The 56,039-nt window shown below is 60.9% G+C and carries 54 protein-coding genes (1 of these 54 running past the window's edge); 25 read left to right on the forward strand and 29 right to left on the reverse strand.

Annotation, left to right across the window (positions count from 1 at the left end):
• A protein-coding gene (gene betT / locus BMZ46_RS12560; RefSeq protein WP_170844916.1) for a choline transporter BetT crosses the window boundary here: on the forward strand, nt 1–1,470 show its 3' portion. It extends 492 nt beyond the left edge of the window; 1,470 of the gene's 1,962 nt are visible here — the last part of the coding sequence; its start codon lies beyond the left edge, outside the window; the stop codon is at nt 1,468–1,470.
• Nucleotides 1,471–1,493: 23 nt separating this feature from the next.
• Here the strand turns inward: betT and BMZ46_RS12565 are convergent, their stop codons facing one another.
• The gene (locus BMZ46_RS12565) at nt 1,494–1,754 is read right to left on the reverse strand and encodes a hypothetical protein (protein WP_007952727.1); all 261 of its coding nucleotides are present in this window, start codon (nt 1,752–1,754) and stop codon (nt 1,494–1,496) included.
• Between the two features lie 87 nt (nt 1,755–1,841).
• On the reverse strand, nt 1,842–2,879 hold the full coding sequence (locus tag BMZ46_RS12570; RefSeq protein WP_074689436.1) for a LacI family DNA-binding transcriptional regulator: 1,038 nt from the start codon (nt 2,877–2,879) through the stop codon (nt 1,842–1,844).
• A gap of 206 nt (nt 2,880–3,085) precedes the next feature.
• Between BMZ46_RS12570 and BMZ46_RS12575 the strand changes: the two genes are divergently transcribed.
• From BMZ46_RS12575 to mgrA, 3 genes are read left to right on the forward strand one after another with little or no spacing between them, the layout of a single operon-like run.
• Entirely contained in the window at nt 3,086–5,311 is a 2,226-nt protein-coding gene (locus BMZ46_RS12575) for a TonB-dependent receptor (protein ID WP_074689438.1), read from the forward strand.
• Between the two features lies 1 nt (nt 5,312).
• A complete protein-coding gene (locus BMZ46_RS12580) occupies nt 5,313–6,632 on the forward strand; it encodes an LLM class flavin-dependent oxidoreductase (RefSeq protein ID WP_074689440.1) in 1,320 nt (439 codons plus the stop codon).
• A gap of 39 nt (nt 6,633–6,671) precedes the next feature.
• Entirely contained in the window at nt 6,672–7,709 is a 1,038-nt protein-coding gene (gene mgrA, locus BMZ46_RS12585; RefSeq protein ID WP_074689442.1) for an L-glyceraldehyde 3-phosphate reductase, read from the forward strand.
• Between the two features lie 143 nt (nt 7,710–7,852).
• On the opposite strand, the gene tauD is transcribed toward mgrA, so the two are convergent.
• The 7 genes from tauD to BMZ46_RS12620 form a co-directional block, all read right to left on the reverse strand.
• Complete coding sequence (gene tauD, locus BMZ46_RS12590; RefSeq protein WP_074689444.1) at nt 7,853–8,695, reverse strand: taurine dioxygenase; 843 nt, start codon at nt 8,693–8,695, stop codon at nt 7,853–7,855.
• A gap of 57 nt (nt 8,696–8,752) precedes the next feature.
• Nucleotides 8,753–9,592 (reverse strand): taurine ABC transporter permease TauC, encoded by an 840-nt coding sequence (tauC, locus tag BMZ46_RS12595; protein WP_074689446.1) that lies wholly within the window; start codon nt 9,590–9,592, stop codon nt 8,753–8,755.
• Nucleotides 9,589–10,383 carry a taurine ABC transporter ATP-binding subunit gene (tauB, locus tag BMZ46_RS12600; protein ID WP_011331959.1) on the reverse strand — a complete coding sequence of 265 codons (795 nt, stop codon included), beginning with the start codon at nt 10,381–10,383 and terminating at the stop codon, nt 9,589–9,591. Before tauB ends, tauC begins: the two co-directional genes overlap by 4 nt.
• Nucleotides 10,384–10,399: 16 nt before the next feature.
• The gene (gene tauA / locus BMZ46_RS12605; RefSeq protein WP_007952702.1) at nt 10,400–11,377 is read right to left on the reverse strand and encodes a taurine ABC transporter substrate-binding protein; all 978 of its coding nucleotides are present in this window, start codon (nt 11,375–11,377) and stop codon (nt 10,400–10,402) included.
• A 341-nt stretch (nt 11,378–11,718) separates the two neighbouring features.
• Nucleotides 11,719–13,302, reverse strand: coding sequence for a glutamate--cysteine ligase (gshA, locus tag BMZ46_RS12610; RefSeq protein ID WP_039764572.1), 1,584 nt, complete (start codon nt 13,300–13,302; stop codon nt 11,719–11,721).
• Nucleotides 13,303–13,516: 214 nt separating this feature from the next.
• Nucleotides 13,517–13,900, reverse strand: a complete 384-nt coding sequence (locus BMZ46_RS12615) for a PaaI family thioesterase (protein ID WP_052266506.1) — start codon at nt 13,898–13,900, stop codon at nt 13,517–13,519.
• Nucleotides 13,900–16,224 carry a Tex family protein gene (locus BMZ46_RS12620; protein ID WP_074689448.1) on the reverse strand — a complete coding sequence of 775 codons (2,325 nt, stop codon included), beginning with the start codon at nt 16,222–16,224 and terminating at the stop codon, nt 13,900–13,902. The genes BMZ46_RS12615 and BMZ46_RS12620 overlap by 1 nt, the downstream gene beginning before the upstream one ends.
• Nucleotides 16,225–16,584: 360 nt before the next feature.
• Between BMZ46_RS12620 and ompR the strand changes: the two genes are divergently transcribed.
• Nucleotides 16,585–17,325: an osmolarity response regulator transcription factor OmpR gene (gene ompR / locus BMZ46_RS12625; RefSeq protein WP_007952694.1), complete on the forward strand. Its 741-nt coding sequence runs from the start codon at nt 16,585–16,587 to the stop codon at nt 17,323–17,325.
• A gap of 114 nt (nt 17,326–17,439) precedes the next feature.
• Nucleotides 17,440–18,753: an ATP-binding protein gene (locus tag BMZ46_RS12630; protein ID WP_039764576.1), complete on the forward strand. Its 1,314-nt coding sequence runs from the start codon at nt 17,440–17,442 to the stop codon at nt 18,751–18,753.
• 83 nt (nt 18,754–18,836) lie between these two features.
• Here the strand turns inward: BMZ46_RS12630 and rimK are convergent, their stop codons facing one another.
• The 3 genes from rimK to BMZ46_RS12645 are packed head-to-tail and all read right to left on the reverse strand — an operon-like array spanning nt 18,837 to nt 21,014.
• Entirely contained in the window at nt 18,837–19,742 is a 906-nt protein-coding gene (rimK, locus tag BMZ46_RS12635; RefSeq protein WP_007949201.1) for a 30S ribosomal protein S6--L-glutamate ligase, read from the reverse strand.
• Nucleotides 19,739–20,185, reverse strand: a complete 447-nt coding sequence (locus tag BMZ46_RS12640; RefSeq protein WP_170844915.1) for a retropepsin-like aspartic endopeptidase RimB — start codon at nt 20,183–20,185, stop codon at nt 19,739–19,741. Before BMZ46_RS12640 ends, rimK begins: the two co-directional genes overlap by 4 nt.
• A gap of 49 nt (nt 20,186–20,234) precedes the next feature.
• Nucleotides 20,235–21,014 (reverse strand): S6 modification regulatory phosphodiesterase RimA, encoded by a 780-nt coding sequence (locus BMZ46_RS12645; RefSeq protein WP_074689451.1) that lies wholly within the window; start codon nt 21,012–21,014, stop codon nt 20,235–20,237.
• A 116-nt stretch (nt 21,015–21,130) separates the two neighbouring features.
• Between BMZ46_RS12645 and BMZ46_RS12650 the strand changes: the two genes are divergently transcribed.
• Entirely contained in the window at nt 21,131–21,538 is a 408-nt protein-coding gene (locus tag BMZ46_RS12650) for an RNA-binding S4 domain-containing protein (RefSeq protein WP_011331966.1), read from the forward strand.
• Nucleotides 21,539–21,607: 69 nt separating this feature from the next.
• On the opposite strand, the gene BMZ46_RS12655 is transcribed toward BMZ46_RS12650, so the two are convergent.
• Nucleotides 21,608–22,408, reverse strand: a complete 801-nt coding sequence (locus BMZ46_RS12655; protein WP_074689453.1) for a phosphatase PAP2 family protein — start codon at nt 22,406–22,408, stop codon at nt 21,608–21,610.
• Between the two features lie 104 nt (nt 22,409–22,512).
• Here BMZ46_RS12655 and hslO point away from each other — a divergent pair, with 104 nt between their 5' ends.
• Together hslO and BMZ46_RS12665 are read left to right on the forward strand one after the other, a co-directional pair.
• Nucleotides 22,513–23,415 carry an Hsp33 family molecular chaperone HslO gene (hslO, locus tag BMZ46_RS12660; RefSeq protein ID WP_011331968.1) on the forward strand — a complete coding sequence of 301 codons (903 nt, stop codon included), beginning with the start codon at nt 22,513–22,515 and terminating at the stop codon, nt 23,413–23,415.
• 181 nt (nt 23,416–23,596) lie between these two features.
• Entirely contained in the window at nt 23,597–25,138 is a 1,542-nt protein-coding gene (locus BMZ46_RS12665; protein ID WP_007952682.1) for a phosphoenolpyruvate carboxykinase, read from the forward strand.
• 172 nt (nt 25,139–25,310) lie between these two features.
• Here BMZ46_RS12665 and BMZ46_RS12670 read toward each other — a convergent pair whose 3' ends face one another.
• The 5 genes from BMZ46_RS12670 to BMZ46_RS12690 all read right to left on the reverse strand — a co-directional run bounded on the left by BMZ46_RS12670 (nt 25,311) and on the right by BMZ46_RS12690 (nt 28,339).
• Nucleotides 25,311–25,583, reverse strand: coding sequence for a type II toxin-antitoxin system RelE/ParE family toxin (locus BMZ46_RS12670; protein WP_074689455.1), 273 nt, complete (start codon nt 25,581–25,583; stop codon nt 25,311–25,313).
• Complete coding sequence (locus BMZ46_RS12675; protein WP_074689723.1) at nt 25,583–26,026, reverse strand: hypothetical protein; 444 nt, start codon at nt 26,024–26,026, stop codon at nt 25,583–25,585. Before BMZ46_RS12675 ends, BMZ46_RS12670 begins: the two co-directional genes overlap by 1 nt.
• A 158-nt stretch (nt 26,027–26,184) precedes the next feature.
• Nucleotides 26,185–26,484 (reverse strand): hypothetical protein, encoded by a 300-nt coding sequence (locus BMZ46_RS12680; protein ID WP_039764593.1) that lies wholly within the window; start codon nt 26,482–26,484, stop codon nt 26,185–26,187.
• Between the two features lie 343 nt (nt 26,485–26,827).
• On the reverse strand, nt 26,828–27,955 hold the full coding sequence (locus BMZ46_RS12685) for a hypothetical protein (protein WP_074689457.1): 1,128 nt from the start codon (nt 27,953–27,955) through the stop codon (nt 26,828–26,830).
• Between the two features lie 102 nt (nt 27,956–28,057).
• Entirely contained in the window at nt 28,058–28,339 is a 282-nt protein-coding gene (locus BMZ46_RS12690; protein ID WP_039764597.1) for a hypothetical protein, read from the reverse strand.
• Between the two features lie 304 nt (nt 28,340–28,643).
• Here BMZ46_RS12690 and BMZ46_RS12695 point away from each other — a divergent pair, with 304 nt between their 5' ends.
• Nucleotides 28,644–29,147 (forward strand): polysaccharide deacetylase, encoded by a 504-nt coding sequence (locus tag BMZ46_RS12695; RefSeq protein ID WP_074689459.1) that lies wholly within the window; start codon nt 28,644–28,646, stop codon nt 29,145–29,147.
• A gap of 17 nt (nt 29,148–29,164) precedes the next feature.
• On the opposite strand, the gene BMZ46_RS29525 is transcribed toward BMZ46_RS12695, so the two are convergent.
• Complete coding sequence (locus BMZ46_RS29525) at nt 29,165–29,299, reverse strand: hypothetical protein (protein ID WP_256574501.1); 135 nt, start codon at nt 29,297–29,299, stop codon at nt 29,165–29,167.
• Between the two features lie 234 nt (nt 29,300–29,533).
• Between BMZ46_RS29525 and BMZ46_RS12700 the strand changes: the two genes are divergently transcribed.
• The 3 genes from BMZ46_RS12700 to BMZ46_RS12710 all read left to right on the forward strand — a co-directional run bounded on the left by BMZ46_RS12700 (nt 29,534) and on the right by BMZ46_RS12710 (nt 33,258).
• On the forward strand, nt 29,534–31,462 hold the full coding sequence (locus tag BMZ46_RS12700; RefSeq protein WP_074689461.1) for a RecQ family ATP-dependent DNA helicase: 1,929 nt from the start codon (nt 29,534–29,536) through the stop codon (nt 31,460–31,462).
• A 109-nt stretch (nt 31,463–31,571) separates the two neighbouring features.
• Nucleotides 31,572–32,795, forward strand: coding sequence for a 3-hydroxyacyl-CoA dehydrogenase (locus BMZ46_RS12705; RefSeq protein WP_074689463.1), 1,224 nt, complete (start codon nt 31,572–31,574; stop codon nt 32,793–32,795).
• Nucleotides 32,796–32,826: 31 nt separating this feature from the next.
• Nucleotides 32,827–33,258: an acyl-CoA thioesterase gene (locus tag BMZ46_RS12710; RefSeq protein WP_039764604.1), complete on the forward strand. Its 432-nt coding sequence runs from the start codon at nt 32,827–32,829 to the stop codon at nt 33,256–33,258.
• A gap of 65 nt (nt 33,259–33,323) precedes the next feature.
• On the opposite strand, the gene BMZ46_RS12715 is transcribed toward BMZ46_RS12710, so the two are convergent.
• The 4 genes from BMZ46_RS12715 to BMZ46_RS12730 form a co-directional block, all read right to left on the reverse strand.
• Nucleotides 33,324–33,803 carry a glycine zipper domain-containing protein gene (locus tag BMZ46_RS12715; protein WP_011331978.1) on the reverse strand — a complete coding sequence of 160 codons (480 nt, stop codon included), beginning with the start codon at nt 33,801–33,803 and terminating at the stop codon, nt 33,324–33,326.
• A 262-nt stretch (nt 33,804–34,065) separates the two neighbouring features.
• Nucleotides 34,066–36,414, reverse strand: a complete 2,349-nt coding sequence (locus BMZ46_RS12720) for an FdhF/YdeP family oxidoreductase (protein WP_039764606.1) — start codon at nt 36,412–36,414, stop codon at nt 34,066–34,068.
• A complete protein-coding gene (gene fdhD, locus BMZ46_RS12725; protein WP_074689467.1) occupies nt 36,411–37,250 on the reverse strand; it encodes a formate dehydrogenase accessory sulfurtransferase FdhD in 840 nt (279 codons plus the stop codon). The genes BMZ46_RS12720 and fdhD overlap by 4 nt, the downstream gene beginning before the upstream one ends.
• 92 nt (nt 37,251–37,342) lie before the next feature.
• Complete coding sequence (locus tag BMZ46_RS12730) at nt 37,343–38,230, reverse strand: LysR family transcriptional regulator (RefSeq protein WP_074689469.1); 888 nt, start codon at nt 38,228–38,230, stop codon at nt 37,343–37,345.
• Nucleotides 38,231–38,367: 137 nt separating this feature from the next.
• On the opposite strand from BMZ46_RS12730, the gene lysM reads away from it, so the two are divergent.
• Nucleotides 38,368–38,808: a peptidoglycan-binding protein LysM gene (gene lysM, locus BMZ46_RS12735; RefSeq protein WP_039764611.1), complete on the forward strand. Its 441-nt coding sequence runs from the start codon at nt 38,368–38,370 to the stop codon at nt 38,806–38,808.
• A 56-nt stretch (nt 38,809–38,864) separates the two neighbouring features.
• Here the strand turns inward: lysM and yrfG are convergent, their stop codons facing one another.
• Nucleotides 38,865–39,527, reverse strand: a complete 663-nt coding sequence (gene yrfG / locus BMZ46_RS12740; RefSeq protein WP_039764613.1) for a GMP/IMP nucleotidase — start codon at nt 39,525–39,527, stop codon at nt 38,865–38,867.
• Nucleotides 39,528–39,615: 88 nt separating this feature from the next.
• Here yrfG and nudE point away from each other — a divergent pair, with 88 nt between their 5' ends.
• Nucleotides 39,616–40,182, forward strand: coding sequence for an ADP compounds hydrolase NudE (nudE, locus tag BMZ46_RS12745; protein ID WP_064382762.1), 567 nt, complete (start codon nt 39,616–39,618; stop codon nt 40,180–40,182).
• A gap of 5 nt (nt 40,183–40,187) precedes the next feature.
• A complete protein-coding gene (cysQ, locus tag BMZ46_RS12750; protein WP_074689471.1) occupies nt 40,188–41,021 on the forward strand; it encodes a 3'(2'),5'-bisphosphate nucleotidase CysQ in 834 nt (277 codons plus the stop codon).
• Between the two features lie 13 nt (nt 41,022–41,034).
• On the opposite strand, the gene BMZ46_RS12755 is transcribed toward cysQ, so the two are convergent.
• The 4 genes from BMZ46_RS12755 to rfbC form a co-directional block, all read right to left on the reverse strand.
• Complete coding sequence (locus tag BMZ46_RS12755) at nt 41,035–41,490, reverse strand: thioesterase domain-containing protein (protein WP_074689473.1); 456 nt, start codon at nt 41,488–41,490, stop codon at nt 41,035–41,037.
• Between the two features lie 40 nt (nt 41,491–41,530).
• Nucleotides 41,531–42,919 (reverse strand): sigma-54-dependent transcriptional regulator, encoded by a 1,389-nt coding sequence (locus BMZ46_RS12760; RefSeq protein ID WP_074689475.1) that lies wholly within the window; start codon nt 42,917–42,919, stop codon nt 41,531–41,533.
• Complete coding sequence (locus BMZ46_RS12765) at nt 42,916–44,724, reverse strand: sensor histidine kinase (protein ID WP_074689724.1); 1,809 nt, start codon at nt 44,722–44,724, stop codon at nt 42,916–42,918. Before BMZ46_RS12765 ends, BMZ46_RS12760 begins: the two co-directional genes overlap by 4 nt.
• A 106-nt stretch (nt 44,725–44,830) precedes the next feature.
• Complete coding sequence (gene rfbC, locus BMZ46_RS12770) at nt 44,831–45,376, reverse strand: dTDP-4-dehydrorhamnose 3,5-epimerase (RefSeq protein WP_074689477.1); 546 nt, start codon at nt 45,374–45,376, stop codon at nt 44,831–44,833.
• Nucleotides 45,377–45,554: 178 nt separating this feature from the next.
• Between rfbC and BMZ46_RS12775 the strand changes: the two genes are divergently transcribed.
• The 9 genes from BMZ46_RS12775 (at nt 45,555) to BMZ46_RS12815 (ending at nt 55,152) form a co-directional block, all read left to right on the forward strand.
• A complete protein-coding gene (locus BMZ46_RS12775; RefSeq protein ID WP_074689479.1) occupies nt 45,555–48,467 on the forward strand; it encodes an aminotransferase in 2,913 nt (970 codons plus the stop codon).
• A gap of 178 nt (nt 48,468–48,645) precedes the next feature.
• On the forward strand, nt 48,646–49,752 hold the full coding sequence (gene aguA, locus BMZ46_RS12780; protein WP_074689481.1) for an agmatine deiminase: 1,107 nt from the start codon (nt 48,646–48,648) through the stop codon (nt 49,750–49,752).
• 245 nt (nt 49,753–49,997) lie between these two features.
• Entirely contained in the window at nt 49,998–50,210 is a 213-nt protein-coding gene (locus BMZ46_RS12785; protein ID WP_064382769.1) for a hypothetical protein, read from the forward strand.
• A 242-nt stretch (nt 50,211–50,452) separates the two neighbouring features.
• Entirely contained in the window at nt 50,453–51,121 is a 669-nt protein-coding gene (locus BMZ46_RS12790) for a DsbA family protein (protein ID WP_074689483.1), read from the forward strand.
• A 299-nt stretch (nt 51,122–51,420) separates the two neighbouring features.
• The gene (locus BMZ46_RS12795) at nt 51,421–52,707 is read left to right on the forward strand and encodes an OprD family porin (protein WP_064592776.1); all 1,287 of its coding nucleotides are present in this window, start codon (nt 51,421–51,423) and stop codon (nt 52,705–52,707) included.
• A 232-nt stretch (nt 52,708–52,939) separates the two neighbouring features.
• The gene (locus tag BMZ46_RS12800; RefSeq protein ID WP_011331995.1) at nt 52,940–53,686 is read left to right on the forward strand and encodes a 2OG-Fe dioxygenase family protein; all 747 of its coding nucleotides are present in this window, start codon (nt 52,940–52,942) and stop codon (nt 53,684–53,686) included.
• Between the two features lie 79 nt (nt 53,687–53,765).
• Nucleotides 53,766–54,143, forward strand: coding sequence for a GNAT family N-acetyltransferase (locus BMZ46_RS12805; RefSeq protein ID WP_007952618.1), 378 nt, complete (start codon nt 53,766–53,768; stop codon nt 54,141–54,143).
• A complete protein-coding gene (locus tag BMZ46_RS12810; RefSeq protein WP_074689485.1) occupies nt 54,140–54,856 on the forward strand; it encodes an AzlC family ABC transporter permease in 717 nt (238 codons plus the stop codon). The genes BMZ46_RS12805 and BMZ46_RS12810 overlap by 4 nt, the downstream gene beginning before the upstream one ends.
• The gene (locus BMZ46_RS12815; protein WP_007952614.1) at nt 54,835–55,152 is read left to right on the forward strand and encodes an AzlD domain-containing protein; all 318 of its coding nucleotides are present in this window, start codon (nt 54,835–54,837) and stop codon (nt 55,150–55,152) included. Before BMZ46_RS12810 ends, BMZ46_RS12815 begins: the two co-directional genes overlap by 22 nt.
• Here the strand turns inward: BMZ46_RS12815 and BMZ46_RS12820 are convergent.
• A complete protein-coding gene (locus BMZ46_RS12820) occupies nt 55,069–55,995 on the reverse strand; it encodes a LysR family transcriptional regulator (protein ID WP_039764636.1) in 927 nt (308 codons plus the stop codon). The two genes, BMZ46_RS12815 and BMZ46_RS12820, sit on opposite strands and share 84 nt — an antisense overlap.
• Nucleotides 55,996–56,039: the final 44 nt, after the last annotated feature.

Raw genomic sequence — 56,039 nt, forward strand, 5'->3', positions numbered from 1 at the left:
GCGCTGTATCCGCTGATCGGCAAACGCATCAACGGCCCCATCGGCTACGCGGTGGACGGCTTCGGCATCATCGCCACGGTGTTCGGCCTCGGCGCGGACATGGGCTTCGGCGTGCTCCATCTCAACTCCGGTCTGGACTACCTGTTCGGCATCGCCCACACCCAGTGGATTCAGGTCGGCCTGATCACGCTGATGATGGGCGCGGCGATCATCGTCGCCGTCTCGGGTGTGGATAAAGGCGTGCGGGTCATGTCCGACATCAACATGCTGCTGGCCTGCGCGCTGCTGCTGTTCGTGTTGTTCGCCGGCCCCACCCAGCATTTGCTCAACACCCTGATCCAGAACCTGGGCGACTACCTCGGCGCGTTGCCGATGAAGAGTTTCGACCTCTACGCCTACGACAAACCGAGCGACTGGCTCGGCGGCTGGACGGTGTTCTACTGGGCCTGGTGGATTGCATGGTCGCCGTTCGTGGGCCTGTTCATCGCACGGATTTCCCGTGGCCGGACCATTCGCGAATTCGTCTTCGGCGTGCTGCTGATTCCGCTCGGTTTCACCCTGGCGTGGATGTCGATCTTCGGCAACAGCGCCATCGACCAGGTGCTCAATCACGGTATGTCAGCATTGGGCATGTCGGCCCTCGACAACCCGTCGATGACCCTTTACCTGCTGCTGGAAACCTACCCGTGGAGCAAAACCGTCATCGCGGTAACGGTGTTCATCAGCTTCGTGTTCTTCGTCACCTCCGCCGACTCCGGCACCGTGGTGCTCTCGACCCTGTCGGCCAAGGGCGGCAACCCGGATGAAGACGGGCCGAAATGGCTGCGGGTGTTCTGGGGCGCGATGACCGCGCTGGTGACCAGCGCACTGCTGTTCTCCGGCAGCATCGATGCGTTGAAGTCGGCGGTGGTGCTGACCTCGCTGCCGTTCTCGATGATCTTGCTGCTGATGATGTGGGGCCTGCACAAGGCGTTTTACCTGGAGTCGCAGAAGCAGATCGCGCAACTGCATTCGCTGGCGCCGGTGTCCGGTTCACGGCGTGGCAAGGGCGGCTGGCGTCAGCGTCTGAGCCAGGCTGTGCACTTCCCGTCGCGCGACGAGGTGTACCGCTTCATGGACACCACGGTGAAACCGGCCATCGAAGAAGTGACGGCCGTGTTCGCCGAGAAAGGCCTGAACGTGGTCACCCAACCGGACCCGGCACACGACAGCGTCAGCCTGGAAATCGGTCATGGCGAGCAGCATCCGTTCATCTATCAGGTGCAGATGCGCGGCTACTTCACGCCGTCGTTCGCCCGTGGCGGCATGGGTTCCAAGCAGCTCAACAATCGCCGCTACTACCGCGCCGAAGTGCATCTGAGCGAGGGCAGTCAGGACTACGATCTGGTCGGTTACACGAAAGAGCAGATCATCAACGACATCCTCGACCAGTACGAACGGCACATGCAGTTCCTGCATCTGGTGCGTTGATCGGGGCAGGGCGCCGGGACGATTCAGGTCTCGGCGCTCAGCACCATGAACAACACCATCGCCGCCAGCGGCACGCCATACACGGCGCTGCCGATCGCAATCTCCGACCCCAACGGCTGCCCGGCGTGGACCACGCCGACCGCACCATTGATCACCGTCAACGCCAGCCACAACGCCGCGAAACCATAGGCCAGCGTCTGCCGACTGAAGCCGATGCGCTCGCCGATGTAAAACATCAGCGCCAGCAGGATCAGGCCGAAGAAGATGATGATTGCGGTGTGCATGGGGAGGCCTGCGGCATAGTCGGTGTTTGGTCGGGCGCCTTCGCGGTTTCATTTAGAGCATAGCCAAACCCGCCCACGCCATATTCGTCAGGTACTTTCCCGCTCTATGACCGTGCACTGCAGCAGATTCAACCGCTGTACCTCATCGCTCGGCAACACGCCAAGGCTTTCCAGCACCCGCGTCGCTGCCAGTACACCGATCTCCAGCGCCGGCGGTTTGATGGTGCTCAGGCTCGGCAGCAGCATCTCGGCGAACGGGTAGTCGCCGAAACCGAGGACGGCGCAGTCTTCGGGGATCTTGAGGCCGGCGCGTTGTCCGGCCAGCAGGCCGCCGGCGGCGAGGTTGTCGTTGGCGAAGATGATCGCGTCCGGGCGGGGTGAGGCGTTCATCAGCGCTTCCATTGCTTGCTTGCCGGCCTCGAATGGGGCGCGATCGGCGTCCGGTGCGAACACCCACGGTTCCAGGCCCAACTCACGCACGGTCGCCGCATAACCGTCGCGGCGCTCCAGTGCGCTGAAGTCGCCGGGTGCGCTGTTCTGCACGAAGGCGATGCGTCGATAGCCTTTGTTGTGCAAATAACGAGCGGCGCTGACACCCACTTCGAAGTGCGAAAAGCCGATCTGCATCGGCTCGCGATCCGGCTGGTAATCCCAAGTTTCGATCACCGGGATATCCGCTTCGGCAAGCATCTTTTCTGTGCCCTCGCTGTGGAAGTGACTGGTCACCACCAGCGCCGCCGGCGACCAGCCGAGGAAGGCCCGCACGGCGTTTTCTTCCTGTTCAGTGCTGAAGTAACTCGAGGCAAGAAGTAGCTGGTAGCCGTGACGGCTGAGGGTGTCGCTGAAGCCCTGAATGGTGTTGGCGAAGATCGGCCCGGAGATGTTCGGGATCACCATGCCGACGATTTTCCCCCGCGCCGAGGCGAGCCCGCCGGCCACCAGATTCGGCACATAACCCAGTTCGGCGACTACCGCCGCGATGCGCTCGCGGCGTTCCGGCGAGACCTGTTCCGGCTGGTTGAAGTAACGCGACACGGTGATCGCCGAAACACCGGACTGGCGCGCCACCGCGTTGAGGGTCACGCGACCGGCGCCACGGCGTTTGCGGGGCTTTTCTTCGCTCAAGGCTCGATCCTTTTTAAAAACCAAAACGCATATAAAAGTAATTTTTCAGTATTGGACGGTCTATGTCCGGCTTGCCAATACTGGCGATGTTAGCGCTAACAAGGCGCGTTGTCTGCTACTCGCTCGAGCGAATGCCCAAGACACCGATACAGGCGCTGTCGTCGCAGAACGGCAGCGGTTCAGGGCAACTTTTCGAGCGGGCAAACATGCACAACATTCCTGGGGCGACACACACATTGGCGCAATCGATCCGCGCTGCGGGCTGGCTACTCACCGGGCTGGCCGCGCTGCCGTTGCCTGCCGCGTTCGCCGCCGATAGCACCGATCCGGAGCCGACCCTCAAATCCGTCACGGTCACCGCCACCCGCCGCGAAGAGTCGCTGCAAAAAGTGCCGGTGGCGGTATCGGTGATCGACGGCGAGCAGCTGGAACGCGACAACCGCAACAGCGTGGCGAGCATCGTCCAGCAAGTGCCGTCGCTGAATTTCCGCACCGGCGCGTCGAACAAGGACACCTCGCTGTTCGTGCGCGGCGTGGGCACGATCTCCACCTCGCCAGGCGTCGAGCCGACCGTGGCCACGGTGATTGATGGCGTGGTCTACGCCCGTCCCGGCCAGTCGACCCTCGATCTGCTGGACCTGGAACGCGTCGAAGTCTTGCGCGGCCCGCAAGGCACGCTGTTCGGCAAGAACGCTTCGGCCGGCGTGCTGAACATCACCAGCAAGGCGCCGACCGCCGAGACCCACGGCTACATCGATCAGTCGTATTACAGCGGCAATGAAAGCCGCACCCGGTTCGGCATCGGTGGCAGCCTGATTCCGGACACGCTCAAGGGCTCGATCAGCACCTTGTTCGGCACTTACGACGGCAACGTCGACAACCAGCATAACGGTCAGGAGGTAAACGGCTACAACCATCGCGGCGTGCGCGGCAAACTGGAATTCACCCCGAACGACGACGTCACCTTCACCCTGATCGCCGACTACATGCAGTCCCACGATGACGGCCCCAACGGCGTCGTGACCAAGTCGTTGACCCCGGCCTTCGCCAATGCGTTGAGCCCGGTCAGTGCCACCAGCCACAATCGCGACATCAACACCGACACCCGCTCCCACGTCGAGGACACCAACAAGGGCCTGTCCGGCCAGCTCGACTGGCAACTGGGCGATTACACCCTGACGTCGATCACCGCGTGGCGTGGCTGGGACAACACCCAGTATCAGGACGGCGACCGTCTCGGCACGGTAACGGCCGCGTTCCCCGGCACGGCGGACAAGGGCGATCTGGCCTTCGACCAGTACTCGCAGGAGCTGCGTCTGGCGTCGCCGAAAGGCGAGTTCCTCGAATACGTTGGCGGCCTGTTCTACATGCACGGCAAGGACGAGGAAACCTATCAGCGCACGCTGACCACCACCACGCGGACTGATCGCGGCGTCGCCGATTACAGCACCACCAGCGACAGCTACGCGGTGTTCGGCGAAAGCACGCTGAATTTCACCTCGGACTTGCGTGGCATCGCCGGCCTGCGCTACACCCACGACGATCTGGAATACGATCACCGTCGCGTTTCCACTTCCGCCACCACCGTCAGCGGCATTCAACCGGCCACCCGCAGTTCCGGGTCGGTGGATGAGGACGGCTGGTCCGGCCGGCTCGGTTTGCAGTACGACCTGAGCGATACCGTCACCACTTATCTGACCTATTCGCGTGGCTACAAAGGCCCGGCCTACAACGTGTTCTTCAACATGCAGCCGCGCGACACCGAAGCGTTGAAACCGGAGACGTCCAACACCTGGGAGGCGGGGATCAAAGCCTCGTCCTGGAACAATCGCCTGACCACCAACCTCGCGGTTTTCCACAGCGACTACGACAACTACCAGGCTAACTTTTTCGACACCGTCGCCGGGCAAGTCGTAACGCGCCTGATCAACGCCGGCAGCGTCAGCACCGAGGGCGTGGAACTTGATTACGCCCTGCAGGCGAGCCAGCAACTGAAGTTCTCCGGCGCGCTGGCCTACACCCGCGCCCGCATCGACGAGTTCGCCTGCCCGGCGGGCGCGGCGGCGTCGTGCAACGTCAACGGCAAACCGCTGCCGTTCAGCCCGGACTGGAAAAGCTACGTGCGGGCCGACTACACGATCCCGCTGGATAACGGCCTGGATATCGAACTCGGCACCGACTACAGCTGGCAGAGCGAAGTGCAGTACGACATCAGCCAGAACACCGACACCAAACAGGGCGCCTACGGCCTCTGGAACGCCAGCGTGGCTCTGGCCGATTACACCAACGGCTGGCGCGTGGCGTTGCTCGGCAAGAACCTCACCGACAAGTCGTATTCGCCATTGCTCGCCAGCGGTGGCAACTACATCTACCGCGCCGTGCCTCGCGACGACGAGCGCTACTTCGGCGTGCAACTGCGCAAGGACTTCTGAGATGAGCAGACAGCTGAAACTCGGCGCGTTCCTCATGGCCACCGGGCACCACGTCGCCGCGTGGCGTCATCCGGACGTGCCGGCCAACGCGGGACTGGATTTCGCCCATTACAAACGCCTGGCGCAGATTGCCGAGGCAGCGAAGTTCGACACCCTGTTCGTCGCCGACAGCGTCGCTGCGCCGACCCAGGACATCGCCAGCCGCATGGCCCGTTCGGATCACTTCGAACCGTTGACCTTGCTTTCGGCCTTGAGCGCGGTGACCGAGCACATCGGCCTGATCGCTACCGCCACCACCAGCTACAACGAGCCGTATCACGTGGCGCGCAAGTTCGCTTCGCTCGATCACCTGTCCGGCGGGCGAGCGGGGTGGAATCTGGTGACCTCGGACAACGCCGCCGAAGCGCAGAATTTTGGCCGCGACGAACACATCGGCCATGTCGAACGCTACAGCCGCGCCCGGGAATTTCATCAGGTGGTCACCGGGCTCTGGGACAGTTGGCAGGACGATGCCTTCATTCGCGACAAGGTCACTGGCGCGTATTACGACCCGGAAAAACTGCATGTGCTGGATCACGTCGGTGAGCACTTCCGGGTCAAGGGCCCGCTGAACGTCGCGCGTTCGCCACAGGGTCAGCCGGTGATCGTGCAGGCCGGCTCGTCGGAAACCGGACGTGAACTGGCGGCACAGACCGCCGAAGTGGTGTTCACCGCGCAGACTTCACTGGCCAGCGCCCAGGCGTTTTACGCGGACCTCAAGGGGCGCTTGCCGAAGTACGGACGCAGTGCCGATTCGCTGAAAATCATGCCCGGCGTGTTTGTCGTGGTCGGGCAGACGGAAGCCCAAGCGCAGGAAAAATGTGAAACGTTTCAGCAATTGGTCGAACCCGAGGTTGGTGTCGCCTTGCTTGGGCGTATGCTGGGCAACTTCGATCTGTCGAAGTACCCGCTGGACGGGCCGCTGCCGGAGTTGCCGCTGACTGACAGCGGCCAGCAAAGCCGACAGAAACTGTTGACCGAACTGGCCGGCCGAGAACATCTGACCCTGGCCGAACTGGGTCGCAGAATCGCCGGCGGTCGCGGGCATTACAGCGTCGTCGGCACACCGGCGCAGATTGCCGACCGTTTGCAGGAATGGTTCGAGCAGGGCGCGGCGGACGGTTTCAACGTGCTGGTGCCGCACCTGCCTGGCGGGCTCGAAGACTTCGCCAATGGCGTGGTTCCGGAACTGCAACGGCGTGGGCTGTTCAGAACCGAATACGAGGGCCGGACCTTGCGCCAGAACCTTGGCCTCGCCCGGCCCGGCAACAGATTTGCGTAGCAATCGACACCCCATTCAAGACCGACAAGAGAGGATTCGATGACTTACACCGCTGCCGAGAATCGCTACAACTCCATCCCTTACCGCCGCGTCGGACGCAGCGGTCTGGTGCTGCCGGCGCTGTCCCTGGGCCTGTGGCACAACTTCGGCGACAGCACGCCGATCGATACTCAGCGCTCGTTGCTGCGCACGGCGTTCGATCTGGGGATCAACCACTTCGACCTGGCCAACAACTACGGCCCGCCCTACGGCAGCGCCGAGACCAATTTCGGCCGTCTGCTGCGCGAAGACTTCAAGCAGTATCGCGATGAACTGATCATCTCCAGCAAGGCCGGTTGGGACATGTGGCCCGGCCCTTACGGCCAGGGCGGCGGTTCGCGCAAATATGTGCTGGCCAGCCTCGACCAGAGCCTGCAACGCCTGGGCCTGGACTATGTGGATATCTTCTATTCGCACCGCTTCGACCCGGACACCCCGCTGGAAGAAACCGCCAGCGCCCTCGCCACGGCGGTGCAGCAGGGCAAGGCGCTGTACATCGGCATCTCGTCGTACTCCGGGGTGAAAACCCGCGAAATCGCCGCGTTGCTCAAAGAGTGGAAAGTGCCGCTGCTGATTCACCAACCGGCGTACAACCTGCTCAACCGCTGGGTGGAAAAGGACCTGCTCGACACCACCGATGAGCTCGGCACCGGCGTGATTGCCTTCACCCCGCTGGCGCAAGGCCTGCTGACCGACAAGTACCTCAACGGCGTGCCGGCGGATGCGCGGGTCAATCGTCCGGGTGGTGGTTCGTTGCAGGCTTCGCATTTGTCCGAGGCGAACATCGCTCACGTGCGGGCGTTGAATGAAATCGCCAAGCGTCGTGGGCAGAGCCTGGCGCAATTGGCGTTGGCGTGGACGCTGCGGGATCCGCGAGTGACTTCGGCACTGATCGGTGCGAGCCGGCCGGAGCAGATTATCGAGAACGTTGGGGCGTTGAAGAATCTGAGTTTCAGTGCGGAAGAGCTGGCGGAGATTGACCGGTTTGCTCAGGAGGGCGGGATTAATCTTTGGGAGAAGCCTTCGACGGCAGAATAACGACACACAGATCGTTCCCACGCTCCGCGTGGGAATTCAGCCCGGGACGCTCCGCGTCCCCTGCCAAGCCGAACGCGGAGCGCCCGTAGAGGCGTTCCCACGCAGAGCGTGGGAACGATCAATCTTGCTCTTGCGTTAAAGGCTCAGCGAAAAAACGGCACATCCCCCAACACCGTAGCCCGCTGCATCACCCGCCGCGCCGGACGGTAGTCATCCACCGCGTAATGCTGCGTCACGCGGTTGTCCCAGAACGCAATGTCATCTTTCTGCCAGCGCCAGCGAATGGTGAATTCCGGCCGCGTCGCATGCGCGAACAAGAACTTCAACACCGCTTCGCTCTCGGTCTCCGACAGCTCATTGATCTTCGACGTGAACCCTTCGTTGACGAACAACGAGCGCCGTCCGCTCACCGGGTGCGTGCGAATCACCGGGTGCGACAGCGGTGGATTCTTGCGTCTCGCCGCTTCCCACTGCGCCAGCGCTTCGGGCGTGTTGCCGTAGCGTTCCAGCGGAAAAGAACGGGTGAAATCGTGAGTCGCGGTCAGCCCTTCGAGCAGTGCTTTCATCGGCGCCGACAGCGCCTCATATGCGGCAATCCCGCTGGCCCACAACGTGTCGCCACCGAACTCCGGCAACAGCTTGGCGCTGAGCACCGCGCCCATGGCAGGGGTCGGCAGGAAGGTCACGTCGGTGTGCCAGATCGCGTTGTCGCGCACGTCGGTGACGGCGGTGTCGAGGATCAGCACTTCCGGTTGTTCCGGTACGTTCGGGTAGATCGGGTGAATGTGCAGGTCGCCGAAATAGGCGGCGAAGCGCGCCTGCTGCGACGGCTCGATCGGTTGATTGCGGAAGAACAGCACCTGGTATTTGAGCAGTGCCTGCTCGATGGCGTCGCGCTGTTCCAGGTTCAGCGGCTGGCTGATGTCGACGCCGCTGATCTGTGCGCCGAGGGCCGAGCTTAACGGGGTGATGTTCAGGCTGCTCATGGTGGTTCTCTTCAATTCCGGGGCCCCGAAACTGTCGGGGTAGTCAGTGCTGAAAAATCAGTGGGCCTGGCCGTGCCACGGCACCAGTTTGCGTTGCAGGGCGCGCAGGCCCATTTCCATGGCGAAGGCGATCAGGGCGATGACCAGAATCCCCAGTACCACCACATCGGTGACCAGGAACTGCGCGGCCGACTGCACCATGAAGCCCAGGCCGCTGGTGGCCGCGATCAGTTCGGCGGCGACCAGCGTCGACCAGCCCACACCCAGGCCAATGCGCACACCGGTCAGAATGTCCGGCAGGGCGCTTGGCAAAATCACATGGCGAATCAGTTGCGCGCGGGTGGCGCCCAGCGACTGCGCGGCGCGCAATTTGGCCGGGTCGACGGTGCGCACACCGGTGGCGGTGGCAATCGCGATCGGAGCGAAAATCGCCAGGTAGATCAGCAGCACTTTCGACAACTCGCCGATGCCGCACCAGATCACGATCAGCGGCAAATAGGCCAGTGGCGGAATCGGCCGGTAGAACTCGATCAGCGGATCGAGCACGCCACGGGCGATGCGGTTGGCGCCGATGGCGATGCCCACCGGCACCGCGGTCAGAATCGCAAAACCGAGACCCAGACCGATGCGGCTGAGGCTCGCGCCCAGGTGCTGCCACAACGTCGAATCCATGTAGCCCGTGGTCGCCAGCAACCAGCCTTTTTGCAGCACGGCGGACGGTGGCGGCAGGAACAGCGGCTCGATCAGGCCGGTAGCCGTGACGGCCCACCAGATCACCAGCAAGGCGAACAAGGTCAGCAGGCTGATCCAGCGGGTGCTGAGACGGCGGCGCACGGGAGTCGCCACTGACGTGGCGGCGGGTTTCACGGCGGTGGCGGAAACGTCGTAACTGCTCATGCGCGCTCCTGCCGCTGAACGGCACTGCGTTGCGAGAACACTTTAGCCAGCACGTGTTCGCGGGTTTCGATGAAGCGCGGATCGGACTTGATCGCCCGCGCCGATTCGCCGGCGGCGTAGCGCTGGCCGAAGTCGAGATGCAGACGCTCGACGATCTGCCCCGGATTCGGCGCCAGCAGAATCAGGTCAGTGGCGAGGAACACCGCTTCTTCAATGTCGTGGGTAATCAGGAACACCGGTTTGGCGGTGCGTTGCCAGACTTGCAGCAACAGTTCCTGCATCTGTTCGCGGGTGAAGGCATCGAGGGCGCCGAAGGGCTCGTCCATCAGCAATACACGTGGGTCGGCCGCGAGAGCGCGGGCCAGGCCAACACGCTGTTTCTGGCCGCCGGACAGCTGCCAGATGCGACGATGTTCAAAACCGGAAAGGTCGACCAGCGCGAGCATTTCCCGGGCGCGCTGTTCGCGCTTGTCCTTGGCCACACCGGCCAGTTCCAGACCGAAAGCGACGTTGGCCAGCACGTCCTGCCAGGGCAACAGGGCGTCGTCCTGGAACACCACGCCGCGTTCGGCGCTCGGACCTTTGACCGGCACGTTGTCGAGGGTGATGCGGCCGGCGCTCGGTTCGACGAAACCGGCAATCAGGTTCAACAGCGAAGTCTTGCCACTGCCGGACGGGCCGAGGGCCACCAGCAATTGCTGCGGGCCGAGGGTCAGGGAAATGTCGGACAGTACCGGTTCCGGGCTGCCGGGATACTGTGCGCTGATGCGCTCCAGCTGTAGCAAGGCCATCGCGATTAACTCCCGATCAGTTGGTGATGTACTTGGCGCTGACGTACGGCGCGTAGTCCGGCAGTACCGCTTCGACCTTGCCTTGCTCCTTGAGGAACGCAGCGGTGTCGGTGATGGCTTTGGTGGTCGGTGCGCCGAGGTCGCTGACCTGATCCGCCGCCAGTGGGTAGACGTTGCCTTGCAGCAGCAATGGGATGTCGCTGGCTTTGGCGCCGGACAGTTTCACCAGCTTGTCGACGTTGCTCTGATTGGCCAGCCAGGCTTTCGGATCCTTGCGGTAATCGGCGTAGGCGTCGAGGGTGACCTTGGCGAAGGCAGTGACGATTTCCGGGTGCTTCTCGGCGAAGTCCTTGCGCACGATCCAGGCGTCGAAGGTCGGCGCGCCGAACTTGGCCAGTTCACCGGAAGTGATCAGCACTTTGCCGTTTTCCTTGGCCACACCCAGCGCCGGATCCCAAACGTAGGTGGCGTCGATGTCACCGCGTTTCCACGCGGCAATGATTGCCGGCGGGGCGAGGTTGAGCACGGTGACTTTCGAAGGATCGATGTTCCAGTGCTTCAGCGCGGCCAGCAGGCTGTAGTGACCGGTGGACACGAACGGCACGGCGATTTTCTTGCCGACCAGATCCTGCGGGGTCTTGATGCCCGAGCCGTCACGGGCGACCAGCGCTTCGGCGGCGCCGATCTGGGTGGCGATGAGGAAGGTTTCCACCGGAACTTTGCGGGTGATCGCAGCGGTCAGCGGGCTGGAACCGAGGTAGCCGATCTGCACGTCGCCGGAGGCGATGGCGGCGATGATGTCGGCACCGTTGTCGAATTTGCGCCAGTTGATGTCGGCTTTGGTGGCTTTCTCGTAGGCGCCGTCGGCCTGGGCGACTTTCGCCGGGTCAACGGTGGTCTGGTAGGCGACGGTGAGGTCGGCGGCCTGAGCCAGAAAACTCGCAGCAGCCAGAGAGGCCACGGCCAGCAGGCGAAGCGGGAAATTCAGTTTCATTCAAGAGCTCCATATCAGGCGACCGAGCGTCGGCGTGAAAGGAGACTAAATGATCTAAGAATCTAAAAATAAATAACTTTTTAGAATGAGCTTATGAGCGGAAAAATCTAAGCCGGGGGTATTTGATAGTTCCCACGCTCTGCGTGGGAATTCAGCTTGTGACGCTCCGCGTCACTGGGACGCAGAGCGTCCCTTGAGGCTTTTTTTGATCGTTCCCACGCTCTGCGTGGGAATGCAGCTCGTGACGCTCCGCGTCACTTGAACGCGGAGCGTCCATTGAGGCGTTACCACGCAGACGGTTCGACGCCTCGACGTGGGAACGATCAAAGAACCTTCTGATGTCAGTTGCTGATCGCCAGAATGCTCGCCTGATACGACCCGACAAACACGTCGAAATCGCCCACCTCGTTCTGCTCCAGCTCCGCCTGTTGCGCCAGCGAAGACCGCGCCAGTTCTTCGAACTTCGCTTGCTCTTCAGCCGCCAACGGCTCGCTGCGGAAGAACTCGGCGTGAGCCTGGCTCTGGCGCAGGGAGAATTGCGCGAAGCTTTCCTTGTGCGTGGCCATGGCCGCCAGCACCTGGGCCGAAGGCGTCAGGGATGAATCCTTGACCTTGGCCAGTTGCGCATCGAGCGCCTTGCTGTGGGCATCGCCGCCATGGCTTTGATCCAGCAGCGCCGCCAGCGGAGCGATTTTTTCCAGCAGTTCGGCAGCCCATTCCTTCAGCTCGACCGGTTGGCCGTCGCGCTGCAATTGCAGGCCCGGACGGCGACCTTCCTTGACCACACTGAGGAAGTTGGAGGTGGCGTTGCCGCAGGAATTGTTGGTCAGCAGCGGGCTTTCGTTCAGCGCGCAGTACAGCAGGAATGCGTCGAGGAAGCGCGACTCGGTGAGGTCGATGCCCATCGGCAGGAACGGGTTGATGTCCAGGCAGCGCACTTCGACGTACTGAATGCCACGGGCCATCAAGGCCTGGATCGGCCGCTCGCCGGTGTAGGTCACGCGTTTCGGGCGGATGTTCGAGTAGTACTCGTTTTCGATCTGCAGGATGTTGGTGTTCAGTTGCACCCACTCGCCATTCTGGTGCGTACCGATTTCAACGTACGGCGCGTACGGCGTGGCCACCGCTTGGCGCAGGCTGTCGGTGTAGCTCGCCAGATCGTTGTAGCACGGGGTCAGGCCCGCCTGGGCGTTGCTCTGGTAACCGAGGTCGCTCATGCGCAGGCTGGTGGCGTAGGGCAGGTAGAGGGTGTCCGGATCCAGCTGTTCCAACTGGTGCGAGCGACCGCGCAGGAAACCCGCGTCCAGCGCCGGCGAAGCGCCGAACAGGTACATCAGCAGCCAGCTGTAGCGGCGGAAGTTACGGATCAGCGCGATATAGGACGACGACTGGAAATCCCGGTCGGTGCCGACGAAGCCTTCGGCTTCTTTCAGCAGCGGCCAGAGCTTTTCCGGCAGGGAGAAGTTGTAGTGAATCCCGGCGATGCACTGCATGGTCTTGCCGTAACGCAGGGCCAGGCCCTTGCGGTAGACGTACTTGAGCTGACCGATGTTGGAGGTGCCGTAATAGGCGATCGGGATGTCTTCCTCGGCCGGCAACGGGCACGGCATCGATGGACTCCACAGGTACTCGTTGCCGAGCTTGCTGTAGGCGAAGCGATGAATCTTGTCCAGGCTGGCGAGGGTATCGGCCGGGTCCGGCAGGGCGGGCGTGATGAACTCCAGCAGCGACTCGGAATAGTCGGTGGTGATCTGTTCGTTGGTCAGCGCGGAACCCAGGGCTTCAGGGTGCGGCGTCTGGGCCAGGCGGCCTTCGCCGGTCACCCGCAGGCATTCACGTTCGATACCGTGAAGGCACTGCTCAAGCAGAGAGAGGTTAGCGCGCTCGCCGAGCAGAGCCAGGCGGCGGTTGAGAAGTTCGCTCAATTTGGATTCCTTCACGCGTCAGTCGCCCCAATATGGGGGTGGGCAGGACGGTCTACAAGGGTGAAGTTGAAACTGGCGTTTTCGCCTGGTTTTCGGGCCATGAAAGCCCCATTGGAAACGCCAACTTCAGTCCCTGAATCTGGCAGACGCGGGCGAGGAAAACTCCGACGCTGCGATCACAGCGCCGAAATTAACTCAAAATGATGAACAACATCTACAGGACAGCGAACGTGCCTTGCGCTTTTGCGACCAGTTTGTCGCCCTGCATCACGTCGGCTTCGACCACCAGCGTGCGCCGGCCCGGGTGGATCACCCGCGCCGTGCACAGCACCTCGCCTTCCGAGACGGCGCGGATGTAGTTGATCTTGCACTCGATGGTTGCGCTCTGCTGGTCGAAACCGTGGGTGCTGGAGCAGGCCAGCCCCATGGCGATATCGACCAGACTGAACAGCGCGCCGCCGTGCAGCTTGCCGCCGCGATTGCGCAGTTCGGGTTCCAGCGCCAGGGCGACTTGCGCCACCCCGGTTTCCAGGCTGTGCAGACGGCAGCCCAACAGCTTGAAAAACGCGCTCTCGACAAGCCCGGCCGGCATTTCCATCAGCGTTTCTTCAACTGCTTGGCGTTGGCGAACAGCGACGCCATGGCGTTATTCACCGGAGCCGCCGGGGTGCTTTCCTTGCGCGGCGCCGAACCTTGCGACTGGCGTGGCGCCGAGCCCGGACGCGAGCCACGGGCACCGTCGATCTTCTCGCCCGGGGTGTCGCTCATGCGCATCGACAGGCCGACGCGTTTGCGCGGGATGTCGACTTCCATGACCTTCACCTTCACCACGTCACCGGCCTTCACCGCTTCGCGCGGATCCTTGATGAATTTCTCCGACAGCGCCGAAATGTGCACCAGACCGTCCTGATGCACGCCGATGTCGACGAACGCACCGAACGCGGTCACGTTGGTCACGACGCCTTCGAGGATCATCCCCAGTTGCAGGTCCTTCAGGTCCTCGACGCCTTCCTGGAACTCGGCGGTCTTGAACTCCGGACGCGGGTCGCGGCCCGGTTTTTCCAGCTCTTGCAGGATGTCGGTGACGGTGGGCAGACCGAAAGTCTCGTCGGTGAATTTCTTCGGATCCAGACGCTTGAGGAACGCCGCATCGCCGATCAGCGAGCGGATGTCACGGTCGGTTTCAGCGGCGATGCGCTGCACCAGCGGATAGGCTTCCGGGTGAACGGCCGAGGAGTCCAGCGGGTTGTCGCCGTTCATCACGCGCAGGAAGCCGGCGGCCTGTTCGAAGGTTTTCTCGCCCAGACGCGCGACTTTCTTCAGCGCCGCGCGGGTTTTGAACGCGCCGTGCTCGTCACGGTGGGCCACGATGTTCTGCGCCAGGGTCGCGTTGAGGCCGGAGATCCGCGCCAGCAGTGCCACGGAGGCGGTGTTCACGTCCACGCCCACGGCGTTCACGCAGTCCTCGACCACGGCGTCCAGGCCGCGCGCCAGTTTCAGCTGCGACACGTCGTGCTGGTACTGGCCGACACCGATGGATTTCGGGTCGATCTTCACCAGTTCGGCCAGTGGATCCTGCAGGCGACGGGCAATCGAAACCGCGCCACGGATCGACACGTCCAGATCCGGGAATTCCTTGGCTGCCAGTTCCGAGGCCGAGTACACCGATGCACCAGCTTCGGAAACCATGACCTTGGTCATTTTCATTGCTGGATATTTTTTGATCAGTTCGATGGCCAGCTTGTCGGTCTCACGGCTGGCGGTGCCGTTGCCGATGGCGATCAGGTCGACCGAGTGCTTGGCGCACAGGGCGGCCAGGATGGCGATGGTCTGATCCCATTTGTTGTGCGGCACGTGCGGGTAAACCGTGGCGTGATCCAGCAGCTTGCCGGTGGAGTCGACCACCGCGACCTTGCAGCCGGTACGCAGGCCCGGGTCGAGGCCCAGGGTTGCGCGCGGGCCGGCCGGGGCGGCCAGCAGCAGGTCGTGCAGGTTGTGGGCGAACACGTTGATCGCTTCGGTTTCGGCGCCGTCGCGCAGCTCGCCGAGCAGGTCGGTTTCCAGGTGGGTGTAGAGCTTGACCTTCCAGGTCCAGCGCACCACTTCGCTCAGCCATTTGTCGGCCGGACGGTTCTGGTTCTGGATGCCGACGTGCTGGCCGATCATGCCTTCGCACGGGTGCAGGGTGCCCGGCAGCTCTTCGCCGACTTTCAGCGCTGAGCTGAGAATGCCTTCGTTGCGGCCACGGAAAATCGCCAGCGCGCGGTGCGACGGCATGCTTTTCAGCGGTTCGTCGTGTTCGAAGTAATCGCGGAATTTCGCGCCTTCCTCTTCCTTGCCGGCGATTACGCGGGCACTGAGAGTGGCTTCCTGCTTCAGGTAGGTGCGCAGTTTTTCCAGCAGGTTGGCGTCTTCGGCGAAGCGCTCCATGAGGATGTACTTGGCGCCTTCCAGTGCTGCCTTGGCGTCGGCCACGCCTTTTTCCGCGTTGACGAAGCGCGCGGCTTCGGTTTCCGGGGTCAACGACGGGTCGTTGAACAGACCGTCGGCCAGTTCGCCGAGGCCGGCTTCCAGGGCAATCTGGCCCTTGGTGCGGCGCTTCTGCTTGTACGGCAGGTACAAGTCTTCGAGGCGGGTCTTGGTGTCGGCGAGTTTGATTTCGCGCTCCAGCTCAGGGGTGAGTTTGCCCTGCTCCTGAATGCTGGAAAGAATGCTGATGCGCCGTTCGTCGAGTTCTCGCAGGTAGCGCAGACGCTCTTCCAGATGACGCAGTTGGGTGTCATCGAGGCTGCCGGTCACTTCTTTCCGGTAACGGGCGATGAAGGGAACGGTAGAGCCTTCATCGAGTAGCGCGACGGCCGCTTCGACCTGTTGTGGGCGTACGCCGAGTTCCTCGGCGATGCGGCTGTTGATGCTGTCCATAAAACCACCTGACAAATTGTGAAAGCAGGCTCGCAGGCGCGTGAATTAAGGCCCGGAGTCTGGTGGGGCGGCTTGATGCTGGCCGCTGCCTGGGTCAAAAGGCATCCCATTGACCCGTGAAATCGAACAATTACTGCGGCGCCCATGAAAATAAGGGACGGCCACCTGCGGTAACGATTCAGACGTTGCCTGGCACAAAAGGCCGCGCATTATAACCAGCGTTCTGTCATTCGGGGGCGACGCAGTCTGTAGGCACAAGCCCCGGTTTTCTGGCAGTGAAGGAAAAATCTGCTAACAATGCACACGGTGCGTATAACGGCAGCTACGCCATAATGCGCGCCGAGCTAAAAGGAGCATCCAATGAGCAGCACTGCACAAACTGCTGAAGGCGAAAAAATTCTCATCGTTGACGACGATCCGGGGCTGAGCAGCCTGCTGGAACGCTTTTTCGTCAGCAAGGGCTACCGTGCCCGCGCCGTACCGAACACCGAGCAGATGGATCGTCTGCTGTCGCGTGAAGTGTTCAACCTGGTCGTCCTCGACCTGATGCTGCCCGGCGAAGACGGCCTGACTGCTTGCCGTCGCCTGCGTGGCGCGAACAATCAGATTCCGATCATCATGCTGACCGCCAAGGGCGACGAGCTGAGTCGTATCAAGGGCCTGGAACTGGGCGCCGACGACTATCTGGCCAAACCGTTCAACCCGGACGAGCTGATGGCCCGCGTCAAGGCCGTGTTGCGCCGTCAGGCCGCACCGGTGCCGGGCGCGCCGGGCAGTGAAGAAGAAAACGTCACGTTCGGCGACTACGTGCTCTCCCTGGCCACCCGCGAACTCAAACGCGGCGATGAAGTGCACATGCTCACCACCGGTGAGTTTGCGGTACTCAAGGCTTTGGTGATGAACGCCCGTCAGCCGCTGACCCGCGACAAGCTGATGAACCTGGCCCGTGGCCGTGAGTGGGATGCCCTTGAGCGTTCCATCGACGTGCAGATTTCCCGTCTGCGCCGGATGATCGAACCCGATCCGTCCAAGCCGCGTTACATCCAGACCGTCTGGGGTGTTGGTTATGTGTTCGTGCCGGATGGCAACTCCACCAAGTGATGGGTGATTTGTAGGAGCGAGTCTGCGGGGGACGGTCGGAAACGCCGTCCGCGCAGACTCGCAATCCGCAATATGCGAGCATTGCTCGCTCCTGCAAGTGTGTAGCGGTTATCCATGAAAACCCCCGTCTGGTTCCCCCAAAGTTTCTTCTCCCGCACCCTGTGGCTGGTGCTCATCGTCGTATTGTTTTCCAAGGCATTGACCCTGGTTTATCTGTTGATGAACGAGGACGTGCTGGTGGACCGCCAATACAGCCACGGCGTCGCCCTGACGCTGCGTGCCTACTGGGCCGCCGATGAAGAAAACCGCGCGAAAATCGCCGATGCCGCGACCTTGATCCGGGTGGTCGGCGCCGGTGTGCCGGAAGGCGAACAACATTGGCCCTACAGTGAAATCTACCAGCGGCAGATGCAGGCGGAGCTGGGCGCCGACACCGAAGTGCGCTTGCGCATGCACTCACCGCCGGCCTTATGGGTTCGCGCGCCGAGCCTCGGTGATGGCTGGCTGAAAGTGCCACTGTATCCACACCCGTTGCGTGGCCAGAAAATCTGGAACGTGCTCGGCTGGTTCCTGGCGATCGGTCTGCTGTCCACGGCGTCTGCGTGGATTTTCGTCAGTCAGCTCAACCAACCGTTGAAGCGTCTGGTCTACGCCGCCCGGCAACTCGGCCAGGGCCGCAGCGTGCGCCTGCCGATCAGTGACACCCCCAGCGAGATGGCCGAGGTTTATCGCGCCTTCAACCAGATGGCCGAAGACGTCGAGCAGGCCGGCCGCGAGCGTGAGCTGATGCTGGCGGGGGTCTCGCATGACTTGCGTACGCCGCTGACCCGTTTGCGGCTGTCGCTGGAGTTGATGGGGGACCGCACGGATCTGACCAACGATATGGTGCGCGACATCGAAGACATGGACGCCATCCTCGACCAGTTCCTCGCGTTCATTCGTGATGGTCGGGACGAGTCGGTGGAGGAAGTGGATCTCAGTGATCTGGTGCGTGAAGTCGCGGCACCGTACAACCAGAGTGAAGAGAAAGTGCGCCTGCGCCTGGAGCCGATCCAGCCGTTCCCGTTGCGGCGGGTGTCGATGAAGCGTTTGCTGAACAACCTGATTGGCAACGCGTTGAATCATGCCGGAGGGAGCGTGGACGTCGCGGCCTATGTATCCGGGGACACGAGTGCGCCGTACGTGGTGCTGAGCGTAATGGACCGTGGGGCGGGAATCGCCCCGTCGGAACTTGAGGCGATTTTCAACCCGTTCACCCGAGGTGATCGGGCGCGGGGCGGAAAAGGTACCGGCCTGGGGCTGGCGATCGTCAAGCGGATTGCTTCGATGCACGGCGGCAATGTTGAACTGCGCAACCGCTCCGGTGGCGGGCTGGAGGCGCGGGTTCGATTGCCGCTGGGGTTGATGCTGCCAAGAGATGCCGTTTAACGGCAGCTACAAGCGGCAAGCGACAAGCCAAAGCTGCTTTTACTCGCCGCTTGCAGCTCGTAGCTCGCCGCTCCCCAGTGCCCCTATCCCTTGCCTTTGGTGCGGGTCATGTTCGGCCCGCCATTCTTCTCAAGGTGTTCGATGATGATCCCCGCCACGTTTTTGCCCGTGGTGGTTTCGATCCCTTCCAGGCCAGGTGACGAGTTCACCTCCATCACCAGCGGCCCGTGGTTGGAGCGAAGGATATCCACACCCGCTACCGCCAGGCCCATGACCTTGGCCGCGCGCAACGCAGTCATGCGCTCTTCCGGAGTGATCTTGATCAGACTGGCGCTGCCGCCACGGTGCAGGTTGGAGCGGAACTCGCCGGGCTTGGCCTGACGCTTCATGGCCGCGATCACCTTGTCGCCGACCACGAAGCAGCGGATGTCGGCGCCGCCGGCTTCCTTGATGTATTCCTGCACCATGATGTTCTGCTTCAGGCCCATGAACGCCTCGATCACGGACTCCGCAGCCGTTGCGGTTTCGCACAGCACCACGCCGATGCCCTGGGTGCCTTCGAGCACTTTGATCACCAGCGGCGCGCCGTTGACCATGTCGATCAGATCGGGAATGTCGTCCGGCGAGTGGGCGAAGCCGGTCACTGGCAAACCGATGCCCCGGCGCGACAGCAATTGCAGCGAACGCAGCTTGTCCCGCGAGCGGGCGATGGCCACCGATTCGTTGAGCGGAAACACGCCCATCATTTCAAACTGGCGCAACACCGCACAGCCATAAAACGTCACCGACGCGCCGATCCGCGGGATCACTGCATCGAAACCCTCCAGCGGCTTGCCGCGATAATGGATCTGCGGCTTGTGGCTGGCAATGTTCATGTAGGCGCGCAAGGTGTCGATCACCACCATTTCATGCCCGCGCTCGGTTCCGGCTTCGACCAGACGGCGGGTGGAATACAGACGCGGGTTCCGCGACAGCACAGCGATCTTCATGCAACACCTGTGGAGGAGGTAGATACCGGGAACACCGGCTTGTCTTGTACATATTTGATGCCCGGATTGACCACCAGCTGGCCGTCGATCAGGGCTTTGGAACCGAGCAGCAGGCGATAGCGCATGGACTTGCGGCAGGCGAGGGTGAATTCGATCGGCCAGACCCGATCACCCAGGGCCAGGGTGGTGCTGATCACGTAGCGCACCTGAGCCTGGCCATTCGAACTCTTGATGGTCTTGCGGGCGACCAGCGGCGCTTCGCAGCGTCGATGGCGCAGCTGCACGACGGTGCCCAGGTGCGCGGTGAAGCGCACCCACTTCTCGCCGTCGCGTTCGAACGGCTCGATGTCGGTGGCATGCAGGCTGGAGGTGCTGGCGCCGGTGTCGATTTTTGCCCGAAGGCCGGCGACTCCCAGATCCGGAAGCGCCACCCACTCGCGCAAACCGATAACGGTCAAATGGTCAAATGTCTTCAATGGAAAAAACCAACAATTAATGCGTCCACGCTTCAGGGGATACCTGGGCCAACGCTTTGAATGCGGGCCTGGCGAACCAGTAACCCTGCATCAGAAATATTCCGCAGTCCGCCAGGAAATCCCGCTCACCAGCGCTCTCGATGCCTTCGGCGATGACTGTAACGTCCAACTCCGCACAGATTGTGACAATCCCCCGAACGATAGCCTGACGAACACGGTCACGGTCGATATCGCGGATCAGCGCCATATCGAGCTTGATCAGGTCCGGTTGGAAATCGGCCAGCAGATTGAGCCCCGAATAGCCGGCACCGAAATCGTCGATGGCCGTCTTGAAGCCGAATTCGCGGTATTCACGCAGAATATTGGTCAAATGGCGATAGTTATCTACATGCTCGCTTTCCAGTGTTTCGAAAATCAGCCGGTCGATCGGAAAATTGTGTTTCCTGGCGGCCTCCAGGGTGCTGCGAATGCACAACTCTGGACGATAGACGGCGTTGGGCATGAAGTTGATCGACAAGTGTGTCTGCATATTAAGTTCGGCCGCGCCTTCGATGGCGCGAGTCCGGCAGAGCTGGTCGAAACGGTAGCGGTTATCTTCTGTAACCTGATCCAGCACGGTTAATGCGCCTTCACCAGCCGCACCACGAACCAGTGCCTCGTAGGCGTACACCGACTCGTCACGCAGATCCACGATGGGCTGATAAGCGAACGAAAAATCGAAGCCCAGCGGCTCGCTTTGCTGGCAGCCCAGGCACCCGGATTTGGGCGAGGTCAATGAAGACGGAAATTTGGTCACTCGATCACTCCATGCCGTTGAACCGGCGAAGATCACAGTTTATCTGGAGGGCCGAGTTCTTGCGCCCGACAGAATCGGTAGTACAGTTCCGACTACTGGCTGAACGAGGAATTCATATGGCACAAAAAAGCGAAGAGGACGACAAGGTTCGTCTCGATAAGTGGCTGTGGGCCGCGCGTTTTTTCAAGACTCGCGCCTTGGCCAAAGCCGCCATCGAGAGTGGCAAGGTGCATTGTCGCGGAGAGCGCTGCAAGCCTGGCAAAGAACCACGCATTGGCGATGAATTCGAGATTCGCGCCGGCTTCGACGAAAAGACCGTTGTAGTTCAGGCCCTGTCGATCGTGCGTCGCGGCGCACCTGAGGCGCAGACGCTGTATGCCGAGACCGAGGCCAGCATTGCCAAGCGTGAAGCGGCTGCGGCGATGCGCAAGGCGGGCGCTCTGGGTGTCACCACCGACGGCAAACCGAGCAAGAAGCAGCGTCGGGATCTGTTTAAATTTCGTGGGAACAGTAGCGGCGAATAAAAAACGCAGCCTGCCGGCCTGGGTTCAAGACCCGCCGGCGGCTGCGCTTTTTTGTTCAGCAATGTTCGATTATTGCGCGGACACCACACTCATCCGCGAAACCACCGGCAGTTTGCCCAGCAGCCGGAAAACCGGTGCCGTGATCTTCAACCAGAAGTTCGCCGCGTGATAAGCAAACGGCGTGTAGTAACCCCAGCCCAGTGCCCACACCGCCAGCAGCATGCCGCCGATGTAATCGTCCTGGCCCCAATGAGCACCGGCGACCAGACGCGGCAACATGAACAGCAGTGCCAGGCCCCAGATCACCAGAAACTGACCAGCCGTACGGCTGAACACGCCCATGAACAGCGCCCAGATCAGCAGCACCGAGGCGTGGTCACCGGGGAAACTCTGGCTCGAGCGATCCTTCAGCTCCCAGGTCTTCTCCAGATGCGGGAAGTAATCGCTGATATGCACGGCACCTTCGAGCACCATCGACGGGCTGCTGTGCTGCCAGCCCATGTGATCGGAGAACTTGGAAAACAGCGCGCGGATCACCACCATCAGCAGCAGGATCGAGAAAAAACCGAAAAAGGCGCGGCGCACGTCAATCGCCCTGAACACCCAGTCGCCCTTGATCAGCAGCGTCAGCAGAATCAGGCCGACGACGATGTCGAACGGTCGCAGACTTGCAATTGCCCAGATGTGGAGCCATATGGGGTTGCTGGCCAGCGGTGCGTTGAGTGAGCGGAACAGCCACTCGTCGAAAATCACACACAGCATCTGACCTGTAGGCCATAACCAGAAAGCCAGTAGTGCCAATGGCACAACGTTGCACAGAACCAGCCGGCCGAGGTTCCACCTTGATTGGAACAAACCCGGATTGTTCATAAAATGCCTCCCGTGGCTGAACATCGGCATCAAAAAGGATGCCAGAAGCGCGGGATTTTCATTCTTTGTAACCATTTTGTCATCACATTCAGATACCCAGACCTATGACCGATTTCCTCGATACCGATTACACCCAACGCTTCATCTTCGATGACAGCGACACGCGCGGCGAACTGGTGTCGCTGGAGCGCAGCTACGCCGAAGTGCTCGCCAAGCACCCGTACCCGGAGCCGGTTGCGCAATTGCTGGGCGAACTGATGGCCGCCGCCTCGTTGCTGGTGGGCACCCTGAAATTCGATGGCTTGCTGATTCTTCAGGCCCGTTCCGAAGGCCCGATCCCGCTATTGATGATCGAATGCTCCAGCGAGCGAGAAATCCGTGGCCTGGCGCGCTACCACGCCGAGCAGATCCCGGCCGACGCAACCCTCGGCGACCTGATGCCGAACGGTGTCCTTGCCTTGACCGTTGACCCGATCGCCGGCCAGCGCTACCAGGGCATCGTCGACCTCGACGGCGAAACCCTGTCCGACTGCTTCACCAACTATTTCGTCATGTCCCAGCAGGTCGGCACTCGCTTCAAGCTGTGCGCCGACGGCCGTCGTGCCCGTGGTCTGTTGCTGCAGCAACTGCCGGCCGATCGCCTGAAAGACGAAGAAGAACGCGCCGCCAGCTGGCAGCACATCACCGCGCTGGGCAACACCCTGACCGCTGATGAACTGTTGAGCCTGGACAACGAAACGGTTCTGCACCGCCTCTACCATGAGGAGCAGGTTCGTCTGTTCGATGTGCAGAAACTGCGCTTCCACTGCAGCTGCTCCCGCGAGCGTTCCGGCAATGCACTGGTCAGCCTGGGTCTGGAAGATGCGCAGGCGCTGGTGGCCGAGCAAGGTGGCCAAGTCGAGATCGATTGCCAGTTCTGCAACCAGCGCTACCTGTTCGACGCGGCAGATATCGCTCAATTGTTCGCTGGCGCGGGCGTCGAGACGCCGTCAGATACCCGGCACTAAAACGGTTCAGCGCAGGTAAATTCACTGCTCAACGACGGAATTACGCCGTTACGACGGGAGGGCCCTACTCTTTTTGGGCTTTTCTGGCATAATCCGGCCCACTTTTTTCGCGGTAGTAGTGCACGACTTTCTACTACAAAACGTTTGGAGCACACTCGGCCACTGGCCGACGGGGAACCTCATGACGCAAGCCAATAACGCCGTGTACACCGATCTGAGTGTTGATGATCTGGTAAAAGAAGCCCTGAACCGCGGTGAAGGCGAGCTTGCCGATACCGGCGCTCTGGTTGTTCGCACCGGTCACCGCACCGGCCGTTCGCCAGTCGACCGTTTCATCGTTGAAGAGCCTTCCACCCAGGCTGCCATCGCCTGGGGCCCGATCAACCGCAAGTTCCCGGCCGACAAGTTCGACGCGCTGTGGGCTCGTGTTGAAGCATTCAACAACGCGCAAGAGCATTTCGTTTCCCACGTGCATGTAGGCGCGGCCGAAGATCACTACCTGGCCGTGAAAATGACCACCCAGACTGCCTGGCAGAACCTGTTCGGTCGTTGCCTGTTCATCAACCCGGCCCAGTACAACCCGGCCGGTCGCGAAGAGTGGCAAGTGCTGAACGTCGCCAACTTCGAGTGCGTGCCAGAGCGTGACGGCACCAACTCCGACGGTTGCGTGATCATCAACTTCGCCCAGAAGAAAGTGCTGATCGCCGGCATGCGTTACGCCGGTGAAATGAAGAAAGCCATGTTCTCCGTGCAGAACTTCCTGCTGCCGGCCGCTGACGTGCTGCCAATGCACTGCGCTGCCAACATCGGCGAAGAAGGCGACGTGACCCTGTTCTTCGGTCTGTCGGGCACCGGCAAGACCACCCTGTCCGCCGACGAAAGCCGTTACCTGATCGGTGACGACGAACACGGCTGGGGCGAAGGCGTTGTCTTCAACATCGAAGGCGGCTGCTACGCCAAGTGCATCGACTTGTCCGAGAAGAACGAGCCGGTCATCTGGAAAGCCATCAAGCACGGCGCGGTACTGGAAAACGTCGTGATCGACGACGCCAAGCACGCCGACTACGCCGATGTCAGCCTGACCCAGAACAGCCGCGCGGCCTACCCGCTGGAGCACGTTGCCAAGCGTTCCGAGAAGAACCTGGGCGGCGAGCCGAACGCTGTGATCTTCCTGACCTGCGACCTGACCGGCGTGCTGCCGCCAGTGTCGATCCTCAACGAAGAACAAGCGGCCTACCACTTCCTGTCCGGCTACACCGCACTGGTGGGCTCGACCGAAATGGGTTCGGGCAGCGGCATCAAGTCGACCTTCTCCACCTGCTTCGGCGCACCGTTCTTCCCGCGTCCGGCCGGCGAATACGCTGAACTGCTGATCAAGCGCATCCGCGGCTTCGGCTCCAAGGTCTACCTGGTCAACACCGGCTGGACCGGTGGCGGCTACGGCGTCGGCAAACGCTTCAACATCCCGACCACCCGCGCGGTGATCGCAGCGATCCAGAGCGGCGCGCTGATCGGTGCTGCCACCGAGCACCTGGACACCATCAACCTGGACGTGCCACTGGCCGTACCGGGCGTCGAAACCAACCTGCTCAACCCACGCAACACCTGGGCTGACAAGGCTGCATACGACGAAGCTGCCAAAGCACTGGCCGGTCTGTTCATCGAGAACTTCAAGAAGTTCGAAGTGAGCGACGCGATCAAGGCTGCCGGGCCTAAGTTGTAAGACTTAGTTCTGGTGAATGAAAAAGCCGCCTGTTGAGGGCGGCTTTTTTGTGGGTGACGGGTTGGACTTCATTGTCAGATCAACTGCCATTATTCCCGCAGAATCCGCGTTAAACAGCCAGAATAATGCTACTTAAGGAGCCGCGAACTCCTAAGCATTTTCCCTCCAGCCATCATGGCCATTGCCGTCTGGTATGCAGCACTCGTAGCACTTCCACAACATCAACTTTGACTGTGTAGATGATGACGTAGTTTGGAGTGACGACGATTTCGCGGGTACCTCCCGCGATACCTTTTCGGTACAGGGCTGGGTGCTGCCGAGCGCTTTCTCCTTTCAGTTCGAAAGCCTCATCAAGTTCAATCGCTGCAGCGGGATTTTCCTGGCCGATACGCTCCATGATGTTGTCTCGGTCATCCAGCGCTTCTTGGCGCCAGACCAACCTCATCAACGTGCTCGCTGACGAAGGGCATCCCGTTTGGCGGCAAATATCCTGCGAGCGTCTTCATCGCTGACGCTGGGTCTTGGGTCATCAATGCTGATTTGTACCTGTTGCTTGACCCATTCTTCATACGCAGCTGCTTCATGAGCTTGTTTCATCGCTTCGGCGCGATCAGGGCGGGCATAGGTTTTTATCTGAAGAGGGTCATAACTGGAGGCGTCCACATCGAAGTGATTGATGCCCACTCCTTGCAGGTAGGTCACCAGTGTTTCAATCCGCTTGAACAGACGTACCTGGCCACTGCGTTGTGCGGTCAGTGAGTATTCTTTGCTTCCTTGCTGAATCTGAATCGACCAGCCACCCGGTTTGGCGACGATATGTGCGCTACTGATCGAACCGTTCTCAAACAGCCGCGTGAGAGTGCTGTGATCAATGGTTTCAGTGGTCATGAAGGCAAGCCCTTGGTTGAACAATGGCTCCCATCGTACGCAATCAATAATAGTTTGCAAAATTCTGATCCTTAAGTTTTGCGCCGGAGATGTCAGCGTCAGTGTTCGAGATAGAGGCAGGCAGTTCTAGCCATGAACACGCCTGCCCGAGGAGTCCGTCAGGCCGGCGCTTTCCAGTTGAGCATTCGTTGCTGGGCGACCTGGAGCAGGTCATAGCCGTCTTTGGTGAGAAGGTAGAGCGCGTGGGTGATGTGCGGGATGTCTTCGACATCGGCGTGTTTGAAGCAGAGGCAGTAGAGGGTTTGCAGCAGGTCGCTTGATGCGCGCAGGCGCTGGACGGCGCATTCGAGGATGTCTTGGGGGTTGGCTTCGGTGTCGATGACGAGGGGCTTGGTGTCGGTGAGGTTGGAGTCGAGTGGGCGGTAGCGATTGGAGTGGAGCTCGTTCCATGATTTCATTTTTTCTATCTCTGCAGGCATCAATGAACCGCTGCTACCGTGACCAAGCGGTGGAGGCGGACTGTGTTCAGGTTGGTCAAACCGGCAGAGATAACCCGGTACGCCGAAGCGTCCCAAACACAGCCCGCCATAAAGCGTGCCGACAGAAATAGGTCGGCAGCATACAAGGGCATGCATCAGTTATCTCTGTTTTTCAGGTGACCAAACCTGAATCGCTGATTGGGTAGCGATGCTCACAACTATAGATTTGGGCTAACAGGCGCCGATAGAAGACAAGGCGCCGCCGCGTGTAGGAACGGGATGCAGATTCGGGCAGGCCGTTCCTACAGATCAATAACGGTTTTCAACGAATCGCCCGATACCCCTCAACATCCAGCACACTCGTCGTCAACCCGGTCGCCGGGGTGTAGATCCCGCCTTTCACCGTCGAGAACGGCACGCCTTTGCTGCCCAGCGATACGTAGCGTTCGCCTTGATCCAGTTCGGTGAACCAGGTGTAGGAACACTTTTCCATGGCCTTGTATTTCGCTGCCGCGTTGACGATGGCGGCAGAGTGGTTGCGAAGGTCGGCATCGGTGAGGTTGAGGTTCTTGTCGAGGACGGTGCCCCAGCGTTTCAGGCAGACCTCGGCAAAGTGACGGACGATGAGGCCGGGTTCGGCCAGCACTTTTGGACCACTGTTGCCGTCGGCGGAGGCGTTGCCGACCAGGGTGGCGTGACGGCCGGGCATGGGGAAGATGCTGGTCTTGGTGCCGGTCGCGGTTTGTGGAATGACGCAACTGAAACCCTTGGAGCGCTCATCCCGCGCATAGAAACCCACATATTCTTTTACGTTGCTATTGAGCTTTACCCGGTGTTCCTGAAAGTTACCGATGCCCGGCACCGGGTCGATAGCAAAGATATTCACTGGAATGTTTTTCAGTGCACTGTCGTTGAACATGGCATTGGCCAGCATATGACAACTGATACCGCCGCGGCTCCAGCCCACCAGATTGACTTTTGTTGGAATAACACCGTCCTTGCGAAAGGTTTTGATAATTTGCTCCTGTAACTTCTGTTGCGTGACGCTGCGATCGCCATAGTTATATTTACGCCACAGCCAGGAACCTTCGACTTTTACATCTTCAATCGGAATGCCGGCGGCTTTGAGGCGGTTGTATTCCGCTTCGGTCAGTTGTTCGCGCTGCCAGTCACATTGGCCTTTGATGATGTTCATCGCGTGCTGGACGTTTTCCTCCCAGCCCTTGCCGAACAAGGTGCCACTGAGGCCGTAGTCCTTGGACTGGGTGAACAGTTCATCGGCTTGCAGGTTGCTGGTGCCGGGGCCGTCGACCACGATCCAGTCGGCGAACTCGCGCCCGGTGTGGTGAGCGGCCAGTGTGGAGACCAATTCCCCATTCCAATAGTTAACGTGTGCATTATCAAACTTTGTCGAACCTGTACCGCAGAAGAAAATAGTCAGAGTTGTCATGTTATTACTCTTGGTTGATGTAAGAGCAGACAGACTAGTTCCGGTTTTTGTTGTAATGAAAGCGATGGGTTGTTGCGAACTTTGTAAGTGTGGCTGGCAGTATTAGTTATTTATTTGTTGTCTGGCAACTTCCAGCAAGTCACAACCGTCTTGCGTCAATAAATAAAGCGCATTGACGATGTTGGGAATATCTTTCACATCGGCCTGTTTGAAACACAAGCAGTAAAGAGTTTCCAGCAGATCGCTGGCGGCACGCAGACGTTGATCGGCGGCATTGAGCAGGTCGCCCGGTTTTGCTTCGGTGTCGATAACCAATACCGGTTTTTCAATGTCGCAAGTCTTGAGAGGGCGAAAACGGGTATTCAGCGGTTTGTACATATTCATGATCAAGGTGTGTCCCTTACGAAGTCGCTTCGGTGAGCCGACACAGAGTTTTCAGTCGCGCCAGCCACTATAGAAGGGGGCTGACCGCAGGGACAAGACGGCCGCAATGGACAGATTTCGTAAGGGTTTTTTCCACGATATGGGCATTTGCCCTACATGTTTTTTCGGTTTTTCAAAGCCAAACCCTTATTAGCGAATTTTCCGACGTGATTATCAGGCGTTTCAAAGTAAACCTCTGTATGGTGCGCGCCAGAATCCGTAGGGCGTTTCCAAACGTCCGACACAGACTTAAAGGGAATTAGGTATGCAGTGGCTACGAATGGCCTCGATCGTTTTGCTGTGGGTGAGTGGCTGTCGTTTGGCGTTGGCCTCCGACATGGGCAATGGGTTGGTGCTTGCCAACCTGGAGCGCACCGATTGGCCCGACGCGCTCGCCACTCAGGCTGACATCGACACAGCTGCCCGCGCTGAGGTGCTGGTTTTCGGCAAGGCTCTGCTGGCGAGCGAAGCCCTGGATGAACCGGGACTCACGCAACGACTGGGCGTGCAGCCAATGCAGCTCAAGTCGATCAGACAAGTGCGCGACGGTCTGTGGGATCGCTTGCTCAATACCTACCGCAATGCCAGCACTCACTGCGACGAGAAAGCATTTTGCCCCCGGGTGCGCAGTGTTGCCGACTTGCGTCAACTGGCGGCAGCCTTCACCGGCGATATCAGCCCGGCTCATGCACGATGGGCGAGCCAGAGCCTCGATGTGCATGAACGGGTACTGGATGAGCAATTGCGGGTAGCCGTATTGCGGCCCTGACACAGCGCTTGTGGGGGTTAAGTCGAGGGCGCTGCGGTGACGGTCACGGCGCTGGCCAGGATCGGCGGAAAGTCTTCGGGAGAGGGTGTGCAGCCTCCCAGCAGCAGGGAGGCCAAGATCAGGGCGAGGGGCAGTTTCAAGTTGTTCGACATGTTCACTCCTTGGTAAAAATCCATGCGCATGGGCCGTCCTGGCTCAAGGCGTGACGGACATTACCCTCGGGTCGCTTCACACGGCGATGAACAAAGTGTTTCATTTGTTTGATCCCTTGACCGAGCCGTCGACGCTGTATCATCCCGTATCGATTTGACCCCCGACCTATTCTCGACGCGCTGCGATCGCCCGCTAGGCTGTTGGCATCACAGCGGTCAACGGAGTGACAGCGAATGCACAACACCCTGGAACAGGTTTTCGGTTATCCACAGTTTCGACCCGGTCAGGAGGCCGCGATCAGCGCTGTTCTCGCTGGGCGCTCGGCAGCCGCGATATTTCCCACGGGCTCCGGCAAATCCCTTTGTTACCAGGTCCCGGCACTCTTGCTGCCGCACCTGACGCTGGTGGTCTCACCGTTGCTGGCGCTGATGCAGGATCAGCTCGAGTTCTTGCGCCGGCACGGGATATCCGCAGGCAGCATCGATTCGGCGCAGAGCCGCGAAGATGCCAACGACGTGATGGCCCGCGCCCGTTCGGGTGAGCTGAAGATCCTGATGATTTCCGTGGAGCGTTTGAAGAACGAGCGCTTTCGCAACTTTTTGCAGCAGGTTCCGATCTCGCTGCTGGTGGTGGATGAGGCGCACTGCATCTCCGAGTGGGGCCACAACTTCCGCCCCGACTACCTCAAGCTGCCGGACTACCAGCGCCAGTTCAACATCCCGCAAACCCTGCTGCTGACCGCCACTGCAACGCCAAAAGTCATCGCCGACATGCAAGCGAAATTCGCCATCGCGGCAGACGATGTGGTGACCACCGGTTTCTACCGGCCCAACCTCAATCTGCTGGTCGAGCCGGTGCGTGGGCAGGACAAGCGCCGGCGTCTGGTGGAGTGGATGACCGAGCGCGCAGGTCAGCCGAGCATCGTCTACGTGACCCTGCAGAAAACCGCCGAGCAGATTGCCGAACATCTGGAGCGCAATGGCATTCAGGCCGAGGCTTATCACGCCGGTTTGCCCCATGAGCAACGGGACGCGATCCAGAAGCGCTTCATGGGCGGGCAGTCCGATTGCATCGTCGCCACCATCGCCTTCGGTATGGGCATCGACAAGAGCGACATCCGCAACGTGGTGCATTTCGACCTGCCCAAATCCATCGAAAACTACAGCCAGGAAATCGGCCGTGCAGGGCGTGACGGGCAACCGTCTGATTGTCTGGTACTGGCCAACCGCGACAGCCTCAACGTGCTGGAAAACTTCGTGTATGGCGACACGCCGGAACAGGAGGGCATTCGTCATGTGCTGGACGAGCTGCAGGCCGCCGCGCCGGAAGGCCAATGGGAGTTTCTGCTCGGGCCGCTGGCGGACCAGAGCAATATTCGCGCGTTGCCTTTGAAGACGTTGTTGGTGCAGTTGGAGCTGCGAGGACTGATTGCCCCGCGCTACGCGTACTACGCCGAGTACCGTTTCAAATACCTGCTGGAGCCCGAAGCGTTGCTTGAGCGTTTTGAAGGTGAACGCAGGGATTTCGTCGCCGTGATCATCCAGACCTCAAGCCGCGCGCGTACCTGGGCCACGGTGAATTTCCAGGCGATGTACGAGCAGTATTCCGCCGAGCGCAACCGCGTGGTGAAGGCGCTGGATTACTTTCAGGAGAAGGGCTGGGTCGAGCTTGAGAGCAAGCAGATGACCGAGGTCTACAACGTCCTGCGCGGCGATTTCGACAGCCAGGCCCTGAGCGCTGACCTGCACGACTATTTCACCCGCCATGAACAAACCGAAGTGGCGCGGATTCACGCCATGCTCGAGCTGTTCGCCACCGAGCGATGCCTCGGATATCGGCTGGCGGAATATTTTGGCGATCACAATGTGCCGCAGCAGTGCGGAAATTGCTCGGTGTGTCACGGGCACATCGCCCGGCTGCCGGCACCTCCTGAATTGCCGGCGCTTGTGGATAAAAATTTTGCGGCGTTGTGTGGAGAATTTATCCACAGGCATCAACAACTGACCGGCAGTGCTCCGTCGGCCGAGCGATTGACCCGGTTTCTGTGCGGAATCAGCGTGCCGTTGTTTACCAAGCTCAAGGCGCGGGCCATTTCCGGGTTTGCGGCGCTTGAGGAATATCCCTACGCCGAGGTCCGGGCCTGGGCTCAGACGCATCTTTGAAGTTCCGAATCCATCTGCTGAATGTCGATCATCACGGCAATGAACTTCAAAAATGCCCGGTGGCTGACTATGGTGATGGCTGTCTTCGGATCGCCAACAAGAGAACAACATGAGCCAGACATCCTTCGCTATTCAGCAGGCCGCCGTGATCGGCGCCGGCACCATGGGCCGCGGCATTGTCATGTGCCTGGCCAACGCCGGCGTATCAGTGCAGTGGGTCGATAACAATCCACAGATGCTCGAACAGGCGCTGTCCACCGTGGCCGATACCTACGCGCACAACGTGCGACAGGGCCGGATCGATCAGGCCGAAGCCGATGCGCGGATTGCCCGTGTCAGCACGGCGGCAGACTACGTGGCAATCCGCAACGTCAACCTGGTGATCGAAGCGGTGTACGAGAACCTCGAGCTCAAGCAGAAGATCTTCCGCGAGCTCGATGGCGTGTTGAAACCCGAGGCGCTGCTGGCGAGCAATACTTCGGCGCTGGATATCGACGCCATTGCTGCCGCGACACGGCGACCGACTCAAGTGCTGGGCCTGCATTTCTTCAGCCCGGCGCACATCATGAAGTTGCTGGAAATAGTCCGTGGCGCACAAACTTCTCCGGCTGTGCTTGAAGCCGCTCTGGAGCTGGGCAAGCGCATGGGCAAGGTCAGTGTGGTGTCGGGCAACTGCCAAGGTTTTATCGGCAACCGCATGCTGCATCCGTATGTGCTCGAAGCGCGCAAGATGTTGCTCGAAGGGGCGTACCCGCATCAGGTCGATGCGGCATTGCAGAGCTTCGGTTTTGCCATGGGGCCGTTTCGCATGTACGACGTGGTCGGCATCGATCTCGAGTGGCGTGCCCGTGAACTGGCGGGCAAGGGGCAGGATGCACCCGAGGTTCAGGTGGATAACCGTTTGTGCGAACTGGGTCGCTTCGGTCAGAAGTCCGGCAACGGTTATTACCACTACGAGCCGGGCAGTCGTCAGGCCGAGCATGATCCCGAGGTCGATGCGCTGGTTTTGAGCGTCAGCGAGGGGCTGGGGTTTCATCGCCGGGATATCGGCTCGGAAGAGATCCTTGAGCGGTGCCTGCTGGCGTTGGTCAACGAGGGCGCGAAGATCCTGCAGGAAGGGATTGCCGAGTCGGCGCATGACATCGATCAGGTTTATCTGAATGGCTACGGCTTCCCGGCAGAGAGAGGCGGGCCGATGGCCTGGGCGGATGATCAGGGTCTGGCCGACATTCACAAGCGATTGCTGGCGCTGGAGACCCGGCAGGGCGATCACTGGCGGCCGGCGCCAGTGATTGGCGAGCTGGCGGCGCGCGGCAAGGGTTTTTATCTTTAGACTGAGCAGATCACTCCAGGAATCGACACTGATGTCCAACCCGATGCCGCAACGCAGCGATTACCCGCACTTCCAGCCGATCACCACGCGCTGGCACGACAACGACGCCTACGGCCACGTCAACAACGTCACCTATTACAGCTTCTTCGACACGGCGGTGAACACCTACCTGATTCAGGTCGGGGGGCTGGATATCCATGACGGCGAGGTGGTGGGGTTTGTGGTGAGTTCGTCCTGCGACTACTTCGCGTCGATCGCTTTTCCGGATCGAATCGAGATCGGCTTGCGGGTAGGCAAGCTGGGTAATAGTTCGGTGCAATACGAGCTGGCGGTGTTCAAGGCCGAAGAAGACGAGGCCTGTGCCGCCGGGCGCTTCGTGCATGTGTTTGTCGACCGGGCGTCCAATCAGCCGGTGTCGATTCCAACCCGATTGCGCGAAGCGCTGGAACGCCTGGCGATGTGACAGGCAAAAAAAATCGCAGCCCGGGGGAGCTGCGATCTGGATGTATCGGCTAAAGAGGCCAGGCCTCAGTCGCGATAGTAGCGGTGATGCTTGCGATGGCCATAGGCATGGCCACGACCTGGGTGACGGTCACGGTAGTAGCGACGATCATCATGGCGACGATCGTAATGACGATCATCGTCATCGCTCTTGTTGCCCATGTAGTTGCCCAGCGCGCCACCCGCGCCGCCGCCGGCTGCTGCGCCGATCAGGCTGCCGGTGGTGCCGCCCATGCTGCGGCCGACCACGTTGCCGCCGGCTGCGCCCAGCGCACCGCCAATGGCTGCTTCACCACGGCTGCGCTTGTCGGCGCCCACCGCACTACCACCCGCGCCGCCCAGGGCTGCGCCGATGGTTGAACCTGTACTGCCGCCTAACGATTGACCGACGACCGAGCCAAGAACCCCGCCCAATGCGCCGCCCACACCTGCTTCGGTGGTGCCTCCGGCAGAAGCGAAGCCACTGACCAGGCCAAGGGACAACAAGAGAATCGAGGAGAACTTCATAGAGGAGCCTCAAAGGGATGACGGCGCGATCCTGAGGCTCTGCAATGGGCGTGACAATCGAAATCCGACGAATAGCACGACCTGTATACAATTCTGCAAGTTGCTGATTTTTGGGCGGAACTTAACGGTTTTTCGCCGGTCTTTAACTACTTCGGACAGGCCGCTTTGATCACAAAGCGGCCTTTTTTGTGGGCGTTCGAAAAGTGCTCGTGCAGGAAAGTATCATTGAATCGGCTGCCGCTTTTCGCGAGCAAGCGCCGTATCAGGCCGATCTGGCCATGATCAGCCCCGTTTCGCTCGCCGCTTCCAGGCGAATGGCAATGAACTTCGACGTCGGCGTATGGCTGCCATCGCCGGTGCTTTCCAGCGGCACCAACGGGTTCACCTCAGGGTAATAAGCCGCCGCCTGCCCCGCAGGAATATCGAACGCCAAGAGCGTGAAGCCCTTCACCCGACGTTCACGGCCATCGTCCCACAGCGACACGATGTCAGCCTTCTGCCCAGGCTTGAAGCCCAGGCGAATGATGTCTGCTTCGTTGGCGAACAGCACATCACGTTGCCCCTTCACGCCGCGATAACGATCGTCGAGACCATAAATCGTGGTGTTGTACTGATCGTGAGAGCGCATCGATTGCAGGATCAGATCCGGCAGTTTGCCGGTGGCGCGAGTGCGTTCGTGGATCAGGTCCTTGGGCAGCATGTTCGGCTTGAAGTTGGCCCGACCGGACGTGGTGTTCCACTTGCGCGCGCCGGCGCTGTTGCCGAGGTAGAAGCCGCCCGGGTTCTTGACCTTCTCGTTGAAGTCCTTGAAGCCCGGAATGGTGTCGGCGATCAGTTCGCGGATGCGCCGGTAGTCGGCCACCAGCCAGTTCCAGTCCACCGGTTTGCTGCCCAGGGTCGCGGCGGCGATGCCGGCGATGATCGACGGCTCGGAGCGCATCTGGTTCGACAGCGGCTGCAACTGACCGTTGGAGGCGTGCACCATGCTGAACGAGTCTTCCACGGTGACGGCTTGGGGGCCTTCGGTCTGGATATCGATGTCGGTACGACCCAGGCACGGCAGGATCAGCGCGTCCTTGCCGTGGGCCAGGTGGCTGCGATTGAGCTTGGTGCTGATCTGCACGGTCAGGTCACAGTTGCTCAGGGCCTGGAAGGTGCGCGGGCTGTCCGGCGTGGCCTGGGCGAAGTTGCCGCCCAGACCGATAAACACCTTGGCGCGACCTTCGGCCATCGCGTGAATCGCTTCGACCACGTTGTGCCCGTTGTGACGTGGCACCTTGAACTGGAAGCGGCGTTCAAGGGAATCAAGGAACGCCACCGGCGGACGTTCGTTGATGCCCATGGTGCGGTCGCCCTGCACGTTACTGTGGCCGCGCACCGGGCACAGACCGGCGCCGGGTTTGCCGATGTTGCCGCGCAGCAGCATCAGGTTGGCGATTTCCTGGATGGTCGGCACCGAGTGGCGATGCTGGGTGATGCCCATCGCCCAGCACATGATCACGTTCTTGCCTTTGGCGTACATGCGCGCCGCCTGTTCGATCTCCACCAGGGTCAGGCCGGACTGCTCGACGATCTGCTCCCACGGCGTGTCGTCGACAACACCGAGGTACTCGAGCACGTTGATGCTGTGTTCATTGAGGAAATCGTGATCGAACACGGCCGGTGCGCCAGCCTTCTGCGCATCGCGCTCCCATTGCAGCAGGAACTTGGCCATGCCGCGCAACACCGCCATGTCGCCGCCCAGCGCCGGGCGGAAATACGCGGTGTTGGTCGGCTTGTCGCCGTTGGTGAGCATTTCCAGCGGATGCTGCGGGTGCTGGAAGCGTTCCAGGCCGCGTTCTTTCAGCGGGTTGACGCACACCACCTGGGCACCGCGTTTCACCGCTTCACGCAGCGGTTCGAGCATGCGCGGGTGGTTGGTGCCGGGGTTCTGGCCCCAGACAAAAATCGCATCGGCATGTTCGAAGTCGTCGAAGGTCACGGTGCCTTTGCCGACGCCGACACTCTGCGCCAGGGCCACGCCGCTGGCCTCGTGGCACATGTTCGAGCAGTCGGGGAAGTTGTTGGTGCCGAAGGCGCGCACGAACAGTTGATACAGGTACGCCGCTTCGTTGCTGGCGCGGCCCGAGGTGTAGAACTCGGCCTGATCCGGGCTCGACAGCGCTTGCAGGTGTTTGCCGATCAGCGCGTAGGCGTCGTCCCAGCTGATGGGTTTGTAGCGATCGGTTTCGGCGTCATACACCAGCGGTTCGGTCAGACGACCTTGATATTCAAGCCAGTAGTCGCTCTGTTCCAGCAGCGAGGTGACGCTGTGTTTGGCGAAAAATTTGCCATCGACCCGGCGCTTGGTCGCTTCCCAGTTCACCGCCTTGGCGCCGTTCTCGCAGAACTTGACCATGCCGCTTTCCGGCGAGTCGCCCCAGGCGCAGCCCGGGCAGTCGAAGCCACCGTTCTGGTTGGTCTTGAGCATCATGCGCAGGTTTTTCAGCGCGTTGTCGCTGGTCAACCAGGCCTGGGCCACGCTGATCAGGGCGCCCCAGCCACCGGCCGGGCCCTTGTAAGGCTTGTAGCGCGGAACGGGTTTCTGGTCGGCTTGATGATGTTGGCTCACGGGTGTTTCTCCATTTCTGGGCTATACACCCGCGGCGCGTTCTTCTGCGGCAGGTGGATGAGATTGAGGTTGTGGCGTCGCGCCCATTGCACGGCGAGACCGGTAGGCGCGGACAGGCTGACCAGGGTCTGAATCCCGGCCCGCAGGACTTTCTGGATCAATTCGAGGCTGCAACGGCTGGTGACAATTGCCAGGCCGCCGGCTGTGGATATCTTTTGCCGGATCAGGCCGCCGATCAGTTTGTCGAGGGCGTTGTGCCGGCCGATGTCTTCGCGGCCCAGCAGCAATTCACCGCTGGCGTTCATGAACACCGCCGCGTGCACTGCGCCGCAATGCTGACCCAGCGGTTGGAATGCGCCGATACGCTGACGCAAACCATCGAGCCATTCGGCGGGCGGCAAAGGTGCACCGGGCAAGACCTTGAGGTCAGGCAGCGCCTGCTCCACCGCTTCCACGCCGCACAGTCCGCAACCGCTGGTGCCGGCCAGTTGCCGCCGCTGCTGCTTGAGGTTCCAGAAGGCGCGGTTGGCAATGGTCACTTGTGCGTATTGCGCCGAGCCCGAGTCGCTCAGTTGCAGGTCGTAGATGTCCGAAACGTCTTCGATGATGCCGCTGCCGAGGCTGAAACCGACGATGAAGTCTTCAAGGTCGGTCGGCGTCACCAGCATCACGGCCTGACTGATGCCGTTGTAGGCAATCGCCAACGCGACTTCTTCGGCCAGCGCGGTGCTGGCCGATTCCGCGAGGGGGAGATCGCTGTAGCTGTAGGTCTGACTGGCGGCTGGCGCGGGCGTTTCGAGAGCAGGCGCCGCGCAGGCCGGGCGCTTGGCGTTCATGGCATCACCGACGGATTGATCAACGTTAAGACTAGGCGCGGCAAGATGTCGCGTCTAATCGCTAGTGTCGATCCCTTGATAGATGCCGTCGATCAAGCGTCCGTGGGTGATTTTTGATAGAGCGCGAAACAGGCCTCGGCGAGCGCCGAGCGTGGGGCGCCGCGACGCATGATCAGGCCCAAGCGGGCGAGGGTCTGGGCGTTTTCGATGGGTTGCAGGCGCAGGTTATCCGTGAGGTTTTCCAGGCCGCCGTCCAGTGGCATCACCGCGCAGCAAAGGCCGCCGTGCACCGCTTGCAACAATTGGTGAACGGCGTCGGTTTGCAGTAACGGCTGCGGCGTCAGGCCACGACTGTGGAAGTTATGGTCGATGGACTGGCGAAAGTGCATGCCGCTGGTGAGCATGCCCAGGGGCAGTTCGATCAGCGATTCCCAACTCAGCGGCGCCTCACCAAAGTTGAAGAACCGCTGGTCGTAGAGCAGACCCATCTGCGTTTCGCTGAACGCCAGGGATTCAAACCGCTCGCCGTCGAGGCGGTCCAGGTAAGACACGCCAATGTCGATGCGGTTGTTCGCCAGTTGCTCCAGAACCTGTTCGGAGCTCAGCGAGGACAGTTCGAAGCGCAGGTTTGGATGTTGTGCGTGCAGGCGTTGCATCAACGGCAGTGCATCGAAACTCGACAACGGCACCACGCCCAGGCGCAGGGTGCCGATCAGATTGCCGCGACAGGCCGCCGCTTCCGCCTGCAAGCCGTCGTAGGCCGCCAGTACCGTGCGTGCCCAGGCCAGCACCCGTTCCCCCGGCGCGGTGAACCCTTCGAAGCGCTGGCCACGGTTGACCAGTGGCAGGTCGAGTTCTTCCTCGAGGCTGCGCAGGCGCATTGACAGGGTCGGCTGGGTGATGTGGCAGCGGGCGGCGGCCTGGCCGAAGTGGCGGGTTTCGTCGAGGGCGATGAGGAATTTCAGCTGCTTGATGTCCATCTTCGCTCCGGGGCGCTGGCAGGGGTGGGCGATTCTACCGCTTGAGTGACGGCAGGGTCATTGGTCGGCTTGGAACCGGGTTTGTCCGGGGTGGTCTAGGCTTGGGCGTCTGGAACCCAAATCAAGGAGTGTGCGCCATGAGTCTTTTGAGCTTTGTGAAAGAAGCGGGTGAGAAACTGCTCGACCTGCTGACCCCCGGCAACGCCAATGCCAGCGAGCAATTGAAGGAACACATCAGCAAGGTCGGGTTGGGTAATCCGAATGTCCAGGCAACCGTGGACGGGGACAAGGTGACCGTTACCGGTGAAGTGGCGAGCCAGGAAGAGAAAGAGAAGATTCTTCTGGCAGTGGGCAACATTGCCGGTGTCGGCAGCGTCGATGACCAGATCACCGTGACCGGGCCGGTTGTGGCGGCGGCGCGTTTTGTGGTCGTGAAGAAGGGCGACACCCTCAGTGCAATTTCCCTGGCGGTGTATGGCAACGCCAACCAGTACAACAAGATCTTCGAGGCCAACAAGCCACTGCTGTCACACCCGGACAAGATTTATCCGGGGCAGACGCTGCGTATTCCCGAGTAACAACATGCCTGCGGGAGCAGCCTTTGGCGGCTCCTGCAGTCTTCAGAGCCCGGTAATCAGAGCCCGGCAATCAAATCCCGATAATCCTCGACCGCCGCAAACTCCCCGGTGTCTTTCGGCCCTTTGCGGCTGTCCGGTTCCTTAACGGCCAACAGATGCGCCACGCCGAAATTCCGTGCACTGCGCAGGATCGGCAAGGTGTCGTCGATGAACAGACTGCGCGCCGGGTCGAAGTCGATGTCGGTCTGCAACGCGTCCCAGAATTGCGGGTTCTCCTTGGGAAAACCGTAATCGTGGGAGCTGATCAGCCGCTCGAAGTACGGCGCCAGTTCGATGCGTTCCAGTTTCAGCGACAGTGAATCGCGGTGGGCGTTGGTGATCATCACCACGCGTTTGCCGGCTCGCTTGATCGCTTCCAGAAAAGTGTCGGCGTCCGGGCGCAGGGCGATCAGGTGGGCGGTTTCCCGTTTCAGTTCGCGAACTGACAGCTTCAGTTCGGCGCTCCAAAAGTCCAGGCAGTACCACTGCAGCTGACCGGCATGGCGCTCGAACAACGGCTGCAATTCCATTTCCGCCATGACCCGGCTCACGCCATGCAGTTCGGCATAGCGCTGCGGCAGGTGTTCCAGCCAGAAGTGATTGTCGAAGTGCAGGTCCAGCAACGTGCCGTCCATGTCGAGCAGAACGGTATCGATGTCGGACCACGGTAATGAAGGCATGGCAACGTCTCGAGCGGTAGAAGGATATCCGACGCAAACAATCGGAAAAGCCGCGTTATAGTAGCGCGTTCACGCCAAGGAGCTTTGCATGCGCCAGAAACCCACCGTACTCGCCCGCGAGATCGTCGCCACCAGCCGGCTGTTCTGCGTCGAAGAGCTGAAGCTGCGTTTCTCCAATGGCGTGGAACGCACCTACGAGCGACTGGTCGGCAAGGGCGCCGGCTATGGCGCGGTGATGATCGTGGCAATGCTCGATGCCGAGCACGCGGTGCTGGTCGAAGAATACTGCGGCGGTACCGACGAATATGAACTGTCGCTGCCCAAAGGCCTGATCGAGCCCGGCGAAGATGTGCTGGCTGCCGCCGAGCGCGAGCTCAAGGAAGAAGCCGGTTATGGCGCGCGACAGCTGGAGCATCTGACCGAGTTGTCGTTATCTCCCGGTTACATGAGCCAGAAAATCCAGGTGGTGCTGGCCACCGACCTGTACGAAGAACGCCTCGAAGGCGATGAACCCGAGCCCATGCGTGTGGACAAGGTCAACCTGCGGGAGCTGTCGGCACTGGCGCAGAATCCGAATTTCAGTGAGGGACGCGCCCTGGCGGCGTTGTACCTGACCCGCGACCTGCTGACCCAGCGCGGATTTTTCCAGTCATGAGTGAGATGCCGATGAATTTTCCCCATCCGTTGATGGCGCCGGTGGTTGAACTGGCACTGCGGGCCGGTGAGGCGATCCTGCCGTTCTGGCGTGCCGATGTGGCCGTCACCGCCAAGTCCGATGATTCGCCGGTGACGGCGGCGGACATGGCCGCTCACCATGTGATCGTGGCGGGCCTGACGGCGCTGGACCCGAGCATTCCGGTGCTGTCCGAAGAGGACGCCGACATCCCGCAAAGCGTGCGCGCAGGCTGGCAGCGCTGGTGGCTGGTGGACCCGCTGGATGGCACCAAGGAGTTCATCAGCGGCAGCGAAGAATTCACCGTCAACATCGCGCTGATCGAAAACGGCCGGGTGGTGTTCGGTGTGGTGTCGATGCCGACCAACGGACGCTTCTACGTCGGCGGAGCCGGGCTCGGTGCCTGGCGCGGCGACACGGGCGGTACGCCGCTGGCGATTCAGGTGCGTGATGTGCCGGGACCTGGCAAAGCGTTCACCGTGGTCGCCAGCCGCCGCCATTCGAGTCCGGAGCAGGAACGCTTGCTGGCCGGTTTGAGCGCCAGCCTTGGTGAGTTGCAGCTGGCCAACATCGGCAGTTCGCTGAAATTCTGTCTGCTGGCCGAAGGTGCGGCCGATTGTTACCCGCGACTGGCGCCGACTTCGCAATGGGACACGGCGGCGGCGCAGGGCGTTCTGGAAGGGGCGGGCGGTGAAGTGCTCGACCTGAGTGGCGCAGCGTTCTGTTATCCAGCTCGGGAGTCTTTGTTGAACAGTTTCTTCCTGGCGTTGCCGGCGAAAGCAGCATGGCGGGCAAAGCTGCTCGAACTTGCCCGCTCGTAAGCGTGTTCAGTTTTCAGCGGTGCAGGACGTACTGCCCGCTGAACGTCACTGCATCCTCATCGCTCCCGGCATTGACGACCCGCGTGTGCAGCGTCAGTCGCGCGCGTCCGTAACGCTGATACATCGTCAGAAATTTCTTCCACTGCGCTGCGCTCGGTGACGGGCAGATCGCAATGGCATCACCGGTCACCGGCAGTGGATAGCTGATCTGCCCTTCCTGAATCACGATGTGACCGTCTTCGATGCCTTCCTCTTTCAAACGCAAATGCAGCCAGCCCCAACCGGCCAGCACCGCGCCGCAATACAGGCTGCCGCCGAACATGGTGCTCTTGTGATTGACGTTGGCGTCCAGCGGCAGGTGCAGGCGCAATTGCTGCTCGTGCCAGTCGAGTACCTTGAGGCCCATGTCCCGGGTCAGCGGGATGTCGTGATGAAGAATGGATTCCAGATAACGACTGTCGTGCTTCATGCCCGGACCTCTTGCGGCAGAAAAGTGAATTGAGTGAAGTTCATTCGGATTCGTCCGAATGGCCGCCGCTGCCCGCGAAATTCAGCCCGTGCTTGCGCAGTTTGTCGTGCAGGGTCTTGCGCGGAATACCCAGCGCTTCGGCCAGACTGCGCACGGAACTGTGAGAGCGGGCCAGTTCGGCGGCGATCAGGGATTTCTCGAAGTTTTCCACTTGCTCGCTGAGCCCTCCTGCCGTGATCTCGACGGTGGTGCCGGGGCTGCCATCGGGCTGCGTGTTGTCCAGGGCCAGTTCCAGGCCGAGGGCAAAGCGCTCCGCCGCGTTCTGCAATTCCCGCACGTTGCCTGGCCATGAATGCCGCAGCAGCAACGCCCGTTGCGCCGGTTGCAGTTCGTGCGGTGGCAGACCATGACGGGCGCTGGCTTCGTCGGCGTAATGCTGGAACAGCATCAACGCATCTTCGCCCCGTTCACGCAGTGGTGGAATGCGCAGCGGCGCCACGTTGAGGCGGTAATACAGGTCGGCCCGGAAGCGACCTTGATCGGCAGCCTGACGCAGGTCTTCCTTGGTGGCGGCGATAACGCGGATGTCCAGCGGGATCAACTGATTGCCGCCCAGACGCTCGACCACTCGCTCCTGCAACATGCGCAGCAGTTTGACCTGCACGTCCATGCTCATGCTCTCGATTTCGTCGAGGAACAGCGTGCCGCCATTGGCGAATTCGAACTTGCCGATCCGGCGCTTTTGCGCGCCGGTGAAGGCGCCGGGCTCATGGCCGAACAATTCGCTTTCGACCACCGACTCGGCCAGCGCCCCGGCGTTGATCGCCACGAACGGGCCGTTACGCCGACTCGAAAGATCATGCAGGGCGCGGGCGACGACTTCCTTGCCGGCGCCGGTTTCGCCGAGGATCAGCACGTCGGCCTTGGTCGCCGCCAGCGCGCCGATCTGCTCGCGCAGGCGCGACATCGGTGCAGACTGACCGACCAGCCGTGCGCTCAACTCGTTGCGATCACTCAGGGCCATGCGCAGGCTGCGGTTGTCCAGCACCAGGCGGCGCAGGGCCAGGGCGCGGCGCACGCTGTCGAGCAGGGCGTCGCTGGCGAAGGGCTTTTCCAGAAAGTCATAGGCACCCGCACGCATGGCTTGTACGGCCAGCGGCACATCGCCGTGGCCGGTGATCAGCAGCACCGGCAGCTCCGGGTCCTGGGCGTGCAGTTCGCTCAACAGCTCCAGGCCATCCATGCCGGGCATGCGGATGTCGCTGACCACGACGCCCGGCCAGTCACGCTCCAGTTGCGCGGCCAGACCCTTGGCCTCGGACAGCGGAAGAATTTTCAGGCCGGCCAGATCCAGAGTCTGGCCAAGGGCCTGACGCAGGTGCGGATCGTCGTCGATCAGCACCACCTGAATGCGGTTGTCGATGGTCATGCGCTTCGATCCTCGGACGGTTGCAGGCTGACCCCGGGCGCGCCGGCGCGCAGCCGCAGGGTGATCAGGGCGCCACCTTGCTTGTGGTTGGCGAACGACAGTTCACCGCCGAAGGCGCGCATCAGGGTTTCGCAAATGGCCAACCCCAGACCCAGACCCTGGGTGCGGGTCTTGGTCGTGTAAAACGGTTCGCTGGCACGGCCCAGGGCTTCCATGCAGAAACCCGGGCCATTGTCGCGAATGTACAGATTGACGCCTTCGTCGGTGGATTCGGCACTCAGCCACAATTTGCGCGGCGGGCCTTTTTCGGTCAGGGCGTCGAGGGCGTTGGCCAGCAGGTTGCCCAGCACCTGGCGCAGACGGGTTTCCCCGGCCTCGACCCAAAGGGTGGCGGCCGGCAGGTCGCGGATCAGTTCGACATCCATGCTCCGGCGACGTTTGGCCAGCAACGCCAGGGCGTCGTCCAGCGCCGGTTGCAGGGCCACGCTTTCCGGGGCGTGGCGGTCGCGGCGGGCGAAGGCGCGCAGGTGGGCGATGATCGAGGCCATGCGCCCGGTCAGCTCGCTGATCAGTTTGAGGTTGCCTCGTGCGTCTTCGGTGCGTTCGTGGTCGAGCAGCACTTCGGCGTTTTCGGCGTAGCTGCGGATCGCCGCCAGCGGCTGGTTGAGTTCGTGGCTGATGCTCGCCGACATCGTCCCCAGCGCCGACAGCTTGCCAGCCTGTACCAGATCGTCCTGGGCGCGCACCAGTTCCTGCTGGGCCTGTTCGCGTTCAAGCACTTCCTGTTTCAGTCGGCGGTTGAGGCCTTCGAGATCACTCGTGCGCTCGGCAACCCGGCCTTCGAGTTCCCGTCGGGCCTTGGCTTCAAAGGCGATCCGTTCCAGGTAATGACGACGACGCTGCATCATCAGGCCGAGCAACAGCATTACCACCAGCAAGGTGGCGCCGCCGATCGCCACCACCGTGCGCACAGGTCGGTCGATCAACGTACGCGGGGCGAGGATGCTGACGCTCCAGCCGGTTTCCGCGATCTCCTGGGTCTGCGGAAGCCACGCGGTCGGGCTCAGGTTCAAGGGGCGTGGCTCGCGGGTCGGGTAGGGCTGGATTGCGGTGATCGCCGCGCGCTCGGCATCACTGAGGGTGCGGGTCGCGCGAAAACGCCATTCCGGGCGCGAGGTGAGGATGACCACGCCGTTGTGGTCGGTCACCAGCAGTTGTTCCGGGGTTTTGCCCCACAGGCTTTCGGTGTGGTCGAGGTCAACCTTGATCACCAGCACGCCGATGATTTTTTCGCCGTTGCGCACCGCTGCGGCGAAGAAATAGCCGCGCTTGGCGGACGTGGTGCCCAGACCGAAGAAGCGCCCGAGGCGGCCGGCCATGGCCTCGCTGAAGTACGGCCGGAAAGAGAAATTGCGGCCGACAAAACTGTCGTGCTTGTCCCAGTTCGACGCCGCGAGCGTCTGGCCGCTGGTGTCCATCAGGTACATGACTTCGGCGCCGGTCTGCGCGGCGATGTTTTTCAACAGGCGGTTGGCGTTGCCCTGGGTCACGCCGTCGTCCGGCGCCCCGAGTACCGCGCGCAGCGCGGGCAGGTCGCCGAGGATTTGCGGCAGCACTTCATAGCGATGCAGCGTGCCCAACAGGTTGGCGACGTAGAGGTCGAGGGTCTGGCGATTCTGACCGGCCAGTTCGCTGCGGTAATAGCGCTCGGCCAGGTGTTCCAGCGGCCACAGCAACGGCGCCAGGCACAGGGCCAGCAGGGCGAGGCTGCGCCAGCGAGGGCGGCGGGGAAGGGTCGGAGTCATGAGCATCGGGCGCCTGTGGGTACAGGCGCATTATGCCTAGGCTTGCCGGCGCAGTCTGCGCACCCGTGGCCGGGTGTGCAGCGGCGCTAAAGATTCACACAGGGCTTCAGGAAAAGACGTCGGCGTCCTTGAAGAAGGCGGCTGCCTGATCCTTGGCCGACAGTTTTGGCGCTTCGTCCAGCTGCCAGTCGATAGCCAGATCCGGGTCATCCCAGCGAATGCTGCGCTCGGCCGACGGGGTGTAGTAGTCAGTAGTCTTGTAGAGGAATTCGGCGAACTCGCTCAGCACCACGAAACCGTGGGCGAAACCTTCCGGTACCCACAGTTGGCGATGGTTGTCGGCGGACAGGTGCACGGCCACCCACTTGCCGAAATGCGGCGAGCTGCGGCGGATATCCACGGCGACATCGAGGACTTCGCCGGCGGTGACGCGGACCAGTTTGCCCTGGGTATTTTCCAGCTGGTAATGCAGCCCGCGCAGCACTCCTTTCTGCGAGCGCGAGTGGTTGTCCTGCACAAACTGCGTGTCGAGGCCGGTGGCGTCCTGAAAGGCCTTGGCATTGAAACTTTCGTAAAAGAACCCGCGCTCATCACCAAACACCTTGGGTTCGATGATCAGGACACCAGGCAGGTCAGTGGGGATTACATTCATGGGTATTCCGGTGGCAGGTTTGAATGGCCGACATTCTTGCGCAAAGTACCGGTGGGTGCGAGAGGGGCATGCAAATCCCCCTGCTTCGCAACCTGTCGGGGGACGGATGGTCTGGGGGTTGCTTATCGCCCGAACCAATGGCGATATAGGCGCCTAATAAAATTTCAGGGGTCGTTCCATGTCGTTCGCCACGTTGATTCATCGCGCCAGTTTGCCCAGCCCTCAGGTTTCGCTGGAGCAGGCCCGGCATCTGCTGGCGCAGCATTACGACTTGAACGGCACGTTGCAGGCCTTGGGCAGCCAGCAGGATCTCAATTACCGGGTCGACAGCGAGCGTGGGCGGTTCGTGCTGAAAATCTGCCGGGGCGACTATTCGCTGGTCGAGCTGCAAGCCCAGCATGCTGGCCTGAAATATCTGGCTGAACACTGCGATGTCCACGTTCCCCGGGTCATCCCGGCCAGGGACGGCCAAGACCTGCTGACCCTGGACGTCGAGGGCGAATCGGTGCATGTGCGGCTGCTCGATTACATCGAGGGCCAGCCACTGACGGCTCTCGATCATCTTGGCCATGAGGTTGTTGCCGGGTTCGGCCGGCTCTGCGGCGAAATGGATCTGGCCCTGGCCGGGTTCGACCATCCGGGGCTCGAACGCACATTGCAGTGGGACGCGCGCCACGCCAGCTCACTGATCGAGCACCTGCTGCCGGTCATCGAAGACGAACGCCAACGCACGCTGATCGCCGAGGCTGCCGAACAGGCCAGGCTTCGTTTGCAGCCGCTGCTGGAAAAGCTGCCGGTACAGGCGATCCACATGGACATCACCGATGACAACGTGGTCTGGCAACGGGATGCCCGGCGGCACTGGCAGTTGCAGGGCGTCATCGATTTCGGCGACCTGGTGCGCACCTGGCGCATCACCGATCTGTCGGTCACCTGCGCCGCGCTGCTGCATCACGCCGCCGGCGATCCGTTCGTGATTCTGCCGGCCGTGCAGGCCTATCACGCGGTCAATCCGCTGCAGCACGAAGAACTGCTGGCGCTGTGGCCGCTGATCGTGGCGCGGGCCGCGGTGCTGGTGCTCAGCGGCGAGCAACAGGTCAGTATCGATCCGGGCAACACCTACAGCCGCGACAACCTGACCCATGAATGGGAGATCTTCCGGGTCGCCACCTCGGTGCCGCTGGCCTTGATGGAGGCGGCGATTCTTACGGCGGTCGGCCAGACATTGCCGGCCATCGACAGTGAAGGTTTTGCGCCGTTGTTGCCCGATCTGGTCGGGCGCGAATTCGCGTTGATCGATCTGGGTGTGTTGAGCGCCCACTTCGAGGCGGGCAACTGGGAGCAGCCTGGCATCGATCAGCGTCTGTTGAGCGAGGCCGCTGCCATCCATGGTCTGGCGGCCAGTCGCTATGGACAATACCGTCTGTCCCGCACTCGGCTCGACAGCGCCGATGAGCCAGAGACGTTCCCGCTGCACGTCGAATTGCATGTACCCAAAGGTTCTACGGTGGAGGCGCCGTTCGCTGGCGTACTGCACCTGTCGGCCGACGGCGCACTGCGACTCGACGGCCCGCAACTGAGCCTGCGTCTGTGGGGCGTGAAAGCTTCGTTGCACGGCGGCGCGGCGCTGGTGAAAGGTCAGGTGCTGGGTTCGGTGGACGGTCCGTTGATCGTGCAATTGATTCGCGGCGCACAGCTGGAAGCGCCGCTGTTCTGTACACCATCACGCGCGTTGGCGTGGCAGGCGTTGTCCCCCTCGCCGGCAGCACTGCTGGGCCTGGCCTGCGACGCCGAGCCGGAGCTGGACGCGGCGACTCTGCTGGCGCGCCGCGACGCCAGTTTCGCCCGCACCCAGAAACACTATTACGTCGACCCGCCGCGTATCGAGCGCGGCTGGCGCAATCACCTGATCGACATGCAGGGCCGCTCCTACCTCGACATGCTCAACAACGTCGCGGTGCTCGGCCACGGTCACCCGCGCATGGCGGCGGTCGCGGGCCGCCAGTGGTCGCTGCTCAATACCAACTCGCGATTCAACTATGCAGCCGTCGCCGAGTTCTCCGAACGCTTGTTGAAGCTGGCGCCGGAGGGCATGGATCGGGTGTTCCTGGTCAACAGCGGCAGCGAGGCCAATGACCTGGCGATCCGCCTGGCGTGGGCCGCCAGCGGTGGCCGCGACATGATCAGCGTGCTGGAGGCCTATCACGGCTGGACGGTCGGCGCAGACGCGGTCTCGACCTCGATTGCCGATAACCCGCAAGCCCTGAGCAGTCGCCCGGACTGGGTGCATGCGGTGACGGCGCCGAACACCTATCGCGGCGAGTTTCGCGGCGCGGATTCGGCGCCGGATTACGTGCGCAGCGTCGAGCATCATCTGGCGAAGATTGATGAGCAGAAACGCCAACTGGCCGGGTTCATCTGCGAGCCGGTCTACGGCAATGCGGGCGGGATTTCGCTACCGCCGGGTTACCTGAAAAAGGTCTATGAATTGGTGCGCGCCCGTGGCGGCGTGTGTATCGCCGATGAGGTGCAGGTCGGTTATGGCCGTATGGGCCATTTCTTCTGGGGTTTCGAAGAGCAAGGCGTAGTGCCGGACATCATCACCATGGCCAAAGGAATGGGCAACGGCCAGCCGCTGGGCGCGGTGATCACCCGCCGGGAAATCGCCGAGGCGCTGGAGGCCGAGGGCTATTTCTTCTCGTCCGCCGGCGGCAGTCCGGTGAGCTGCCAGATCGGCATGGCGGTGCTCGATGTCATGGAAGAAGAAAAGCTCTGGGAAAACGCCCAGGTGGTCGGCGCTCATTTCAAGGCGCGGCTGGAAGCGCTGATCGATCAATATCCGTTGGTCGGCGCAGTGCACGGTTCGGGGTTCTATCTGGGGGTCGAGCTGATCCGCAATCGGGAAACCCTGGAGCCGGCAACCGAGGAAACCACGCTGTTGTGTGATCGCCTGCGCGAGCTGGGGATCTTCATGCAGCCGACCGGCGATTACCTGAACGTTCTGAAGATCAAACCGCCGATGGTCACCTCGCGTCAGAGCGTGGATTTCTTTGTCGACATGCTGGCGAAGGTGCTTGAAGAAGGGCTTTGAAACGATCCGCAACCTTCGAATACCGATTTGTATCGGTATTTTAAGGGGTTAATTCCGATTGTTTTTCATTACTTGCTTCTAAAGCCGATATTTATCGTTTATAAAGTCGCCATAGTCCGTCGTCCATCCCTGTACGGCGCGTTGAAAACCCTCGACGGTTCCCTGGAGTCTGATCGACATGACCACATTGAAAAGCACACCACGCGCCGATGGCTTCTACATGCCGGCCGAATGGGCACCGCAAACCCAGACCTGGATGATCTGGCCCGAGCGTCCGGACAACTGGCGTCTGGGCGGCAAGCCGGCCCAGGCCGCTCACGCCGCCGTGGCCAAGGCCATCGCACGTTTCGAGCCGGTCACCGTGGCGGTGTCCGCCGGCCAGTACGAAAACGCCCGTGCTCGCCTCGACGTGCCGAATATCCGCGTGGTCGAGATGTCCAGCGATGACGCCTGGGTTCGCGACAGTGGTCCGACCTTCGTGATCAACAACAGCGGCGAAGTGCGCGGCGTGAACTGGGACTTCAACGCCTGGGGCGGTTTTGACGGTGGCCTGTATTCGCCGTGGAATCGCGACTCCCAGGTCGGCGGCAAGATCCTCGAAATCGAGCGCAGCCCGCGTTATCGCACCGAAGGCTTCGTGCTCGAAGGCGGCTCGATTCACGTCGACGGCGAAGGCACGTTGATCACCACCGAAGAATGCCTGCTCAACCGCAATCGCAACCCGCACCTGGGCCGCGAAGAAATCGAAGCGGTGCTCAGTGAAAACCTGTCGGTGGACAAGATCATCTGGCTGCCGGATGGCCTGTTCAACGACGAAACCGACGGCCATGTGGATAACTTCTGCTGCTACGTGCGTCCGGGCGAAGTGCTGCTGGCCTGGACTGACGATCCGCAGGATCCGAACTTCCCGCGCTGCCAGGCCGCGATGAAAGTGCTGGAAAGCAGCACCGACGCCAAGGGCCGCCCGTTCACGGTGCACAAGATGCCGATTCCGGGGCCGCTGTTTGCCACCGAAGAAGAGTGCGCGGGCGTGGATCCGGTGGACGGCACTCAGGAGCGCAACCCGAGCGTGCGTCTGGCCGGTTCCTACGTGAACTTCCTGATCGTCAACGGCGGCATCATCGCGCCGAGCTTCGACGATCCGATGGACGCCCCGGCCCGGGAGATCCTGCAGAACCTGTTCCCGCAACACGAAGTGGTGATGGTGCCGGGGCGCGAACTGTTACTGGGCGGCGGCAACATTCACTGCCTTACCCAACAGCAACCCGCACCGCACAAAGAGTGAGTGCGGATGTAACAGCTTGAGTTGATTGGGAAATCGACCGGGCAGTCATTTGTTGCCCACGCTTGAAGAGAAACCCGCAGCCCGTCAGGACTGCGGGTTTCTTTATGTCCGCTGGTCGACAATTGCCAGACATTGGCATAGCTCTTGTATCGCTCATGGTGCACTAGGGAGGGGGGAGAACTTCAACAGTTCTGTCATAAACCTTGGATAACGTAGCCGCTCATGAACGGGGAGAGAGCGCTGAAATGAACGCCGAAGTGAACGTAATCAGCGAGCGGACGATGCATCCCATGGCTGTAAATAGTGAGTCGCTCCAGATTGTCGCGCACTGGTTGAAATCCAATGGAACGCGTCAGATCAGGGAACCTGATCCGCGCCGGATGATGATCGAGCGTTACCCCGCTGGCCTGTTCAGCGAGGCCGAACTGGAAGCACTCTGGGATGTGTTGGAAGGATAAGAAGAACAAACAGGGATTGTAAAAAGCGCTGCCGGGATGGCAGCGCTTTTTTTATGGGCGCGATATCAGAAGCTTTAGGTGCCAATGCCCACCAGGTTGTCTGCCTGATCTGGAAGTGGCGGCTGCCGGTCTCGATTTGACCGATTGCCGAAACACACTGAAAGCCATTCCGGCGTTTTTCCGCAACGACCGAGGGACTAATGTGCCGACATCATTCCCCACCTTCCAGCCGGAGCATTTCGATGACCCTTCACTACATTTACGACCCGTTGTGCGGCTGGTGCTATGGCGCCAAACCGCTGGTGCACGCCGCACAGCAAGTGCTGCCGGTGATCGCCCACGCCGGCGGCATGATGACGGGTGCCAACCGCCAGAGCGTTTCGCCGCAACTGCGCAATTACGTATTGCCCCATGACCGACGGATTGCCGAATACACCGGTCAGCCGTTTGGCGAAGCCTATTTCGAAGGCCTGTTGCGCGATCACACCGCGGTGTTTGATTCGGCACCACCGATTGCCGCTGTGCTGGCAGCGGAGAAAATCGACGGCCGTGGCCTGGAACTGCTGGGGCGTTTGCAGACGGCGCACTATGTCGAGGGGCGCCGAATTGCCGACGAAAGTGTGCTGTTGGAATACGCGGTGCAGCAGGGGTACGACGCCGATACTTTCTCGAACGCCATGCAGTCCGTCGACACCGGGCAACATATAAAGAACAGCCGCGCCTTGTTGGCAAAAGTTGGAGGGCAGGGCTTTCCAACTTTTGCACTGGAACAGGACGGTCAATTCACACTGGTTGATATCGGGCCGTGGCTGGGCAAACCAGAAGCCTTCGCCCAATGGTTGAACGAGTCGTTTACGCCTGCGGCAGGGACCGAAACCCTGCCAGTCTGTGGCCTCGATGGTTGCGTGTAATCCCGCATCAAAATCCCTGACTGCGGGCAATTCCGTGCACGAAGCCACCGCAAAATTTACTTTTTTTAGACGTTTTTCGCCTATTTAAAGACGATTCTTGAAATTGACACATTGTTGAGGGCGCGGCTACGATTCGGCCCAACGCCTGTGGCTAACCGCCATGACTCAAAATCAGGAGCAGGCCCGCCATGACATTGTCTTGAGCGGGTCTTTTTGTTTCGGGGTGAATAAAAGAGTGCAATAAGCGCCGTTTCAGCCGTTCGACACAGCGCGTTTCAACCCGTAATAAGGAAAACAAAATGTTGAACAAGCGAATCAGTTTGATCGCACTGGGGATGTTGAGTGCCACTTCGGCCATGGCTAACGACCAGGCCGAGTCCAAGGGTTTTGTTGAAGACAGCAGTCTCAAAGTGCTGCTGCGCAATGCCTACATCAATCGTGACTACAAAGATGGCAACCAGGACAAAGCCGAATGGGGCCAAGCGGCCATCGGCACGTTCTCGTCCGGTTTCACTCAAGGCACCGTGGGTGTGGGTGTGGATGCCTTCGGTTTGTATGCACTGCGCCTGGACGGCGGCAAGGGCCGCAGCGGTGCCGGTGGTATCGACTTCTTCAAACAGGGTGACAGCGGCAACGCGGCTGACGACCTGTCGAAGGGTGGCGCAGCCGTCAAATTCCGTATCTCCAACACCGTACTGACTTACGGTGACCAGATGCCGGCCCTGCCGGTGCTGAGCTACGACAACGTGCGTCTGCTGCCGGAAAGCTACACCGGTACTTTGATCACTTCCAAAGAGATCAAGGGCCTGGAACTGAACGCCGGCCGTTTCACCGCCGAATCGCGCAAGAGCGCTGAAGGCCGTGACAGCGGTGGTCTGAAATCGATCAACGTGTTGGGCGGTAGCTACCAGTTCACCGAACAGTTCAAGGCAGCGCTGTACGCTTCCGACGTCGAAGACGTGCTGAAGAAGCAATACGTGAACGCCAACTACGTGTTCCCGATCGACAAGGATCAGTCCCTGACCCTGGACTTCAACGGTTACCGCACCAAGCTGGACAACTCCTACGTCCGCGAAAACGGTGTGACCGGCGACGACAACAAGATCTGGAGCCTGGCAGCGACCTTCGCCACCGGCCCGCACTCGTTCACCGTGGCGCACCAGCGCTCCACCGGCGACAGCAACCTGGGTTACGCCTACGGCGGTTATCAGAAAGGTCAGGGTCGCGTGGGTGACGGTGGCAACACCATCTACCTGGCCAACTCCTACTGGTCCGACTTCAACGCTGAAGACGAGCGCAGCTGGCAGTTGGGCTACGGCCTGGACTTCAGCGCATTCGGCGTACCGGGTCTGAGCTACAACTTCGCGTACGTGCGTGGCGACAACATCACCACGTCCACCAGCGAAGGCGGCACCGAGCGTGAAATCTTCAACCAGTTCAAGTACGTCGTGCAAAGTGGCCCGGCCAAAGACCTGAGCATCAAGCTGCGCAGCTCGATCCTGCGTGTTTCGCAGAAATCCAGCGAATACAACGTCAGCGGCAACGAACTGCGTGTATTCGTGGATTACCCGATCAATATCTTCTGATGATCGGTTGACCCGCAAAACGCGACAGAAAAACCCCGACTGGTTCGGGGTTTTTTTTTGACGTTTTTTGCGAAAACAGCATAAAAACCCGTGTTTTTGTCATTTGAAATGCACTTTCAAGCCGTTTCAAATCGCGTTTCAAACAGGGCTTTAAATGCCTGAAATTCTTTCTCATGGACGCAAATTCTCCACCTAATAGATTAGGCCGCTCAATGCAGCGGAGAATTTGGTAATGATCGTTTTAACCAGAGAAGTGGGCGAATCGCTACGGCGCGACAAGTACGCCAATGTGCAGGGTGCTGACTTCAATCTCTACGGTCATTTCGCCGACTTCGTCAGACTGACCAAAAGTTGGGAAAACATGGAGCCTGACAGTTACTACGGTCAGGCCGAAGCCGGCATGCGTTACCGTCGTTACAGCGACTTTGAGTACAACCCCAAGACTCGCGAACTGAAGCAACTGGAACATCGCGCGTACGTGCAGTCCAAGGCCAACAACAGCTATGTGGGCGGCGTTGTGCGGCACTTCCAGGACTTCTCGGACGAAGTCATCAGCTCGCCGGTAATGCGCAGCCTGATCGACACCGATTTTGAAGTGTACAAAAGCGTGTTGCCGGAAGAGCTGCACGATGAAATCTGGCAGTGCCAGATCCATCAGATCCGTATCGAGATCAAACCCGGCAAACAACTGGAAATCACTCCGGAAGGGATTCACTGCGACGGTTATCCGTTCAGCGGTGTGCACTTCTGGGGCCGCAACAATGTCGAGGGTGCGGAGAGTCGTTTGTACGACATCCACGAGCAGCAACTGGCGTCGACCACTTACCAGGAAATCCTCGACACCACCTATTTCCTCGACCGTGATATGCGCCACTACGTGACACCGGCACGCAACACTCACTCCCATGCCATGGCGTACCGGCAGATCCTGGCGATTTCCTTCTCGCGGCCCGGGACCGCTTTCGACATTGTTCGCTAATCAGATCACCCCAATCGACGGCGTCGAATGCTCGACGCCGGTGGTGCTGCGGCGCGCGACGGCCAAGGACGCGCAGCGCATGGAGCGCTTCTTCCGCCAGTTCGACGAAGTGTCGTTCTGTGAATGGCAGGACGCCAAATGCCTGCGCGGCGTGTTGATCCAGAAAACCACCACGGCCTATCTCGCCTTCGACGTCGAAGGCGAGATCGTCGGCGCGGTGCTGGGCGGCATGCTCGGCAGCCGTGGCACGATCAACCATCTGGCGGTCAGCCTGCGCTATCGCAGCCAGGGCGTGGGCCAGCGGCTGGTGGAAGCGGCGTCGGCCGACATGAAACGGGTCGGAGTGCTGCGGATGTTCCTGTTCGTCGATGATGCTAACCTCGCGGGCAAGCGTTTCTGGACGGCCCAGGGTTTTTGCGAACCTCACGGCGAGCGGACATTTGAGAGGGATCTATGAATGAAACATCCGGCAGTGCGCCGCTGATGGTCGACCGTCAGCCATCGCGCACCTTTGCCGAAGCCAGCCCGGTGGTCGCTGGTTACTTCACCGTGTCGTTCGTGTTCGGGCTGATGGCGGTCAATGCCGGGCTGCCACTGTGGCTGCCGGTGGCCATGTGTCTGTTCGTGTATGCCGGGGCTTCGCAGTTTGCGGCGCTGGCGCTGATCAGCAGTGGGGCGTCACTGACCACCATCGTGCTGACCACGTTTCTGATCAACGCGCGGCACATGCTGATGTCGGTCTACATGGCGAAAGCCTTGCGGGCACTGGGCCTGAGCCGCATGGAACGCTGGTGCTACGCCGGCGGGCTGACCGATGAGTCGTTCGCCTTTCACAGCGTCAAACTGGGCACCGGGGCACCGGTGAACGTTCGCTACCTGATCGGCTTCAACCTGTTCTGCCACACCTCCTGGGTGATCGGCGGATTGCTCGGCGCCCTCTGCGCGCAGTACGCGTCGCACCTGATCAAATACCAGCTCGATTACGCGCTGACCGCGATGATGCTCTACGTGCTTGTCTCGCTCTGCAATACCCGCAACAAACTCATCGCCGCTATGGCTGCAGTGGTCTGCATGGGCGCACTGAGTCTGGTGGGCAGTTCGCCGTTCAACGTTTTCATCGCCACGTTTGTGGGCTGCGGAGTGGGTGTATGCCTGACCAAACGTTCCTGATCCTGGTGGTCGCGCTGATGATGGCCGTGACCTTCCTGCCACGGGCCTTGCCGCTGCAGGTCAACACCGAGCACTGGCCGCCCTTCGTCGCCCGGGCGCTGGAATACCTGCCGGTGGCGATCGTCGCTGCGATCAGCCTGACACCCTTGTTGATCAAGGATCAGCACATACAGCTCGATCGCCCGGAATTTTATGCAGCGATTCCGACGCTGTTATGTGCGTATTTCAGCAAAAACCTCTTTCTCAGTGTGGCGGTTGGGACGGCTGCGTACATTGCGCTCGGTTCGTTCATGTAGCGGCAGATCGACCACGTCGTTCAACGCCTGGCCGGACAGATCCGGGTTGTTCACCGCCAGGCGCACTTCGAGGAAATCCTCGAACCCGGGGAAGATCGTCAGGCCGTTCTTCTGCGCGGCCTCGCGGGAGACCATGCCGACCGCATCCATCTGGGTGATGAGCGACAGGGTCAGCGTTTCGCTGCAGGAATAAATCGTGCGCTGACTGTTCTCGTGATTGCCCAGCCCGGCGTCGAGAAAACGCAAAAAGCTGTGGGAATACGGACAATCTTCTGCGGGACGCACCTGAAACTTGTTACCAAGCAACGTCAGCGGATCGTTCTCCTGACCACAGTGCGCGCCGACCACCTGCACCTGCACTTCCGGCAGGACAATGCTCGGCAGACCCGGACGCTGCGGGCCGATCAGCACCGCAAGGTCAAAGTCCTCGTTCTTCAGCTTGCTGAGGTTTTCCATCGACTCGGCGTAGCTGAATTCCATCTGGTAATCGGGAAACACCTCGATCAGGCGCCCGATCAGTCGCCGGTTGAAATCCGGCGCCAGAGTGGTGTTCAACGCCACTTTCAACGTGCGCTGTCCCGGCACCTTCAACGCTTCGACTTTCTCTTCCATCTGCCGCGTGGCAATCAGCACTCTGTCCATATAGGGCGTCAGCTCGGTGCCTTGCGGCGTCAGCGTCAGCCCCTTGTTGGATCGTCTAAACAAGCGGAAACCGAACTGCTCTTCGACCTTGTTCAACTGTGCGGCCAAGGCCTGCACGGTCAGGCACGAATGCTCGGCTGCTGCCGACAACGAGCCGGTCTGCACGATGCGCATGAGGTTGCGTAAGGTTCTGCTATCCATGGGTAATGCCCTCTGAAGTGGGCTGGGTATTGTTGTGTACGTGA

Origin of the sequence: Pseudomonas sp. NFIX49 (genome assembly GCF_900115915.1) — a bacterium.
In the GTDB taxonomy this organism is placed as follows: Bacteria; Pseudomonadota; Gammaproteobacteria; order Pseudomonadales; family Pseudomonadaceae; genus Aquipseudomonas; species Aquipseudomonas pharyngis.

What these genes read in the sequence shown, in the direction of transcription:
- BMZ46_RS12565 (WP_007952727.1), bottom strand. Translation starts at nt 1,754, where the DNA reads ATGCACACCGCAATCATCATCTTCTTCGGCCTGATCCTGCTGGCGCTG.
- BMZ46_RS12575 (WP_074689438.1), top strand. Translation starts at nt 3,086, where the DNA reads ATGCACAACATTCCTGGGGCGACACACACATTGGCGCAATCGATCCGC.
- BMZ46_RS12580 (WP_074689440.1), top strand. Translation starts at nt 5,313, where the DNA reads ATGAGCAGACAGCTGAAACTCGGCGCGTTCCTCATGGCCACCGGGCAC.
- mgrA (WP_074689442.1), top strand. Translation starts at nt 6,672, where the DNA reads ATGACTTACACCGCTGCCGAGAATCGCTACAACTCCATCCCTTACCGC.
- tauD (WP_074689444.1), bottom strand. Translation starts at nt 8,695, where the DNA reads ATGAGCAGCCTGAACATCACCCCGTTAAGCTCGGCCCTCGGCGCACAG.
- tauC (WP_074689446.1), bottom strand. Translation starts at nt 9,592, where the DNA reads ATGAGCAGTTACGACGTTTCCGCCACCGCCGTGAAACCCGCCGCCACG.
- tauB (WP_011331959.1), bottom strand. Translation starts at nt 10,383, where the DNA reads ATGGCCTTGCTACAGCTGGAGCGCATCAGCGCACAGTATCCCGGCAGC.
- tauA (WP_007952702.1), bottom strand. Translation starts at nt 11,377, where the DNA reads ATGAAACTGAATTTCCCGCTTCGCCTGCTGGCCGTGGCCTCTCTGGCT.
- BMZ46_RS12615 (WP_052266506.1), bottom strand. Translation starts at nt 13,900, where the DNA reads ATGGAAATGCCGGCCGGGCTTGTCGAGAGCGCGTTTTTCAAGCTGTTG.
- BMZ46_RS12620 (WP_074689448.1), bottom strand. Translation starts at nt 16,224, where the DNA reads ATGGACAGCATCAACAGCCGCATCGCCGAGGAACTCGGCGTACGCCCA.
- ompR (WP_007952694.1), top strand. Translation starts at nt 16,585, where the DNA reads ATGAGCAGCACTGCACAAACTGCTGAAGGCGAAAAAATTCTCATCGTT.
- BMZ46_RS12630 (WP_039764576.1), top strand. Translation starts at nt 17,440, where the DNA reads ATGAAAACCCCCGTCTGGTTCCCCCAAAGTTTCTTCTCCCGCACCCTG.
- rimK (WP_007949201.1), bottom strand. Translation starts at nt 19,742, where the DNA reads ATGAAGATCGCTGTGCTGTCGCGGAACCCGCGTCTGTATTCCACCCGC.
- BMZ46_RS12650 (WP_011331966.1), top strand. Translation starts at nt 21,131, where the DNA reads ATGGCACAAAAAAGCGAAGAGGACGACAAGGTTCGTCTCGATAAGTGG.
- BMZ46_RS12655 (WP_074689453.1), bottom strand. Translation starts at nt 22,408, where the DNA reads ATGAACAATCCGGGTTTGTTCCAATCAAGGTGGAACCTCGGCCGGCTG.
- hslO (WP_011331968.1), top strand. Translation starts at nt 22,513, where the DNA reads ATGACCGATTTCCTCGATACCGATTACACCCAACGCTTCATCTTCGAT.
- BMZ46_RS12665 (WP_007952682.1), top strand. Translation starts at nt 23,597, where the DNA reads ATGACGCAAGCCAATAACGCCGTGTACACCGATCTGAGTGTTGATGAT.
- BMZ46_RS12670 (WP_074689455.1), bottom strand. Translation starts at nt 25,583, where the DNA reads ATGAGGTTGGTCTGGCGCCAAGAAGCGCTGGATGACCGAGACAACATC.
- BMZ46_RS12675 (WP_074689723.1), bottom strand. Translation starts at nt 26,026, where the DNA reads ATGACCACTGAAACCATTGATCACAGCACTCTCACGCGGCTGTTTGAG.
- BMZ46_RS12680 (WP_039764593.1), bottom strand. Translation starts at nt 26,484, where the DNA reads ATGAAATCATGGAACGAGCTCCACTCCAATCGCTACCGCCCACTCGAC.
- BMZ46_RS12685 (WP_074689457.1), bottom strand. Translation starts at nt 27,955, where the DNA reads ATGACAACTCTGACTATTTTCTTCTGCGGTACAGGTTCGACAAAGTTT.
- BMZ46_RS12690 (WP_039764597.1), bottom strand. Translation starts at nt 28,339, where the DNA reads ATGAATATGTACAAACCGCTGAATACCCGTTTTCGCCCTCTCAAGACT.
- BMZ46_RS12695 (WP_074689459.1), top strand. Translation starts at nt 28,644, where the DNA reads ATGCAGTGGCTACGAATGGCCTCGATCGTTTTGCTGTGGGTGAGTGGC.
- BMZ46_RS29525 (WP_256574501.1), bottom strand. Translation starts at nt 29,299, where the DNA reads ATGTCGAACAACTTGAAACTGCCCCTCGCCCTGATCTTGGCCTCCCTG.
- BMZ46_RS12700 (WP_074689461.1), top strand. Translation starts at nt 29,534, where the DNA reads ATGCACAACACCCTGGAACAGGTTTTCGGTTATCCACAGTTTCGACCC.
- BMZ46_RS12705 (WP_074689463.1), top strand. Translation starts at nt 31,572, where the DNA reads ATGAGCCAGACATCCTTCGCTATTCAGCAGGCCGCCGTGATCGGCGCC.
- BMZ46_RS12710 (WP_039764604.1), top strand. Translation starts at nt 32,827, where the DNA reads ATGTCCAACCCGATGCCGCAACGCAGCGATTACCCGCACTTCCAGCCG.
- BMZ46_RS12715 (WP_011331978.1), bottom strand. Translation starts at nt 33,803, where the DNA reads ATGAAGTTCTCCTCGATTCTCTTGTTGTCCCTTGGCCTGGTCAGTGGC.
- fdhD (WP_074689467.1), bottom strand. Translation starts at nt 37,250, where the DNA reads ATGAACGCCAAGCGCCCGGCCTGCGCGGCGCCTGCTCTCGAAACGCCC.
- BMZ46_RS12730 (WP_074689469.1), bottom strand. Translation starts at nt 38,230, where the DNA reads ATGGACATCAAGCAGCTGAAATTCCTCATCGCCCTCGACGAAACCCGC.
- lysM (WP_039764611.1), top strand. Translation starts at nt 38,368, where the DNA reads ATGAGTCTTTTGAGCTTTGTGAAAGAAGCGGGTGAGAAACTGCTCGAC.
- yrfG (WP_039764613.1), bottom strand. Translation starts at nt 39,527, where the DNA reads ATGCCTTCATTACCGTGGTCCGACATCGATACCGTTCTGCTCGACATG.
- nudE (WP_064382762.1), top strand. Translation starts at nt 39,616, where the DNA reads ATGCGCCAGAAACCCACCGTACTCGCCCGCGAGATCGTCGCCACCAGC.
- cysQ (WP_074689471.1), top strand. Translation starts at nt 40,188, where the DNA reads ATGCCGATGAATTTTCCCCATCCGTTGATGGCGCCGGTGGTTGAACTG.
- BMZ46_RS12755 (WP_074689473.1), bottom strand. Translation starts at nt 41,490, where the DNA reads ATGAAGCACGACAGTCGTTATCTGGAATCCATTCTTCATCACGACATC.
- BMZ46_RS12760 (WP_074689475.1), bottom strand. Translation starts at nt 42,919, where the DNA reads ATGACCATCGACAACCGCATTCAGGTGGTGCTGATCGACGACGATCCG.
- BMZ46_RS12765 (WP_074689724.1), bottom strand. Translation starts at nt 44,724, where the DNA reads ATGACTCCGACCCTTCCCCGCCGCCCTCGCTGGCGCAGCCTCGCCCTG.
- rfbC (WP_074689477.1), bottom strand. Translation starts at nt 45,376, where the DNA reads ATGAATGTAATCCCCACTGACCTGCCTGGTGTCCTGATCATCGAACCC.
- BMZ46_RS12775 (WP_074689479.1), top strand. Translation starts at nt 45,555, where the DNA reads ATGTCGTTCGCCACGTTGATTCATCGCGCCAGTTTGCCCAGCCCTCAG.
- aguA (WP_074689481.1), top strand. Translation starts at nt 48,646, where the DNA reads ATGACCACATTGAAAAGCACACCACGCGCCGATGGCTTCTACATGCCG.
- BMZ46_RS12785 (WP_064382769.1), top strand. Translation starts at nt 49,998, where the DNA reads ATGAACGCCGAAGTGAACGTAATCAGCGAGCGGACGATGCATCCCATG.
- BMZ46_RS12790 (WP_074689483.1), top strand. Translation starts at nt 50,453, where the DNA reads ATGACCCTTCACTACATTTACGACCCGTTGTGCGGCTGGTGCTATGGC.
- BMZ46_RS12795 (WP_064592776.1), top strand. Translation starts at nt 51,421, where the DNA reads ATGTTGAACAAGCGAATCAGTTTGATCGCACTGGGGATGTTGAGTGCC.
- BMZ46_RS12800 (WP_011331995.1), top strand. Translation starts at nt 52,940, where the DNA reads ATGATCGTTTTAACCAGAGAAGTGGGCGAATCGCTACGGCGCGACAAG.
- BMZ46_RS12805 (WP_007952618.1), top strand. Translation starts at nt 53,766, where the DNA reads ATGGAGCGCTTCTTCCGCCAGTTCGACGAAGTGTCGTTCTGTGAATGG.
- BMZ46_RS12810 (WP_074689485.1), top strand. Translation starts at nt 54,140, where the DNA reads ATGAATGAAACATCCGGCAGTGCGCCGCTGATGGTCGACCGTCAGCCA.
- BMZ46_RS12815 (WP_007952614.1), top strand. Translation starts at nt 54,835, where the DNA reads ATGCCTGACCAAACGTTCCTGATCCTGGTGGTCGCGCTGATGATGGCC.
- BMZ46_RS12820 (WP_039764636.1), bottom strand. Translation starts at nt 55,995, where the DNA reads ATGGATAGCAGAACCTTACGCAACCTCATGCGCATCGTGCAGACCGGC.